The sequence below is a fragment of the Roseateles sp. L2-2 genome, from assembly GCF_050613215.1.
GTDB classification, from domain to species: Bacteria; Pseudomonadota; Gammaproteobacteria; order Burkholderiales; family Burkholderiaceae_C; genus Roseateles; species Roseateles noduli.
The window spans coordinates 6,375,117-6,432,787 of record NZ_CP192509.1 but is presented as its reverse complement, the minus strand read 5'-3'; the positions used below and the strand labels follow the sequence as shown (position 1 = coordinate 6,432,787).

Below are 57,671 nucleotides of genomic sequence, written 5' to 3'. Positions count from 1 at the left end.
TCACCCACGCCGAATAACAGAATAGTGGCGGTCGATAATTTTGATACCGTTGCAATTAATTCGTTTCCAATATTGGCGACCTGCGACGCCGAAAAGTTTGCCCGAGTTTGAGCTGCAAGTTGTCGATCCCATAGTCGCTCCGTGTAACTCTCGATGCCGGACGCCTTGATGGTCTGGATTGCAGCCACCGTTTCGACCAACGTGCTCGTCGCTTCGGAGCTTCGCTTTTGGCGCGTTTCCAAGCGTTGCTTGAGAACCGGGCTGACAAGGAATGTGATGAGAAAATAGCAGGGCAACGTTGCCGCGACAATGAGCGTCAGCTTTGAACTGTAGAAAAGCAAAATTGCGACGTAGCAGATCGAAAATGCGACGTCGATCAGGAGGGTCAGAGCTGTCCCTGTCAACAGTTGCCGGAGACTGTCGAGTTCTTTGACCTTGGACGTTATATCCCCGACGCTTCGACGTTCGAAGAATGAAACTGGTAGTCGCAGCAGGTGGCGAAACAGGGCGCTACCTAGTTCAACGTCAATCCGATTCGTCGTGTGAGTCAGCACATAGCTCCTCACGAGACTGAGTAAACATTCGCCGAGAGTTACAACTACTATGCAGGCGAATATCACATGCAGGGTATCAACTGCATGATGGGAGATCACCTTGTCCATCACGGCTTGGGACATCAAAGGCGTTGCCAACGCGAGAATCTGCAACAGGACCGATATCCCTAAAACTTCGAACAGTAATCTTCGATGTTTGATCAGTGAGGGAATGAACCAGCTGAAGTCAAAACTATTGGCACGCATATTCTCCGAATATGCGCTTTTGAAAAGAAAGCCGGTGTCACCAAGATCGTCGAAGAGTTCTTTGGTTACCAGGATTCTCGGCACTACCGCGTTCGCGTTCATCGCCGCAATGCGCGTTTTACTCTCATCCACATCAAGAATTACGACGAACCCCCCAGATTTCAGTGGGGCAAGAAGGGGTTTTGGAAGCCCCACCAAGCGTGAAGGCGTTAAATAGACGGGCCTCGACGAGAGGCCGGCCAGTTGTGCGCGTACGAGTATTTCCTGCTCGTCTTGACTTTAGGAGTCGGCTGACGACGAGATTTCGGCTGAGCCGTCAAGGGCTTGGTTTGGCGGGAGGCGATGGAACTGCGCAATGATTGCGAGTGCATTCGAAAGTGAAAGCGCGGATGCCAAGCCCATGTCGCGAGACGGTTATGAAAGCGGAGGCGAGTGTGTTTGCGGCGCGGCAACTAGTGAACCCCTCTAAAGAGGGGGAAAGAGAAGAGGTCATAAATATCACGTTAAGCTTTTGAGAAGCTATCGTGATAATGATCTGCAAGCCGCCCAAAGATGCCAGCACGGTCAGTGGAATATCTCGCTTTTGTCCGCTTCGTCGATGAGCCGATCGCGATCGGCGGACAGGAGAAATCCTTCCGCCAATGCTTTTTCCGCCGCTGCCTTCACGGCGGCGACGTAGCCCGCGTGATCCCGATACCGCTCTTCGAGTGAGAGCCGCGGATCTCCGCTGGCCTCGCGCTCCGCGAGCGTCCGCGCGAACGGCACATAGCCGCCGGCGTAGTTGCAGACCTGCCCGGCGTGGATGCCGTCGGCGGTGATGTTCCAGCCGAGGTAGGTGCCCAGCGGCGCCATCGACAACACGGTCGGCACGCCGCCGATCTCGTTGCCGTCGCTGTCCACGCGTGGGACCTTTGTCGGCAACACGCGCTTGATCCTCGGCGGCATCTGGTCCGGCACGCCCGAGGCTTCGACGCGGTCAAAACCTGGCCCCCAGTCGTAATCGAACACCGGGAAGACGAAGTTCTCAGGGAGGAACACGCGCTCCGGAACGCCCGGCACGCCCCGTGGGAAGCCCATCGCCTCACGCGTCGGATCGACGAGCTCGCGACGTGCCAGCGTCGGATAGCGACTCGGCGGCGGGGACGTGCCCTTCAACACCCAATCGCGCATCGCCGCGCTGAGCACGTTGCGCAGCTCGCGGTGCGGCAGTGGATTCGGCGCGAGACCGGCCTGCCCGAAGTTGTTGCCAGGGCAACTGAACGACGAGCTCTCCGCCGCATGGCGGAACCCGCCCGCGCCGCCGCCGTGCGGGCTGCTGGCGACGTAGTAGCGACGCACGTTCGGCGCGAGCGGGATGTCGACGTCCGCCGACGACCCCACCCACGCCAGCGAAAGCTTCAACGCGTAGACCTCGGCGGCGCCGAAGTGCTCGAACACCTTGGGGCAGGTCTTGCTCTCGGTGCATCGGGTCAGCAATCCCTTCGCGGGCAGGCCCCGGGCCTTGTCGGCCCAGTCGACCCACCACTGCGGGCCTTCGCTGCCCATCTGGAAGAGCTCCAGCACCCCGTCCGGTTGCGCCCAGCGCGCGTTCGCCGCGACGCGGCGGCCCGCGATGATGGCCCAGGCGCCGTCGTGGACCTGGCGGCCGGCCTCGTCCTGGTTCAGACCCATGAACAGGAACTGCCGGACCATGTTCCCCGATTGCGAGACGCCCCGGATCGCGCTGCCGCGCACCTGGCCGGCGATCGGATTCGGCGTGCCGGTGTCATCCGCTTTCGCGTACCGGAAGAACGCGCCGACGTCGCGGAATGCGGCCATGCCGACCCCGAGCACATAGGCGTTGCCGGCCGTGTAGACGAGCTGGTAGACCTTGTCTGCCTCGAAGCCGCCGCGCAGGCAAACGTGGATCGGCAGGTTGGACGGCGCGTGCGACGGATCGATGTCGATGGGCGTGCCGGGGAACGGCTGTCCGCGATCGCAGCGGGCGAAGGCCCAGTCCTTCGGATCGACGGTGCCGGCCGTCGTGATGCGTCCGTCGACGGCTTCCTTCGTGTGGATCGTCAAGGTCGCGCGGCTCGTGTCCAACGAGACCGGCAGGTAGGGCATCGGATTGCCCTGCACCATCAGCGGCTGCGAGTCGGGGCCGCTGCGATTGACGACGCGAGCCATCACCGCGCCGGTCACCGGCTTGCCGTCGACGCGCGCGATGGGCACGCGAACGTAGTGGTTGAGCGCCGCCTCGGGCCGCGTGCGCGGCACGCCGGTGTTGCCCGCGTTGTCGGCCTGCCAGCCGCTGCGCAAGCCGATGTCGCCCGCCGCGAACTCGCCGGATTGCAGGCGCACCTCGCCGCCGCGGTTGGGCACGTCGTGCCACAGGAAGCCGCTGGCGCGCTCGCGGTCGACGGGCCGGGTGATCACCCAGTTCGTCTCGTAGCGGACGAGGCCGTCGGCCTCGGCGCCGAGCTTCAGATCGGTGATCACCGCGTTGTGGCTGTCCTTCGGATCGAGCTCGCCGAACGCGCGGCCGCGGAGCTGCTCGTAGCCGCGCTGTTCGCCTGTCAGCGGCGTGACCTCGTCGACGACGATCCGCGTCACGCGCGCCTGCGCAGCGCCGACGGTGAGCGACGACACCGCAGCGGCAGCCGCAGCCAGCGTCGCTGCCTGAAGGCGTCTTCGCAGGCAGCGGGTCCGCATCACTGACCCTTGAACAGACCTTGGAACTGCCGCGACACCGGCAGCTTCTCCGCGCAGCCCTTCAGCGAGAGCTGCATGGTGTTTTCATCGACGCGCGTGGCGCTCGTGATGAAGCGGCTGTTGACCAGCACCGAGCGGTGCACCTGCCAGAACACGCCCGGGTCCAGGTCGCTCAGCAGTTCCTTGAGCGCCGTCCGGATCCACGCCTCGCCGTCGCGATGCACGACGCGGGTGTAGCGGCTGTCGCTCTGGAAGAACAGGATGTCGTCGGGGGCGATCAGCTGGATCTCTCGACCCTGGCTGGCCTGGATCGGGCGCATCGTGGGTCGCTGCGCAGGGAGCAGTTGGCGCAGCAGTTCCAGCGTGGCCGCGGGCATCGCAGGGGCGGGCGAACTGCCGGGAGCCCCGGCACGTCTGTCCGAAGCGTCCTCCAGTCCGCTCTCCGACCCGGTGTCCTGCGCCTGACGCTGCCGCAGCCGCTGGAGGCATTGCTCCAGCCGCGCGTCCTCGACCGGCTTCAGCACGTAGTCGACCGCGCCCGCCTCGAAGGCCGACAGCGCGTGATCGCCGTAGGCCGTGACGAACACGACCTGCGGCGGCTCCGCCAGCTGCGACAGGCGCTGACCGACCTCCAGGCCGGACATGCCCGGCATGCGGATGTCCAGGAAGCAGAGCTGAGGCTCGTGCTCGAGGCAGTCGTCCCAGGCGTCGCAGCCGTTGACGCTGGCCGCCACGATCTCGATCTCCGGCGCCAGGCGCGCCAACGCGGCGCGCAACTGCTCGCGCGGCCCCTCTTCATCGTCCGCGATCAGGGTGCGGATCTTCGTTGTCATGCGTCTTCTCTCCCCGATGTGATCGATCTGACCGATGCGGCCGATGCGAGCTTCAGGCCGTCGGCACTTCGACCCAGGCAAGGCATCCTGGCGCCTCCGCCGAGCCGGGCTCCAGGCCCAGCGCGGCGCTGGCGCCGAACTGCGCCTTGAGCCGCTCCCGCGTGTTGGCCAGGCCGAGGCCCTCGCACGCCCCGGGCGGCAGGCCCTGGCCGCCGTCCTGCACTTCCATGCGCAGGCGGCCGTCCACCGCCCTGACCCGCACCGCGATGTGCCCGCCGCGCAGGCTGGGCTCGATGCCGTGCGTGATCGCGTTCTCCGCCAGCGTCAGCAGCGTGCCCGGCGGCAGGCTCGCGGCGGCGATCGCGGTCTGCGCCGTCTCGTCCGTCTCCAGCGACCAGCTCAGCCGCTGCCCCAGCCGCGCCTGCATGATGTCCAGGTAGCTGCGCACGATCTGGAGCTCCTGCTCCAGCGGCAGCCGGTCCTGCTCGAACATCGGCAGCGTCGCCCGCAGGTAGCGCGTCAGCGAGCGCAGCATCGGCCCGGCGCGGTCGTCGCGCGTGTCGACCCAGTGCTGCAGCGACGCCAGCGTGTTGAAGAGGAAATGCGGCTGGATCTGCGCCGTGGCCAGCCGCTGCGCCATCGCGATGCGCTCGTCCTGCGCGTCCAGCTCCGCCAGCCGCGCGCCCAGCTGCTGCGTCCGGTACAGCGTCAGGAACCACCACGACGACACCGTCAGCGTCATCCCGCCCGCCACGAAGGGCAGCAGGTCGCGGGCCTCGGCGCGGAAACCCGCCTTCACCATCCCCAGCGTGAACAGCACCATCAGCACGCTGAGCGCGAAGGTCGCGCCGTTGAAGCGCGTGCGGGTGGGCTGGCGCCACAGCCAGCGCGCGACCCCCAGTCCCAGCGACGCCATGCCCAGGCCGCCGATCAGGATCACATGCGCCAGCTCGCGCGGCAGCATCGTGTAGAACACCAGCCCCAGCACCAGCACGTTGCTCATCACGTAGCTGTCGACGACCGTGGACCAGGTCTTCAGACCGGACCGCTCGATCTCCGCGTCGGTGAACACCCGGCGCGGACCCGGGAACAGCCATTGCGTCCAGTCCCCTTTGGCCTGGGGGACCGCGTCGGCGGAAGCGCTGGGCGAAGTCATGGGGCGAGTCTAGGCGAGGGGTTGCGCCGTCGCCTCAGGATGCGGCGAATGGCAGGTGGCGGGGACGATCAGCCGACTGCGGCGACCGACTGCGACGACCGACTGCGACGACCGAGCGGACGCCGTGGCGGCCGGTGCCCCGCTCCGCTCAATCGCCTCCTCACGCTCGGCATTCGCTCCACGGGGCACCGGCCGCCACGGCTAGCACAGGGGCTCGCCGCCGACGAAGACCTTCAGGGTGCCGGGCTCGATCGGGATCCAGGTCTCGCCGCGCGTCAGCGGCTCGGTGGCCACGATGGCGATCCGGTCGTCCTCGGTGGTCTTGGCGGCCAGGTCGACGCTCACATCCTCGTCCTGCAGCGTGACGTGGCCGAACGGCGGCTGGCGCAGCAGGTAGTGCAGCTTGGTCGAGCCGTGCGCCCACAGCGCCTGGCCGTTGGACAGCAGCATGTTGAAGGTGCCGTGCCCGTTGAGCCGCGGCAGCAGCTCGCGCAAGGTGTGGTTCAGCTCCTCGATCGCCGGCATGTCGGCGTGCGCCTTGGCCAGCTCCTGCATCAGCCAGCAGAAGGCCTGCTCGCTGTCGGTCTGTCCCACCGGCTTGAAGGCCGCATGCAGCCGCGGCGCGAAGCCCTTCAGGTCGCCGTTGTGCGCGAACACCCAGTAGCGCCCCCACAGCTCGCGCACGAAGGGATGGGTGTTTTCCAGCGAGACCACGCCCTGCGTCGCCTTGCGGATGTGCGCGATGACCACGTCGCTGCGGATCGGGTAGGTCTTGACCAGTTCCGCCAGCGGCGACACCCGCGCGCTGTGGTGGTCGACGAAATGCCGCAGGCCGCGGCCCTCGAAGAACGCGATGCCGAAGCCGTCCTTGTGCTCGTGCGCCCGCGTCGCCAGCCCGGCGAAGCTGAACATCACATCGGTCGGTCGGCGGGCGTTCATGCCCATCAGCTGGCACATCGCGGTCTCTCCAGGCTCAGGTCGCTGCGCTCATCATGCAACGGATCATTCCAGGAACAGCCGCGTGATCCCCTTCAGGCTCACCAGGTTGCCGGGGTTGCTGGTCTCGTTGAGCACGCCGCTCATGCGCTTGAGCAGACGCGGGCTCTTCTGCGCGCGCCAGATCAGCAGGTCGGCCAGCCAGGGGAAACGGTTGACGCGGTTGCCGCGCTCGTACAGGTCGTACTTGGGCTGCAGCGCGCGCAGGCCTTGTTCGTACTGCTCGCGGACCCGGGCGTCGACGGCGGAGGCCGTGGTGCCCGCGCGGTGCGCGAGGATGGCTTCCGCGGCCAGCAGGCCGGTCTCCATCGCCTTGCCGATGCCTTCGCCGGTGAAGGAGTAGGTCGAGCCCGCCGCCTCGCCGGTGACCAGCAGCCCGGGCCGCGTCCAGCGCGCGCCGTTGAGCGTGCAGCGCAGCGGCGCGCCCTTGAGTTCGCCGATCAGTTCGCCCTCGGCCATCAGGCGCTTGGCGGGCGGGTAGTGCTCGACGAAGGCGTCGAAGATGGCGCGCAGGTTGACGTCCTTCTTCTGGCCCTTGCCGGCCATGTCCTTGTGGCTGTCGGTCACGCCGACGCCGATGTTGAAGCTGCCGTCCGGCGCCGGGAAGATCCAGCCGTAGCCCGGCTGCACCGGCTTGCACCAGACGACTTCCAGCGCCTTGATCTCGCCGACCATGGCCGGCGCGCGCACGTAGCCGCGCAGCGCGACGCCGCTGGGCGTGTGTCGCTCGCACATGCCGGCCGCCGTCAGCGCCTTGGGCACCGCGCCGGTGGCCAGCAGGACCCAGTCGGCGGCGATCTCGTGGGGCTGGCCGTCGATCGTGAGCCGTGCGCCGCGCACGCGCCCCTGGTCGTCTTCCAGCGCCGCCTCGAAGCGCGCCGGCGCCAGGAAGCGCGCACCGGCTTCCTGCGCGCCGAGGTTCAGCATCTCGTCGAGCTGCCTGCGCGGCAGCACCGCGAGGTGGCCCGGCACGTCGATGCGGCCGCCGCGCGGTCCGATGCAGCCCACATGTGCCGAGCGCTGCGCCTTGGCCATCACCCAGTCCAGCAGGCCCAGGCGATCGAGCGCCTTGTGCGCGTCCGGGATGAGGCCGTCGCCGCAGACCTTGTCCCGACCCAGCGGCTGCTGGTCGGCGAACACGACGTCCACGCCCGCCTTGGCGAGCCAGCGCGCCGCGGCGCTGCCGGCGGGTCCGGCGCCGATGATGAGGACCTCGCAACGCTGAGGAGGAACGGAGGGAATCGGCGACATGGGGGGAACGGATTGGATCTCGGGCGCGTTCATGCCCCGCATTGTCTCCGCTCCGCGAACCAATGAAAAAGGGCCCCGAAGGGCCCTTGGAGAGTGACGGTCGTGTCGATCAGAAATCGTACGTGCCGCGGATGTAGAAGGTGCGACCGGTGGCGTCCGTGAAGCGCGGGTCGTAGCCAGCCTGGAAGACCTGGGTCTGGAAGGTCAGCGGCGGATCGCGGTCCGTCAGGTTGCGCACGCCCAGCGTGATCGACGCCGTCTTGATCGGACGGAACGACGCGTACAGGTCGGCCGTGGCGTAGCTGTTCACGCGGTTGGTCGGATCCACGTCGATGTAGCCCGACTTGTAGTGACCGGTCAGGCCGACCGTGACCTTGTCGTAGGCCCACACCGCCGACAGCGTGTGCTGCCAACGGAAGACCGGGCCGGCGCCGGAGTACACGCCGACGTTCTGGTTCCACGGGCCGTCCTGCAGGTCCTGGTACTCGTACTTGGTCACGTACGTGCTGTTCAGGCCGAACATGACGCTGCCGGCGCTGGGGATGCGCAGACGGTAGTTCGCGTTCAGGTCGAAGCCGTTCGTGTTGTTGCCGCCCAGGTTGAGCTGGCGGACGTCCACGTAGCCGCAGTTGGCGCCCGGGCACTGCGAACCGTCGACCGACAGGAAGCCGGCCGCGTTGCGGTGGTAGAACTGGCCGAACTTGTCCTGGTTGGCCGGGTCGAACAGCGATGCATCGCCGATCACGCCGATCAGGTTCTTCACGCGCAGCCACCAGAAGTCGACACCGAAGCTCAGGTCGTTGAGCGGCGCGAACTGGAAGCCCAGCGACGCGCTCTTGCTCTTTTCAGGCTTGAGCTGGTCGTTGCCGCCGTTGCGGACCATGAACTGCGCGTCGCACAGGTTGATGGTCGTGCCGCCGGCCGCGCACAGCAGCGGGTCGTTGACGGTGCTGGAGTTCGTGTAGGTCGGCGCGGCGTGCAGCTCATACAGCGACGGGGCACGGAAGCCGGTCGAGTAGGAACCGCGGACCAGCACTTCCTTCATCGGCTGGAAGCGGAAGCTGACCTTGGGGTTGGTGGTGCTGCCGAAGTCGTTGTACTTGTCGTAGCGGACGGCGCCGGTCACATCCAGGGTCTTCAGGAGGGGCACGTTCAGTTCGCCGTAGACGGCGTACACGTTGCGCTTGCCCGTGCTGAAGATGTTGGGGTCGATGCCGGTGGAGGCGATCACCGTCTGCGCGTAGGCGTCCTGCGCGTCCTGGGTGAACTTCTCCTGACGGAACTCGGCGCCCAGCGCCAGGGCGGCGGAGCGGCCGGCACCCAGCCAGTCGCCCACTTCACGGCTGGCGTGCGCGTCCAGGTTGGTCGTGCGGCCCTTGCCGACCATCAGGCGGCCCAGCGCGGCGGCACTCTGCAGGTAGGCGTCGCCCGCGGCGTCCTGCGCGCCGAACGGGTTGATGATGCCGGTCAGGATGCCTTCGGTGATCTTGTTGCCGTCCGAGTAGCCGCTGATCAGGTCCTCGGTCACCTTGTTCTGGTTGTAGCTCAGGCCGGCGGCGTAGTCCCAGCCTGCCAGCGTGCCGTCCAGGGAGAGCACCAGACGCTGCTGCGTGTTGGTGTTCTTGTCGCCGCGCGGGCCGTTCGGGGAATCGCGCCACTTCAGCGTGATGTAGCCCGGCTGGATCGTCGCGCCGCCGTCGGTCATCGTCTCGCCGGCGTACTTGTCGCCGTCGTAGGTCGGGCTCAGGGCGGGGTTGTTCGGGTAGTACGGGTTGGGCGTGCCGTCCGGACGCAGGCGGTTCTGCACCAGGAAGCCGTACGGCACCGGGGCGATGCGCGTCTTCACCTCGGAGCGGGTGATGAAGTACTCGGCGCCGAAGGTGTGGTCGTTGTTCAGCTTGACCGTGCCCTTCAGCATGGCCGAGGTGCGCTGGCTTTCCGGCAGGTAGTCCACGTAGCGCGAGGTCGACATCGTGCAGGACGTCTGGTCGGCGTTGGGCACCAGGAAGTCGCCGCCCGCGCAGGTGGGCGCGGCCGGGTTGTAGACGATCTTGCCGTCCTGGTAGTAGTTGGCCGGCAGGGTCGAGCCGGACTTGCCGCCGACGAAGCGGGTGTTGAACGGACGGTCCGTGCCGCCGATCGGGTCCTGCTTCTGCAGGTCGACGAAGCCGAACAGGTTGAAGCCCTGCTTCTCCAGGTCGCCGTAGCCGAAGCCGGCGTTGGCGTTGCGGGTCTTGCCGCCGGCGTGCTGGGGCGAGTCGTAGCCCAGCGTCACCGTGCCGCCCTGGTAGTCGGAGCGGGTGATGAAGTTGATGACGCCGCCGATGGCGTCCGTGCCGTACAGCGACGAGGCGCCGTCGCGCAGCACTTCGATGCGCTCGATCGCCGCCAGCGGGATCATGTTCAGGTCAGGCGCGGAACCGTCGAACGCGTTGTTGGCGATGCGACGGCCGTTCAGCAGGACCAGCGTCTTGTTGGCGCCGATGCCGCGCAGGTCGGCGAAGGACGCGCCGCCCGTGGACGAGCCCACGGCCTGGCTGGTGCCCAGGCTGCTCTGGCTGGCGGTCAGCGTGCTGAGGATCTGCTCGACGGTCGTCAGGCCCTGCTGACGGATGTCGCTCATCTTGAAGGTCGTGACCGGCACCGAGGATTCGGCATCGAGCCGCTTGATCGCGGATCCCGTGACGACGACCCGTTCCAACTGGGTCTGATCCTGTTGTTCCTGGGCCAGCGTCGGGAAGGACGCGGCCGCAATGGTGGCGGCGACTGCCAGGCCTACCGCGTTCAGCTTGTACATATGCACCTCTAGAGGGAGCGCCCGCCCTCCTTGTGGGTGCGGCGAGCCGGAATTGAAACGGCCCCGCATCGCGAGGCCTGACAAAAGTGTGCTGACGAATCGCCAGAGGTCATAGGTGCAGGTGCGTAAAGCGCGCGAATCTGGGACCGCGTAGCCCGAAACTGCCATTTTTCGCGGGTTTCTCCTTACCGTTTCGTGACTGTTCGGTCGTGCCTGCGCCACAGTTTCGGAATTTACGAACGCTTAACTCCCATGGGAATGTCGGATTTTCCGCAGCGGGTTTTCGGGCGGTTTTTCGCCCTCAACGTTGAATATGCGTTGATGCCTCGTTAAGAATGCGAGAAGACGTGTGTCAGTATGGCAACGGTGAATTTATCGATTCCAACTGATGAATATGGAAAATACTCGTCAATACAATGAGTTATCCATAATCGACTGAATATGGAAACAATACTTAACGTGTAACGCCCCCCGATGACGCCTTGCGAGGCGCGATGCGTCGTGGCAGCCCGAAAAAAAAGGACTCCCGAGGGAGTCCTTTGTCGTGGCGCTGGCGACGCCCCGCCTTGGTGCGGCGGGAGGTCGGCGGCGGGGATCAGAAGTCGTAGCTGGCCTTGACCTGGAAGGTCCGGCCCATCGGGCTGTAGTAGCGGTAGTCGAAGCCCAGCATGTGGCCGCCGTTGGCGCGCAGCGACAGGGGAGGTTCCTTGTCGAACACGTTCTTGATGCCCAGGGCGACGGTCAGCTGCTTGTTCCAGGTGTAGGCGGTCTGCCAGTCCAGGGTCACGTACGGCTTGACCTTCAGGCGCACTTCCTCGACGTTGCCGTTGGCCAGGTTCTCGACTTCGGTCGGGAAGTCCTTGTAGCCCGACTGGAAGTTGATGTTGGCCGTGTTGGCCCAGCTGCCGGTCACCAGGGTGTTGCTCAGCTGACCCTTCCAGCGGAAGGTCACTTCGCCGATCGACGGGTGGTTGTCCGCCAGGGTCGAGAAGTACTGTTCGCCGGCCACCAGCTGGCGCTTGTCGCTCAGCATGTAGGTCGCGTGCAGGTTGGACGTCAGGCGGCCGACCGGCGTGTTGAAGCGGCCGGTGACGTCGAAGTCGATGCCGCTGACGAAGCGCTTGCCCAGGTTGGTCGTGCTGGCGTTGTAGGCCAGGAACTTCTCGCCCGTGACCGGGTCGGTGTAGACCAGGAACAGGTTGGAGTACTTCTGGGCGTTGTTGAACGCCTCGTTCTCATCGACCGAACCGAAGGTCTTGTCGATGCCGGCCCACCACCAGTCGGCGCCGAACGAGAAGGTGCTCGTCGGCTCGATGCGGAAGCCCAGCGTGGCCTGCTTGGACTCTTCCGGCTTCACGGTCTCGACGCCGCCGGTGTAGACGTTGTACTGCTTGCTGCCCGGCTGGCAGGTCGCGCCCAGGCTGGCGGCGACGGCGGCCATTTCCGGCGTGCAGTCGTACGGCGTGGCGGTCACGCCGAATTCCTGCAGCGGACGGTACAGCTGACGCAGCGTCGGGGCGCGGAAGCCCGTGCCGACCGAGCCGCGGACCAGCACTTCCGGCATCGGGGTGTACTTGAACGAGACCTTGCCGTTGACGGCGCTGTCGACGTGGCGATAGTTGTCGTAACGGGCGCCGGCGGTGACTTCCAGGTTCTTCATCACCGGCACGATCAGCTCGGCGAAGGCGCCCATCGAATCGCGGCTGGCGCTGTAGGGGATCACGACGGTGCTGTCGCCGAAGCGCTGGTCGTCGCCGTTGACGCCGCCTTCACCGCGCGCCACGGCGCCCGGATCGTCGGTGACCTTGTCCTTCTGGAAGGACGCGCCCACGGCCAGGTAGGCCGGGCCGGCGGAGGTCGAGAACAGTTCGCGCGAGGCGCGCAGGTCGGCGTTGAACAGCGTGCTGGTCTCGGTGTCGTAGACGCCGGAGATCATGATCTGCTTGACCGCGTCCTTGGCGGCCTGCGACTGCTGGCCGGCGAGCACGAACGGGTTGTACACGCCGCTGCGCAGCAGCGCGCCGAAGGCCTTGGCCAGCGGGTAGCCGGAGTTGCTTTCCTCGACTTCCGCGCGCTGGTAGCCGGCGGTGGCGGTGTAGTCCCAGCCGGCCAGCTGGCCGTCGAGCTGCAGCCACAGGGCCTTGTTGTCGCGTTCGAAGGTGCTGGTGCGGTTGCCCAGGTCGAAGGCGCGGTACGAGACCGACGCGATGCGGTTGGGATCCAGGCCGATCGAGGTCAGGTAGGCCGGGGTGTAGCCGACCGCGGCCAGTTCGGCGGCGAAGGGACCGTTCGGGTCCACGGCCACCGCGCCCGGCACGGCGGCGATCTTGCCGCTGGTCTTGGTCTTGCCCAGCAGGACGTCGGCGCGCAGCGTCTGGCTGCCCAGCTTCACCGTGCCGGAGCCGAAGAAGTTGGTGCGCTCGCGGTCCGGGAAGGCTTCCACGGTGCCGGCGTAGTCGAAATAGCAGGAGGCGCCGACCTGGACGTTGCGCTCGGCGCAGGAGCCGTTCTGGGCCAGGTACACGTTGCGCAGGTCCGAACCCAGCGAGCCGTCGGCGTTGCGCACCGGCACGTTCACGTTGCCGGGGATGGCGGACGGCGAGCCGTTGAAGAACTGGTACTCGTTGCCGTTGTGACCGAAGTTGATCACGCCGGTCTTGCTGAAGTCGCGCTGGCTGGCGGTCAGCGAGTCGCGCTTGTCGACCGACAGCGCGGCCATGATGTTGAAGCCGTCGCTGTCCAGGTCGCCGAAGCCGCCCGACAGGGAGGCGCGACGTTCCTTGCCGCCCTTGTGCTGCGGGATCGAGACTTCCGCGGCGATGGTCTTCTTGCTGGAGTTGGTGCGGGTGATGAAGTTCACCACGCCGGCCACGGCGTCGGAGCCGTACAGCGCCGAAGCGCCGTCGGTCAGCACGTCCACGCGCTCGATGATCGACAGCGGGATCATGTTCAGGTCGACCGCGCCGCCGGCTTCGCCGATCAGGCGACGGCCGTTCAGCAGCACCAGGGTGCGATCGCCGCCCAGGTTGTGGATGGACACGGTGGCCTGGCCGCCGCCGCCGCCGCCGACGGTGTCACCTTCGGTGATGCCGCCCTGCACGGAGGACAGGTTCTGCATCAGCTCGACGACCGAGGTCACGCCGCTGCGTTCGATTTCGGCGCGCGTCACGGTCTGCACGGGCACGGAGCCCTCGACCGCGATCCGCTTCACCGCGGAACCGGTCACGACGACGCGTTCCAGCTGGGTCTGGTCCTGGGCTTGGGCGATCGCGGCCGACGACGCGATTGCAATGGTGGCGGCGACTGCCAGGCTCACCGCGTTCAGTTTGGTCTTCAAAGAAACACTCCTAAAGGTGTCGAGCGGCGGCGCTTGTGGCGTCGCGCGAAACATGTCCGGACGACCGTGCCGCAGGGGATTGCGTGAAGGTCGCGTGAAAGAAGTGTCAATGACTGGAATTCGACAGACCGGGCGGGTTCCTACCAATTGAGGCCCCCCGAGTCACCAGGACAAGGGGCATGTCCAGACGGACCGATACCCCTGCATGACCGGCGTCACGGGTGACTTCCGGCTATGTCAGGGGTATCGGCGGATGGTCCTCTCCCGAGGAATACCCGGATCGTCAGACGCCCAACTTGTTGCGGGGTGGCAACAAGCTGTATCCCGACCGCCACAGGGCGGTCGGTCCTTCTGTCGGGGATTCGTCAATCTCCGCGCGTGGAACGCACGGATTTTCCCGAATCCCCGTCCGACTATCAGAAGTTGTAGCTGCCCGTCAGGTAGACGGTGCGGCCCAGCGGGCTGGCGTAACGCGGGTCGTAACCGACCTGGTGGCCCGACGAGTCACGCAGCGTGAACGGCGGGGTCTGGTTGGTCAGGTTCTGGATGCCCAGGCGCAGTTCCAGCGCCTTGTTGTAGCGGTAGGTGCCTTGGTAGTCGAAGGTGATGTAGTTCGGCACCAGCAGCTGGATGCGGGTGTTCACGCCGGTCTGCAGGTCGCGGACGGTCTGTTCGATGTCCTTGTAGCCCGAGCGGTACTTCACCGCGATCGAGTTCGTGAACTTGCCGGTCTCCAGCGCGAACTTGGCCTGCGCCGTGTTGCGGAAGATGACCTGCGCGTCCACGCCGTACTTGCCGAGGCTGTCGGTGAAGTCGTTGGCGGTGCCCGGCTTCGTGTACTTGGCCTCGATCATGTAGGTGCCGTTGACCGTGGTGGTCAGGCGGCCCAGGCCTTCGATGTTCAGGCGGCCGTCCAGCTGCCAGTCCATGCCGCTGTAGTTCGACTTGCCGATGTTGGTCGACATCGACATGAAGGCGTAGTACGCGTTCGTCTCGGCCGGCAGCTTGTAGGTCGTGAACAGGCTCTTGTAGAGCTGCGGGTCGGCGAAGGCCTGGTTGGCGGAGACCGCGCTGACGGCGTCACGCAGGTCGATCTGCCAGTAGTCCAGGCTCGCGCCGAAGTTGCGGGTCGGGTCGAAGCGGATGCCGACGGTGGCCTGCTTGGACTTTTCCGGCTTCAGGTTCTCGTTGCCGCCCGACAGCTGGGTGTACTGCGACTTGCCCGGCTTGCAGGGTGCCGCGCCGGAGCCGTCGCCCGGGTACGGGCAGTCGTAGCTCGAAGCCGTCACGCCGTTGGTCACCAGCGGCTGGGCGATGTCCAGCATGTCCGGCGCCTTGAAGCCCGTGCCGTAGGAGCCGCGCAGCACGACCGTGCTGATCGGCTTGTACGAGGCGGACAGCTTGTAGGTCGTCGCCGTCTCGGTCTTGCCGAAGTCGCGCTTGTTCACGCCGTCCTTGATCTTGCTGATGCTGTCGTAGCGCAGGGCGGCGGTCAGCTCCAGGTTCTTGATGACGGGCACCACGAACTCGGCGAAGGCGCCGACGTTGTCGCGTTCCAGGTCGTACTTGGGGTTGGGGGCGAAGTTGTAGATGACGCCGGCCACCGCGTCGGCCGACGGATCCTGCTTGTAGTGGTAGTTGCGGAAGTCCGCGCCCACGCCCAGCTTGACGGCGCCGGCGGGCAGGTTGAACAGCTCGCCGGAGGCGCGCACGTCGGCGCCCTTGAGCGTCGTCGAGGCTTCACGGATGGTGCCGTGGTAGATCGAGTCCTTGATCAGCTGCTGCGTCGCGGCGCTCTGGTTGCCGGACGGCACGAACGGGTCGAGCGCGCCGGTGGACAGGATGCTGCCGAATTCCTTGGCCTTGAAGTAGCCGCCGACGTACTTCTCGTCGAGCGAGTTCTGCGACCAGGTCAGGGCGCCGGTCAGGTCCCAGTCGCCGATGGCGACATCGCTGCCGACGACGACGTGCTTGGCGTCGGTGATGGTCTGCGAATCGCGGGTGCCGAAGTCGGTGGCGCGGTAGTTCGCGGTGACCGTGTCGACGTGGGCCAGCTGGGCCGGCGTCAGGTAGGGCGCGACGTACTTGGTGAACAGCGGCGAGGTCGACGCGATGGCGACCGGCACCGGGTTCGGCGCGATGCGGGCGGTCAGGTCCAGGCGCGTGAAGGCCACGTCCGAGAACAGCTTGATCCGGTCGTTGATCTTGGCTTCACCGGTGACGAACAGCGAGTCGCGGGTCGATTCCGGGTAGACGTCGATGGTGCTGACGAAGTCGAACGCGCACTGGGCGGTACCGGCCTTGGACGTCGAGTTGGCCGGGATGGTGTTGGCCAGGCTGTAGACGTTGTTGGGCGCGCACACGCCGTTGGCCTGGCGGTACGGGTTGAACGAGTACGCGGGCAGCGTGGTCGTTTCGCCCGCCAGACGCTTGAACACGACGGCGGCGTTGGCCGGGTCGGCCGAGGTGCTGGTGCGGTCGTACGCGTAGTTCTTGCCGTTGAAGGTGAACGGCAGGTAGGCGCTCTTGGCGAAGCTGCGGTCGCCCGACTTCAGCTGCTGCTGGTCGTCGCGGCGGTAGGTGGCGACGACGTTGAAGCCGTCGCGGTTCAGGTCGCCCAGGCCGTAGGTGGCGCTGACGTTGTACGCCGTGCCGCCGTTGCCGATCGGGTTGCTGTAGTTGGCGGTGATGTTGCCGCCCTGGACGTTCTTCTTCAGGACGAAGTTCACCACGCCGGCGATGGCGTCGGAGCCGTACAGCGCGGAGGCGCCGTCGGTCAGCACTTCGATGCGCTCGATGGCGCTCATCGGGATGGAGTTCAGGTTGATCCGGCTGCCCGAACCCGTCGGGGCGATGCGGCGGCCGTTCAGCAGGACCAGCGTGTAGCTTTCGCCGATGCCGTGGATGGACGCGGTGGCGATGCCGCCCGAGTTCGAACCGATCGAGATGTCACCGACGGTCAGGTTGCCGCCCATGGCGGGCAGGCGCTGGATCAGGTCGGCGACGTTGTTGGCGCCGGAGGACTTGATCTCTTCCTGCGTGATGATCTGGACGGGCAGCGCGCCTTCGTTGGCGACGCGCTTGATGCTGGAGCCCGTGATCTCGATGCGCTCGAGCTGGGTGTTTTCCTGGGCGTGTGCGGCACCGATCGAAGCGGCGAGCAGCGCGGCCGCGATGCTCACGCGGCGGAGTTGAAGCGAAGAGGTCATGCCGGATCCGTGAAATGGCAAAAATGATTCCAGCGCTGATGACTTTGTGTCATCGGACACTGCGCGTAGGTGAACAAACTTTAAGTAACGGGGAAAAGAAGTGGCCCCGGGGCCGCCCCGTAAGGGTTTTCCATGCTTGAACGAACGCAGATCGCCATTCCAGGCATGCCGTTTGACACGGGAGTGCCAGAAGTCAGCCTCTTGATGCCGGTGAAAATGCTCAAATTGACAAGAGCCGGACAAGCGCAGAAACGGACAGAAACAAAAAAGCGACCCGAAGGTCGCTTTTGGTGATTGCCGATGTACGCCGCACGATGGCGGCGTTTCAAGGGAGATCGTTACCGTTGGTTCGTCGCGGCGGGAGCTCCTGCCGCATCCGCCGCCTTGCGCTTCTGCCGCCATGCGTGCAGCAGCGGTTCGGTGTAGCCGCTGGGTTGTTCACGCCCTCTGAACACCAAGTCCAGCGCCGCTTGATACGCCATGCTGTTCGGATTTCCGGACATCGGTTCGTAAACCGGATCACCGGCGTTCTGGCCATCGACGACCGCCGCCATCCGTTCGAATGTCGCCCGAACTTGTTGTTCGGTCACGACGCCGTGCTGCAGCCAGTTCGCCACGTGCTGGCTTGAGATGCGCAATGTCGCACGGTCTTCCATCAGTCCGATCTGGTTGATGTCCGGCACCTTCGAGCAGCCGACGCCCTGATCGATCCAGCGGACCACGTAACCGAGGATGCCCTGGATGTTGTTGTCCAGTTCCTGCTGCTTCTCGGTGTCGGTCCAGGACGGGTCGGCGGCCACCGGGATGGTGAGCAGGCGCTGCAGCAGGTCGGCGCGGTCGACGCCGGGCGCGTCGGTCTCGATCTGCTGCTGGACCTGGGCCACGCTGACCTGGTGGTAGTGCAGCGCGTGCAGCGTGGCGGCCGTCGGGCTGGGCACCCAGGCGGTGTTGGCGCCGGCCTTGGGATGGGCGATCTTCTGTTCCAGCATCGCGGCCATCAGGTCCGGCATCGCCCACATGCCCTTGCCGATCTGGGCGCGGCCGCGCAGGCCGGCGCTCAGGCCGACCAGCACGTTGTTGCGCTCGTAGGCCTGGATCCAGGCGCTGGCCTTCATGTCGCCCTTGCGCAGCATCGGGCCGGCGAGCATCGCGGTGTGCATCTCGTCGCCGGTGCGATCCAGGAAGCCGGTGTTGATGAAGGCCACGCGGCTGGGCGCCGCGGCGATGCAGGCGGCGAGGTTGACGCTGGTGCGGCGCTCCTCGTCCATGATGCCCAGCTTCACCGTGGAGGCCGGCAGGCCCAGCAGCTGCTCGACGCGTCCGAACAGCTCGTTGGCGAAGCCGACCTCGGCCGGGCCGTGCATCTTGGGCTTGACGATGTAGATCGAGCCCCGGCGCGAGTTGCGCAGGCCCGAGCCCGACAGCTGCTTCAGGTCGTGGATGGCGATCAGGGTCGTGACCACGGCGTCCATGATGCCCTCGGGGATCTCGCGATCGCCTTCGAGCAGGATGGCCGGGTTGGTCATCAGGTGGCCGACGTTGCGCACGAAGAGCAGCGAGCGGCCCGGCAGCACGACGTCGTCGCCGCCGCCGGCGGCCTTGTAGACGCGGTCCGGGTTCAGCCGGCGGACGAAGGTCCGGCCGCCCTTGCGGACCTCCTCGGTCAGCGAACCGCGCAGGATGCCCAGCCAGTTGCGGTAGGCCAGCAGCTTGTCCTCGGCGTCGACGGCGGCGATCGAATCCTCCAGGTCGAGGATGGTCGACAGGGCCGATTCCATCAGCACGTCGGAGACGCCGGCGGCGTCGGTCTGGCCGATCGTCGAGGCGCGGTCGACCTGGATCTCCAGGTGGATGCCGTGATGGCGCAGCAGGATCGCGGACGGCGCGGCGGCGTCGCCCAGGTAGCCGAGGAACTGGGCCGGATCGGCCAGTGCGACCGAGCGGCCATCCTTCAGCTTGACGGCCAGCGCGGTGCCGCTGACCGCGTAGCCAGCGGCGTCGGCGTGGGACGCGCCGGCCAGCGGCGCGGCCTGGTCCAGCACCTGCCGCGCGAAGGCGATGACCTTGGCGCCGCGCACCGGGTTGTAGCCGCCGGCGCGCTCGGCGCCGTCGGTCTCGGGAATCACGTCGGTGCCGTAGAGCGCGTCATACAGCGAGCCCCAGCGCGCGTTCGCCGCGTTCAGCGCGTAGCGGGCGTTCAGGATGGGCACCACCAGCTGCGGGCCGGCCTGGATGGCGAGCTCGGCGTCCACGTTGGCGGTCGTCGCCTTCGGGTCGGCGGGCAGCGGCACCAGATACCCGATCTGCTTCAGGAAGGCCTGGTACGCCGCCATGTCGGCGATCGGGCCGGGATGGGCACGATGCCAGCCGTCGATCTCGGTCTGCAGCCGGTCGCGTTCGGCCAGCAAGGCGGCGTTCTTCTCCGCCAGCTCGTGCGCGAGCGCGTCCAGTCCCTGCCAGAACGCGGCCGGCTCGACGCCGGTACCCGGCAGGGCCTCGGTCTCGATGAAACGGGCCAGGGCGGCATCGACCTGGAGGCGGTGGTGTTGGCTGCGTGCGGTCATGGCGACTCCGGAAGGCGGTTCAACGATGCGTCGACTGTAGGGCGAGAGGCGGTGGCGATTCATGTCGGCCCTGGTCGAAGATCCCTGACTTTTTTGCACAAATAACAACGACCAGGGTCGTCATTCATTGCCTCGGGCGGCGCAACGGTCCAACAATCGCCGGCCATGGACCGCCTCAAACAGATCGAGTCCTTCACGCTGGTCGCGACCAAGGGCAGCCTGACCGCCGCGGCGCAGGCGGAGGGCGTGGCGCCGGCGGTGATGGGCCGCCGGCTGGACGCGCTGGAGGCGCGGCTCGGCGTGAAGCTGCTGCTGCGCACGACGCGCAAGCTGACGCTGACGCACGAGGGCATCGCCTTCCTCGAGGACTGCCAGCGCCTGCTCGCCGAATTCGCCAGCGCCGAAGCCAGCGTCAGCGCCGGCGGCGTGAAGGCCAGCGGCCATCTGAGGATCACCGCGCCGGCCGGCTTCGGCCGACGCCATGTCGCGCCGCTGGTGCCGGACTTCCTGTCGCGGCATCCGGAGGTCAGCGTGTCGCTGAACCTCAGCGATCGCGTCGTCGACATCGTCAACGAGGGCTTCGACTGCGCGGTGCGTGTCGGCGACCTCAGCGATTCCAGCCTGATCAGCATGCGGCTGGCCGACAACCGGCGGCTGTGCGTGGCCGCGCCCTCCTACCTCAAGCGCGCCGGCACGCCGAAGCATCCGTCGGAGCTGATGCGGCACGAGTGCCTGACCTTGAGTTCCGACGCGAGCCAGACGCGCGGCTGGGCCTTCCGCATCGACGGCCAGGTGCAGCATCTGCGGCCGAGCGGGCGGCTCGATTGCAGCGACGGCCAGGTGCTCCATGACTGGTGCCGGCAAGGCCTCGGCCTCGCGTGGCGCAGCACCTGGGAAGTGGCCGCGGCGCTGCACGCGGGCGAGCTGGTCAGCGTGCTCGACGACTTCGCCGCGCCGCCCAACGGCATCTTCGCCGTGCTGCCGCAGCGCAAGCACCTGCCGCTGCGCGTCAGGCTCTGGATAGACTTCCTGAAAGAACACCACGGCAGCCCCGACTACTGGGCCCGTGCCTCCACCTGGGAGACCCCATGACCCTCGAAGCCCTGCTCGCCGGCCTGCACATCGTGGCCATCCTCAGCCTGGTCGTCTTCCTGTCGAGCCAGGCGGCGCTGTGCCGCAGCGAATGGATGAATCCGGCCGTCGTGCGCCGCCTCTCGCGGCTGGACATGATTTACGGCATGACCGCGGTGGCGGTGCTGCTCACCGGCCTGGCCCGCACCTGGTGGGGCATGAAGGGCCTGGGCTGGTACTGGCACCAGCCGCTGCTGCACTTCAAGTTCGGGATGTTCGTCGTGATCGGACTGATCTCGATCAAGCCGACCCTGACCTTCCGCCGTTGGACGAAGACGCTGGACGGCGGCGGTGGCCTGCCCAGCGAGACCGAGATCCGTTCAACGCGCCGCCTGATCATGATGCAGGCGCACCTGCTGATCCTGATCCCGATCGCGGCGGTGATGCTCGCGCGCGGCGTGCTGGTCAAGTAGTCCTCGGTCGGCGGGGTAACGCGGCGTCGCATTGGGATGCCCCGCTAGGCGCAGACCGGAGCCATAGCGGCGCTATGGCGAGGATCTGCAACGACGCGGGGCGCCCAATGCGGCGTTGCGTTACTTCGCCGACAGGCACTCCTTCATGAAGGCCTTGCGGGCGTCGCCGGTCTTGCCCTTCGCATCGGCATTGCAGGTCGTCATCTTGGTCTGCTGAGCGGTCTTGGCCGGCGCGGACGCCGTCTCGCCCTTGAGGCAGCTGCTCATGAAGGCCTTGCGTTCATCGCCGGACTTGTCCTTGGCGTCGGCGTTGCAGCTCTTCATCAGCTGCTGCTGCTTGAGCTGCTTCTCGGACGGTGCCTTCTTGGCGTCGTCCGCGGCGTGAGCGCCCAGCGCGGCCAGCGCCAGCAAGGCACCGGCGAACAGCGAGGTGGGGGTCAGGTGTTTCATCACTCTCTCCTACGGGGGCTACAGGGGGTTGGGGAAGGACCTGTCGAGCAGTTGAGCACAGCAACGGACGGCTCTCAAGAGCGGTTGACGGCCGTCAAGAGAATGGGTGACCCGCTTCAGTCGACAACGATCCGACGCCGATCTGCAGGCGCGAGTCGGTCGCTGACTCACATGATCCGGCGCGGAGACGCCAGCGCCTCATGGGCGAGGTGGAGCCGCCTGACAAGCACCTGTATGAAAGCCCGGTCGAAACGGTGCTGGCACTCCGGGCTGAGCTGCCCCAGCGAGTCGGGTGTAAACGACACGGTTGTGCAAAGTTGGGTCACCTTGATGTCGGTGCTGTGGCGGCGCAGATCGGGATTCGGCGCGAGATACGCCATCTCGCCGACCGAGGTGCCGGTGCCCAGCGTCGCGACCAGCGCGCCGTCGCGCCAGACCTCGACCTCGCCCTGCGTGACGATGTGGAAGGTGTTGCCCTCCTGGCCCTTCTTGAACAGCAGGTAGTCGAGCGGATAGCGGCGCCACCGCGCGCGCCGCACGACTTCCCAGAGCTCGACGTCGCCGAAGCCCGCGAAGAACTCCAGCCCGCGCAGCAGGTTGAAACGTTCCGAGTCCTTCACCTCGTTGAGCCGCGCCAGCGGCACCAGCTGCTTGGCGACCAGTTCCGACAGCGCCTGTCCGAAGGACTCCCAGTCGGGATAGCGCTCGGACGGGTGCTTGTAGAGCGCGCGCTGGATGACCGCGTCCAGCTCCGGCGTCACGCCGCCGCGCTGGCCCAGCAGCGGCTGCGGCGCCTGGTGGTAGATCTGATGCATCAGCGCCATCTGGTTGGGCGCGTCGAAGGGCGGTCGGCCGCAGACCATGTGGTACAGCACCGCGCCCAGCGAATAGATGTCGGCCTGCGCGCCGACGTCGCCGCCCTCGATCTGCTCGGGCGGCATGTAGGCCAGCGAGCCGACGCGATGCACCTGCGTCATGTCGGCGTTGAGGTTGAGCGCGCTGCCGAAGTCGCTGACCTTGACGTCGGTGACCTGGCCCTGGTTGTCGAGCACGGCGAGCAGGTTGGCCGGCTTGATGTCGCGGTGCACGACGCCCTGGCGGAACACGTAGGAGAGCGCCATCGCGCACTTGAAGCCGAGTTCGACGATCTGGTCCAGCGGCAGCAGCCGGTCGTTGCGGCAGAAGTGCTTGAGGGTGACGCCGTGGACGAACTCCATCACCAGGTAGGGGAGGTCGCCGTCCTGCACCGCGTCGAGGATCTGCACCACGTTCGGATGCTGCAGCCGACCGGCCAGCGCGGCCTCGGCGGCGAAGAAGCGGATGCTGAGCGTGTCTTCCTCGCTGCGGCCGCCGGCCGACCAGGCGCGCATGCGCTTGATGGCGACTTCCTGGCCCTTGAAGTCGTCCATCGCCAGGAAGACGTCGCTGGTCGCGCCCTCGCCCAGTCGTCTCAGCACGCGGTACTTGCCGATCTGCTCGGGCAGGTCGGCCAGTCCGCCGAGCGTCGAATCGGAAAAGGTGGAGGGACGGAGATCGTCGGAGGCGCTCATCGGAGGACCATCCTGCCCCAGGGAGAGGGTGCGGGCAAGAGGGGGCCACGGTCTCTTACAGGGCAGGTCCCCTAAAATGCGGCCCCATGATCCAAGCCAAGCAGGAATTGCTCGCCGCCCTCGGCACCGTGCTCCAGGGCCTGAGCCAGGAGGCCCTCGACAGCGGCCTCATCAAGGCCGCGCCCGCGGCCGCTTTCGAGAACCCCAAGCAGGCCGCCCACGGCGACTTCGCCTGCACGGCGGCGATGCAGCTGTCCAAGGCGCTGAAGAAGAATCCGCGCGAACTGGCGCAGACGCTGATCGCCCAGCTGCAGGCGCAGCCCGCCTTCGAGCGCTGGGTCGAGGCGCTGGAGATCGCCGGCCCCGGATTCATCAACATCCGCCTGAAGCCGGCGGCCCGCCAGGCCGTGGTCGGCGAGGTGTTCGCCGCGGCGACGCGCTTCGGCCACCAGCCGGCGCGCGACACGTCCGCGCTGGTCGAGTTCGTCTCCGCCAACCCGACCGGTCCGCTGCACGTCGGCCATGCGCGCCAGGCGGCGCTGGGCGATTCGCTCTGCCACCTGTTCGAGACGCAGGGCTGGAAGGTCAGCCGCGAGTTCTATTACAACGACGCCGGCGTGCAGATCGGGACGCTGGCGCAGTCCACGCAATGCCGGCTCAAGGGCCTGAAGCCGGGCGACGCGGGCTGGCCGGAATCGGCCTACAACGGCGACTACATCCAGGACATCGCCGACGCCTTCCTGCGCAAGGAGACGGTGACGGCGGACGACCGCGCCTTCACCGCGTCGGGCGACATCGAGGACCTGGACGGCATCCGCCAGTTCGCCGTGGCCTACCTGCGCCACGAGCAGGACCTGGACCTGCAGGCGTTCGGGCTGAGCTTCGACAACTACTTCCTCGAGTCCTCGCTGTACAGCGGCGGCCAGGTGGAAGATGCCGTGTCGCGCATCATCGCCAACGGCAAGACCTACGAGGAAGGCGGCGCGCTGTGGCTGCGCTCGACCGAATACGGCGACGACAAGGACCGCGTGATGCGCAAGTCCGACGGCACCTTCACCTACTTCGTCCCGGACGTCGCGTACCACGTCAACAAGTTCAAGCGCGGCTTCTCGAAGTGCATCAACGTCCAGGGCAGCGACCACCACGGCACGATCGCCCGGGTACGCGGCGGCCTGCAGGCCGCCGGCGTCGGCATCCCGCAGGGCTTCCCCGACTACGTGCTGCACAAGATGGTCACCGTCATGAAGGGCGGCGAGGAGGTCAAGATCTCCAAGCGCGCCGGCAGCTACGTCACGCTGCGCGACCTGATCGACTGGACCAGTCGCGACGCGGTGCGCTTCTTCCTGATCAGCCGCAAGGCCGACACGGAATTCGTCTTCGACGTCGACCTCGCGCTCAAGGCCGCCGACGAGAACCCCGTGTTCTACGTGCAGTACGCGCATGCGCGCATCTGCTCGGTGCTGCGCCGCGGCGTGGAGCGGGGACATGACGAGGCCGCGGTGGCCGGCGCCGACCTGTCGCTGCTGACCGCGCCGACCGAGTTCGCGCTGATGCTCAAGCTGGCGGACTATCCGCGCATGCTGACGGCGGCGGCGCAAGACCTGGCCCCGCATGACGTGGCCTTCTATCTGCGCGATCTGGCGGGTGCGTTCCACAGCTACTATGGCGCCGAACGCGTGCTGGGCGACGACCCGGCCCTGACGCGCGCGCGCCTGGCGCTGGCGGCCGCGACGCGGCAGGTGATGCGCAACGCGCTGGCGGTGCTGGGGGTGTCGGCCCCGGACGCGATGGAACGTGACTCGCAGGAGCAGCAATGAGTAAACAGAAGCAGCGCGGCGGATTCGCCATGGGCCTGATCGTGGGCCTGCTGCTGGGGCTGGGGATCGCGCTGGGCGTGGCCCTGTACGTGACGAAGGCCCCGGTGCCCTTCGTCAACAAGCTGCCGCAGCGCACCGCGGAGCAGGACGCGCAGGAAGCGGAACGCAACCGGAACTGGGATCCGAATGCGCCGCTGGCCGGCCGCGCCGGGGCGAAGGCCGCCTCGGGCGTGGTGACGCCGGCAGTCGTGCCGCCCGCCGCGCAACCGACGCCGCAGGTCACCACCGGCGCGACGCCGGCTCCGGCGGTCGAGGGCCGCCCGGTGGATCGCGCCCCTGCGGTCCAGCCGCAGGCCCAGAACCAGATCCCGTCCGTCAAGCCGGACCAGCGTCCCACCGAGCCGCGCGCCGACGGCGTGCGTCCCGACGGCTCGCGCGGCAGCTTCTTCGTCCAGGCCGGTGCGTACGCGCGCATGGAGGACGCCGAGCAGCAGCGCGCCAAGCTCGCGATCCAGGGCTTCTCGGCCAAGGTGATGGAGCGCGAGCAGTCCGGTCGCACGGTGTTCCGTGTCCGCCTGGGCCCGTTCGACACGCGCGACGAGGCGGAAGCGCAGCAGAAGAGGCTGGAAGGCGCCGGCGTCGAGGCCAACCTCGTGGCGATCCAGCGCTGAGCGCGGGCGCGACGTCCGTATCGTCTCGATACCGCCGTCATGCCGCGTTAATGCCGCTCTAAGTTTGACTTTCTAGGATGGCCGGCCGCTGCGGCGCCGGTCGCAACGGAACCCAACAAGGAATCGAAGATGAAGCGTCGCGAATTCAACGCCCTCACGGCCCTGTCGACCGCCGCGGGCGGTGGTGCGCTCCTGGCCGCCGCGCCGGCGCAGGCGCAGGGCGGCCCGGTCGAGGGCCGCCAGTACCAGCGCCTGGCCACGCCGGTGCCGGGCTCGACGCCGGGCAAGATCGAGGTGATCGAGTTCTTCTGGTACGGCTGCCCGCACTGCTACGTCTTCGAGCCGACGATCGAGGCCTGGGCCAAGCAGCTGCCCGCCGACGTCGTCTATCGCAAGGTCCATGTGGCCTTCCGCGCCAACGTGAAGATCCACCAGCAGCTGTTCTTCACGCTGGAAGCGATGGGCAAGGAAGCGCAGGTGCGTCCGGCGATCTTCAACGCCATCCACCGCGGCGGCCAGGGCCTCACCAACGTCGACGAGATGGCCAAGTTCCTGGCGCCGCTGGGCGTGGACGCGGCCAAGTTCAAGGAGACCTACAACTCCTTCACCGTGACGACCAAGAGCCAGCAGGCCGAGAAGCTGCAGAACCAGTACAACATCGACGGCGTCCCGACCGTCGCCATCGGCGGCCGTTATCTGACGTCGCCGGCCATGGCCGGCTTCGGGCTGCGCGTCAGCGAGGAAGAACTCGGCCAGCGTTGCATCGCCGTCGCCAACTTCCTGCTGCCGCTGGCGCGCAAGGGCGCTTGATCGGCTCGATCGTCGTCCTGCCTCGACCGCGGCCCTCACCCCCGCCCTCTCCCGCAGTGCGGGAGAGGGAGTCCGGTTGGAGTCCTTCGGAAGCGCCCCTCGGGGCGCTTTCTGCTTTCTGGGCCACATCCGATCCACCTCCCATCCATCTCGCGGCGATCTCGGGTGGCGTCCCACCGTTGGGGGTGATCGGGGGACAGGGCTTGCGCGAACAGGTGTCCGGGGCTTAAAGTGATATCACCTTTTTGGAGGAGGCCGGTGATGAGCAAGACGACAGCCCCGAAGACCGCCGCCGCGAGCGAGCGCGACGGCGGCCACATGAACGGTTACGCCGCGCTGCTGATGGGCCTCGCCCTGGCGGGCGTGGCGATCTTCCTGTTCATCAGCTCCCAGGGCGCCGTGCTCCTGCGGCCGGGTACGTGGATCGTCATCGTCTGCGCGCTGGTCCTGCTGCTGGGTCTCTACATCCAGCAGCCCAACGAGGCCCGCGTGCTGACGCTGTTCGGCCGCTACGTCGGGACGGACCGGACCGCCGGCCTGCGCTGGACGATCCCGCTGTTCATGATCAAGCGCCGCCTCTCGCTGCGCGCGCGCAACCTGGACGCGCCCACGCTGAAGGTCAACGACAAGCGCGGCAACCCCGTCGAGATCGGCGCCGCGGTGGTCTGGCGGGTCCAGGACACGGCGCGCGCGGTGTTCGAGGTCGACGACTTCGAGCAGTACGTGAGCATCCAGGCGGAGGCCGCGATCCGGCACGTCGCCTCGCAGTTCGCATACGACGAGGGCGACGACATCGACAGCCGGGAGATCACGCTGCGCGCCGGCGCCGACGAGGTGATGGCCGCGATGATCGATGAGCTGCAGGCGCGCCTGCAGCCCGCCGGCGTCAGCGTCGAGACGGCGATGCTCACCCATCTGGCCTATGCGCCGGAAATTGCGCAGGTGATGCTGCGTCGCCAGCAGGCCGAAGCCATCATCAGCGCCCGCAAGAAGATCGTGCACGGCGCGGTCAGCATGGTCGAGGAAGCGCTCAAGGGCCTGAGCGAGCGCGAGATCGTGCAGCTCGACGACGAGCGCAAGGCGGCGATGGTGTCCAACCTGCTGGTGGTGCTGTGCTCCGACAAGGACACGCAGCCCATCATCAACGCGGGCACCCTCTACAACTGATCTCGGAGGGCGTCATTCATGGATCACAACACCCGTCGCGGAAGGTCGTCCGCCTCCGCATCCGCGTCGCCATCGACGTCCGCGTCGATCGATGGCGAGTGGACCGTCTGGAAGCTGCTGTTCCTCGCGGTCTGGGCGGCGCACCTGGTCGCCGTCGCCGCCGCCTTCCGAGGGGACTCGGCGGCAGCGGGCGGATACCCGACGACCTCTGACTGGAACGGCATGGTCGCGACCGCGCTGGTGACGGGGATCTTCATTCCGTGGATGTGCACGTGGGGCGCGTGCCTGGTCGCGCGGTACGCCAGCTTTTTCCTCAACATGCCTCACAAGGACTACTGGCTGGCGCCGGAACGTCGCGAACGCACGCTCGCGCGATTGGCGCGGCTGTCCTGGCCGCTCGGCCTGCTCGTGGTCCTGGCGCAGGCCGATGCGAACCTGTTCGTGATCGCGCCGGCGCTGGCGCTGGAAACGCAGACCTGGTTCGGCGGCGGCGTGGGCGGCGTGCTCTGGTTCATCGCCATCGTCGCCTGGGCGATCGTGTTCCTGCTCAGCTTCCGCCTGCCCGCCCGCGGAGCACCAGCGGACGCTGCGCCAGGTGGCGGAAGCGGCCGTGACGCGCCCAGATCGCCGCACCGCCGCCCAGGCCGCTGACGACGGAGCGACGCGGCGATGGGCAGTCCCGGCAAGAAGCAGTTTCCGCTGCGCCTCGATCCCGCCTTGTGGGAGGAGATCGAGCGGCTGGCCGCGATCGAACTGCGTTCGTCCAACGCCCAGATCGAGCTGCTGCTGCGCGAGGCGCTCAAGCGCCGCGGCATCAAGCCCGCGCCGGCGCCGACGCCGCGTCGAGGGCGACCGCCGACAGCGGCCGGTGATGCGGGCGATGCCGACGACGTCGGCCAGGCCGGCGACCTCCTCGAATAACCCGACTTTCGACGCTGCCATCGAGGCGTTCAGCGAAATTCGCACGACCGTGCTAAATTGCGTTCCATGGAAGCCAAGACCGCCCGCAGCGAACTGACGCAGAGCGCCATCGTCGATGTCGCGCTGGAGATGGCGCGTCTGGACGGTCTGGACAGCCTGTCCATCGGCGAGGTGGCCAAGCGGCTGAATCTGTCCAAGAGCGGTGTGTTCTCGCGCATCGGCTCGCGCGAGGCCTTGCAGGCCGCGGTGCTGGACTCCTTCGAGAAGATCTTCCAGCAGGAGGTGATCCTGCCCGCGCTGCGTGAGCCGCGCGGTCTGCCGCGGCTGGACGCCATGGTGCGGGCCTGGCTGGCGCGCGTCGACGGCCCGCATGGCAACTGCCTCTACGTGGCCGGCGCCTTCGAGTACGACGACCGCGACGACGCGATGCGCGATCGGCTGCTGGACGGTGTCCGCCGCTGGCGTCAGACGATGCGTCGGACGCTGGTGCAGGCGCAGGACGCCGGTCAGCTCCGCGCCGATGCCGATCTGGACCAGTTGATCTTCGAGCTCGACGGCCTCTTCACCGCGTTGGTCCGCGAGGTGCGTTTCCTGCGTACGCCGGATGCACAGGCGCGGGCCTGGACCAGCTACGGCCGCCTGATGGCGCCGGTGCGGCTCGATGCCGCGTCGGCCGCCGCTCCCGCTCCCATTCCCTGAGGCCCGCCCATGACACACATGACCCGTTCGGGCCGCTTCATTTCCACCAACTTCGCACGATCGTGCGAAATCATTCGCCGCATCCGCGCGCGTTGAGGAGTCCCATCATGACCATCCTGCTGATCCTGAGCCTGCTGACCGGCGGTGCCGCCTGGCGCGCCTGGGCCTCGTGGCGCCGCCTGCTGCGGCAACTGCCGCGACGCAACCGCGACATGGTGCTGTTCTGAAAACTGAACACTGAACGCCGAATGCGGTGTGCCGCACATTGAGCGTTGACGCGCCCGGCGATGACGGCTGAGCGCAGAGCGCGCATCGCCTGCTCAGCGTCACCCGGTCACGGGATAAGCCGGAGTCGCGACGGCCTGGGCGATCCTTACACTCGACGGCTTGTCCCGTTGAGGAAAGTCCATGGCGTGGTTGATGCGCTGGCGGCCCGTGACCGTCGGCCCCGAGAAGGCGATTGCTCCCGATGAACGCCTGTCCTGGCCGCAGACCGCGGCGCTCGGCCTGCAACATGTGATCGCCATGTTCGGCGCCACCGTGCTGGCGCCGCTGCTGATGGGCTTCGATCCCAACGTGGCCGTGCTGATGAGCGGCGTGGGCACGCTGCTGTTCTTCTTCCTGACCGGCGGCCGCGTGCCGAGCTACCTGGGCTCGAGCTTCGCGTTCATCGGCGTGGTCATCGCCGCGACCGGGTATGCCGGCAGCGGCCCCAATCCCAACCTGCCGCTCGCGCTGGGCGGCATCATCGCCTGCGGCGTGCTGTACACCGCCATCGGCCTGCTGGTGTCGGCCACCGGCAGCGGCTGGGTCGAGAAGCTGATGCCGCCGGTGGTCACCGGCGCGGTGGTGGCGGTGATCGGACTGAACCTCGCCGCGGTGCCGATCAAGAACATGGCGCCCACGCCCTTCGACGCCTGGATGCAGGCGGCGACCTTCGTCAGCGTCGCCGTGGTCGCCGTCTATGCGCGCGGCATGCTGCAGCGCCTGCTGATCCTCGCCGGCCTGATCCAGGCCAGCCTGATCTACGCGCTGCTGACCAACGGCTTCGGCCTGGGCGCGCCCATCGACCTGTCCAAGGTCGCGGCGGCGGCATGGATCGGCCTGCCGCAGTTCCACGCGCCGGTCTTCGACGGCGCGGCCATGCTGATGATCGCGCCGGTCGCGCTCATCCTGGTCGCGGAGAACCTCGGTCACCTGAAGGCGGTCGGCGCGATGACCGGCCGCGACATGACGCCCTTCCTCGGTCGCGCCTTCATCGGCGACGGCCTCGCCACGATCGCCAGCGGCGCCGTCGGCGGCACCGGCGTCACCACCTACGCCGAGAACATCGGCGTCATGGCCGCCACGCGCATCTACTCGACGGCGGTCTTCGTCTTCGCCGCGCTGATGGCGCTGGCGCTGGGCTTCTCGCCCAAGTTCGGCGCCCTGATCCAGGCCATCCCGCTGGCGGTGATGGGCGGCGTCAGCATCGTCGTCTTCGGTCTGATCGCGATCGCCGGCGCCCGCATCTGGGTCGACCACCAGGTCGACTTCCGCGACCCGCGCAACCTGATGGTCGCCGCCGTCACGCTGGTGATCGGCACCGGCGACTTCACCTTGAAGCTGGGTGGGTTTACGCTGGGCGGCATCGGAACTGCCACCTTCGGCGCCATCCTGCTGCACGCGCTGCTCCGGCGCGGACGCACGGACTGACCCTCGGCCTTCATGCCCCTCACGCCCTCGGAACTCCGCGCCGTGGCCCTCGCGCTCGCAATGAGCGTCGGGGTGCCGCTGCTGTCCGGTTGCGGTCCCGGGGACAACGCCGGGTCGCGCGGGTCCGCCCCGTCGGGCGCGACGGGCGCGACGGGCGGCCGTGGCGGATCGGCCTTGCCGGCGGTGCAGGACCGGGCGCTGCAGGCCGAGCTCGAACAGCAGGAACGTGTCGGCCAGGCCCATCCGCGCGACCATGTGCGCGAACTGCAGGCCCTCGAGTCGCGTGCCGCCGTGGGCAGCCCCGAGCGGCTGGAGGCGCTGAGCCAGCGCGCCGCGTTGCTCGCGCAGCTGCGCGACCGCAGCGGCCACGAGGCGGCGATCGAGGAGATCAAGGCCTGGCCCGAAGCCGCGCCCACGCGCTCGCAGATCCCGCTGGCGCTGATGCTGGCACGCGCGCAGTGGCTGAAGGCGAACGGCGAGCTCGGCGCCGGCGTGCGGCTCCTGGCGGGCCTGTCCGACATCGACGCCGCGACCGCCGACCGCCGCCTCCTGTGGCGCGCGACCGAGCTGCGCGCCTACATCCAGGGCGACTACGGCGAAGTCGATGCGGCGGTCGAAAGCGGCTTGAAGGCGCTGGAGCAGGCGCGCGCGATGGAATCGCGCTGGCGTGCCGCGGCCACCGAGGCGACCCTGGCCTTCAACTACCACCGCAGCCAGCAGTTCGACCACGCCAAGCGCACCGCGCGCGAGGCGCTGCTGGCCGCGCAGCAGGATCCGGATCCGGTGCTGCTGTACTCGGTCCACACGATCCTGGGCATCGTGTACTCGCAGGACGACGATCCGAAGTACAGCCAGCAGGCCCGCGAACAGGCGCTGCAATATGCCCGTGAGGCGCAGGCGCCCGGCCTGCAGGCCCTGGCGCTGGGCAATCTGGCGGATTACGAGCTGCGCAGCGGCAACTACGCGCGGGCGCTGGAGCTCTCCACGCAAAGCCTGGCCCTGGCGCACGAGACGGGCGACATCTCCACCGAGATCCTTGCGCGGCACAACACCGGCATCGCCAAGATCGGCCTGCGCAAGCTGGACGAGGGCAAGCGCGACGTGCTGCAGGCCATCACGATGGACGCCCAGCGCGAGGCCGGCAGCTACACCGCCGAGTCCTGGCTGGAACTGGGCACCTACCTGGAGAAGTTCGACGACCTGCAGGGCGCGATCGACGCCTTCCATCAATCGCGCCGGGAGTTCGACGAGGTCCTGCGCGACGAGACGCGCAAGGCGGTGCTGGAGGCGCAGGCGCGCTTCGAGGACCAGCAGCGCCAGCGCGAGATCCGGCTGCTCAACCAGGACAACAGCCTCAAGGCGGAGCAGATCCGCACGCGCGATCTGCAGCTGAAGCTGTGGGCCGAGGTCGGCGGTTGCGTGCTGCTGTCCGGCGCGCTGCTGGCGCTGGCCTACCGGCGCATCCGCCGCACGAATGCGGCGCTGGCGCAGACCAATGAATCGCTGCGGGTGCAGAGCGAGCGCGATCCGCTGACGGGTCTGGCGAACCGGCGCCACTTCCAGCAGGCCATCGCGCAACGCACGCGCGACGGCGGGTTGCGCGGCAGCCTCTTCCTGATCGACATCGACCACTTCAAGCGCATCAACGACCAATGGGGTCACGCCGCCGGCGACACCGTGCTGGTCGAGGTCGCGCGCCGCCTGCGCGGCGTGCTGCGCGAGCAGGACCTGGTCGTGCGCTGGGGCGGTGAGGAATTCCTGATCCTCGTGAACTCGGAAACGACCGAGGACGCGCGCCAGCTCGGCCAGCGTCTGCTGGACCAGATCGGCGGGCAGGCGGTCGACCATGGGTCGCTGCACATCCCGATCAGCGCGTCCATCGGCTTCGCGAGCTTCCCGATGGCACCCCAGGACCTGACCTTGGAATGGGAGCGCGCCATCGATCTCGTCGACACGGTGATGTACATGGCCAAGGCGCACGGCCGCAACAAGGCCTACGGCGTGGCGGCGATGCAGGCGCGCGACCGCGATCAGCTGCTCGCGCTGGCGGGGCGCATCGAATCCGCGTGGCATCAGGGCCAGGTGCAGCTGGTCAGCCTGCTCGGACCGACGCAGGAGACGCGCGCATGAGGACATGGCGCCGCGTCATCCTGAAGGCCGCACGTCCTGCCGCGGCTTGCGCCGCATGGACGTCGGCAGCGAGAGCTGCATGGACGATGGCATCGGCGGTCGCCCTGCTCGTCCTCGGCGCGATGTCGGCGCGCGCGGAGATCCCCGATCGCGCGCTGGATGCGCAGCTCGCGCAGCTGGACCGCTTCGGCTACAACGAACCGGACAAGGCCGCGCAGCAGTTGCGCGCGCTGCTGGCGGACCCCGCGCATGCGGCGCATCGTCTCCACATCGACTACACGCTGGGCCGCAACGCGGTCCAGGCCGGACGTCCCGACGATGTGCGCCGCACGGCCGCCGAACTGGAGGCGCAGCCGGGGGGCCGACCGCTCTCGCGCATGCTGCTGGCCGAGTTCCAGGACCGGCAGGGCCAGACCGGCCGCTCGGGCGAGATGGCGCAGCTGGCGCTCGACGAACTCTCGCCGGCGTGCCCCGCCGGCGCGACGACGACCATCCCGCCCGGCTGCGATGCGCGCGTGATGATCCAGGCCCTGAGGCTGGTCGCGCGGGCCCAGGGTGCGCGCGGCGAGTACGCCTTCGCGGAAACCTCGTTGCGGCGGGCGCTGTCGCTCGCGCAGGCGCTCCAGGACCACAGCCTGTCCGGCACGATGATGGGGTCGCTGGCGGTCAACAGCCAGGTCCGGGACGAGCCGGCCGCGGCCCAGCAGTGGATGGCCCAGGCCTGGCAGCTCGCGCAGGGCGACGTGTCGGCGATGAGCCGCGCGAAGATGGTCGAGTCCATGGTCTCGTCGCGGCGCGGGGACCGCTCGGCGCAGCTGGCCGCGCTGGAAGACGCGCTGAGACTCGCCGAGCAGTCGGGCGGCCGCCGCGATGTCGCGCTGCTGCAGAACAACCTGCTCGACGCCTACATCCACACCGACCAGTCCGCCAAGGCCGTGCAACTCGCGCGGCTGGCCCTGCCGGTCGTGCAGTTCTACAACGACCAGACGGTGGAGCGCACGCTGCGCCACAACCTGTCGGTCGCGCTGGTCCAGCAGCGCCAGTTCGAGCCGGCGCGGCGCGAGATCGCCCGGGTCCTGGAGATGGCGCAGGGCGACTTCGATCCCGTGCGGCGCGCGCTGCAGCTGCGCGAACTCGGCGAGGCCTATGCCAAGGTCGGCCAGCCGAAGGAGGCGCTGCGGCTCTATCACGAGGAGCGCGCGCTGAGCGCGGACACGGCGCGTCGCAACCGCGAGTCCTCGCTGCAGCAGCTGCGATTGAAGTACGACAGCGAAGCCAAGCAGCGCGACCTGGAACTGCTGCGCCGCGAGCAGACGCTGCAGGACCGCGAGCTCGGCAACCGTCGGCTGGCGCAATACGTCGGCGTCGGGCTGGCCGCGCTGCTGGGCCTGTCGCTGATCCTCATCGGCGTGATGCTGGCGCGCGTGCGCGACGCCAACCGCAAGCTCAAGGCCAAACAGAGTCTGCTGCGCGCGCAGAGCGAGCGCGATCCGCTGACGGACCTCGCCAACCGCCGGCACTTCCTCGCGGTCATGGACCGCCATGCGAAGGACATGTTCACCGGCGCGCTGCTGATGATCGACATCGATCACTTCAAGCACGTCAACGACCGCCACGGCCATGCGGCCGGCGACGCCGTGATCATCGAGGTCTCGCGGCGCATCGCGCAGGCGGTGCGGGCGGAGGACCTGGTGGTGCGATGGGGCGGCGAGGAGTTCCTGGTCTTCGCCCGCAACGTCGCGCCGGACCAGTTGCAGCTGCTGGCCGAGCGCATCCTGTTCATCGTCGGCGGCGAGCCGGTGCCGACGGCGGCAGGACCGCTGCGGGTGACCTGCTCGATCGGCTTCGCGCATTTCCCGCTGCCGCCGGCGCAGCTCGCGCTGCACTGGGAACAGGCGGTCAACTGGGCCGACATGGCGCTCTACACGGCCAAGTCGCAGGGCCGCAACCGCGCGCGCGGCATCGTCACCGTCGAGGCCGGCGACGCGCAGGCGCTGATCCAGATCGAGGCCGACTTCGACGCCGCCTGCAGCTCCGAGCGCGTGCAGCTTCAGACCCTCCTGGGGCCGGCGTCACCGGAAGCACCGGAGGCCGCCGCTTAGACCTGGGCAGACCTGGGCAGACCTGCGTAGACGGGCCGGGACCGTCCGCCGCATCGAGATCGCATCGCTTTTTCCGCCTGCATCGAGATCACAACAAGGAGACGTCCCATGAGCCTGAACCGTCGCGAGTTGATCGCGCTGTCGTCCGCCCTCTGGCTGCCGGAACTGGTCCGCGCGCAATCGGCCTGGCCCTCGCGGCCGCTGCGCATCGTCGTGCCGTTCCCGCCGGCCGGCACCACCGACCTCATGGCCCGCGCGATGGCGCCGGAGCTGCAGAAAGCGCTCGGCCAGCCGGTCGTCGTCGAGAACAAGCCCGGCGCGGGCGGCAACACCGGCTCGGCCGACGTGGCGCATGCGACCGACGGCCATTCGCTGCTCATGGGCACCGTGGGCACGCATGCGATCAACCAGTCGCTGTATCCGAAGATGCCTTTCGATCCGGTCAAGGACTTCGTGCCCATCACGCTGGTCGCGGCCGTGCCCAACGTGCTGGTGATGAATCCTGCAAACGCGCAGAAGTACGGCATCAACAGCGTGGCCGACCTGGCGCGCGTGGCCAAGGCCAATCCGGGCAAGCTGAACATGTGCTCCAGCGGCAACGGCACCTCGATCCACCTCGCGGGGGAGCTCTTCAAGAGCCTGACCGGGACCTACATGATCCATTTCCCTTACCGCGGATCGGGCCCGGCGCTGCTGGACCTAATGGGCGGCAACATGGACCTGATGTTCGACAACCTGCCCTCGGCGATGCCGCACATCAAGTCCGGCAAGCTCAAGGCGATCGCGGTCACCAGCGCGAAGCGCAGCGAGGCCCTCCCCGATCTACCGACGATCGCCGAGAGCGGCGTGCCGGAGCTGAAGGCCTTCGAGGCCTCGTCGTGGTTCGGCCTGCTGGCGCCGATCGCGCAGCCGGCGGATCAGGTCGCGCGTGTCCAGCGCGAGGTGGCGAAGGCGCTGGCGACGCCCGTGATGAAGGAGCGCCTGGCGGCCCAGGGCGCAGTGCCCGGTGGCGGCACGAGCGCCGAATTCGCGGCGCTCATCGCGCGCGAGACGGCCAAATGGGCCAAGGTCGTGAAGGTGTCCGGCGCGAAGGTCGACTGAGCCTCAGAACTTGAAGTCGTAGTCGATCGTCAGCGGCGCGTGGTCGCTGAAGCGCTGGTCCAGGTAAATCGCCTCGCGCGTGGCCAGATGGGCCATGCCGGGCGTGGCCAGGTGGTAGTCCAGCCGCCAGCCCACGTTCTTCGCCCAGGCCTGGCCGCGGTTGCTCCACCACGTGTACTGCTCGGGCTTGTCGTTGAGGACGCGGAAGACGTCCACCAGCCCGACGTCCTTCTCCAGCAGCCGGGTCATCCAGTCGCGTTCCTCGGGCAGGAAGCCGCTGTTCTTCTTGTTGCCCTTCCAGTTCTTCAGGTCGATTTCCTTGTGGGCGATGTTGACGTCGGCCACGAGGATGAACTCGCGCTCGGCGCGCAGGGCCATCAGGTAGGGGTACATCTCCGCCAGGAAGCGGAACTTGGCGGCCTGGCGTTCCTCGCCGCTGGAGCCGCTGGGGAAGTAGCAGCTGATGAGGCTGAGCTTGCGGCCGGGCTTGTCGAAGCGCTTCTCGATCCAGCGGCCCTCGTTGTCGAACTCGCTGCTGCCGAAGCCGACGATCACGTCGCTGGGCGTTTCCTTCGTGTAGAGGCCCACGCCCGAGTAGCCCTTCTTCTGCGCGTAATGGAAGTGGCCGGTCAGGGTGTCGTACCCGGCGAACTGGGATTCGACGACGTCGGCTTGCGCCTTGAGTTCCTGCACGCCGACCACGTCGGCCTGCTGCTGCGGCAGCCAGTCGAAGACGCCCTTGGTGGCGGCCGAGCGGATGCCGTTGAGGTTGAGGGTGATGAAGCGCATGGACGGTGGGCGGGTGACCTCTGGAAGAGGGCGGCAGTATCGCAAAGCCTCGTTCCGAAGGTGGCAGCAGCCCGGGGGAACGCAGCCTCCTCAGGGGGAACGCACCCTCCCTGCGAGGGTTCGCGGCGCACCACGTAACGCCCGCGCCGTGCGCCGTCGACGCCCATTCGGGCGACACGCGAGCAGGTGCAGTGTTTGGGCAACAGAAAACGCACCGTCCTGGTGCCTAGGGTGACGCCTTTATGACGAACTTGCTAGATTCGCGTCCACCGCGCCAACCTGCGCCCACATTTTTGCTGCCCGTGACGCTGGTTTACCCATCGGTGTCGCCGGCGTCGCCCCCGGTTTTCCATCCTTCCCCGGAGTACTCCCCCATGAATCGATTCGCCACCCAGCGCGCCGCTGTCCCGGCCCTGCGCGAGGCCGCTGCGGCCGTCTCGCTGGCCCTGCTCGCCTGGCCCGTGATGGCCCAGGAAGCCGCCGACACGGCCGCCAAGGAGAAGGGTCAGCTCGAGACGGTGACCATCACCGCAGAGCGTCGGGTCGAGAACATCAAGGAAGTGCCGAACGCGGTCACCAAGATCTCCGGCGAGAAGCTGGACGTGCTGAACTCCGCCGGCCAGGACGTGCGTTTCCTGTCGGGCCGCGTGCCCAGCCTGAACATCGAGTCGTCCTTCGGCCGCGCCTTCCCGCGCTTCTACATCCGCGGCTACGGCAACACCGACTTCCGCCTGAACGCGTCGCAGCCGGTCTCGCTGGTGTACGACGACGTGGTCCAGGAGAACCCCATCCTGAAGGGCTTCCCGGCCTTCGACCTGGCCGCCGTCGAAGTCGTGGCGGGCCCGCAGGGCACGCTGTACGGCCGCAACACGCCGGCCGGCGTGGTGAAGTTCGATTCGGTGAAGCCCTCGCAGCGTCAGGAAGGCTACCTGAACGTCTCCTACGGCACCTACGGCACGATGAACCTGGAAGGCGCCGCCAACGTGCCGCTGACCGGCGACTGGGCGGCCCGCATCTCGGCGCAGATCCAGCACCGCGACGACTGGGTCAAGAACGTGCCCGAGTCCGGCAAGACCCGTGACCTGGAGGGCTACGACGACCGCGCCGTGCGCCTGCAGGCCCTGTACCAGCCGCACAAGGACTTCAGCGCGCTGTTCAACTTCCACGGCCGCGACCTGAAGGGCAGCGCGCGCCTGTTCCGCTCCTCGATCATCAAGACCGGCACGAACGACCTGGTCGACGGCTTCGATCCCGAGAAGGCCTACACCGACGGCGTCAACGAGCAGAGCCTGCATGCCACGGGCGGCAGCGCCCGCCTGCGTTGGGGCCTGGGGGCAATCAACCTGTACTCGATCACCGGCTTCGAGTCCGTGCGCCCGTTCAGCCGCGGGGACGTGGACGGCGGCTACATCTACGGCGGCACCAAGCCGTTCACGCAGGAGGGCCAGGCCACCTTCCCGTCGGAGTCGTCCAGCTCGATGGACGGCCACCGCCAGCTGACGCAGGAATTCCGCGTCGAATCCGCGTCCTCCGGCCCGCTGCGCTGGCAAGGCGGCGTGTACCTCTTCGACGAGCGCTACACCGCCCGCAGCACCGACTACACGACCTCCAGCGGCGCCGTGGCGGGCTACGTGGACACGCATCAGAAGAACACCGCCTGGGCGGCCTTCGGTTCGGTCAACTACGCGGTCACGCAGGACTTCCAGCTGCGCGGCGGCCTGCGCTTCACGCACGACAAGAAGGATGTCGACGTCACCAGCAGCTATGCCAACCTGAACACCAGCACCGGCACCACGGCCAACACCTCGGATTCGAAGTGGAACTGGGATGTGTCCGGCACCTACAAGGTCACCAAGGACACCAACCTGTACGCGCGTGTGGCGACCGGCTTCCGTGCCTCGTCCGTGCAGGGCGCGTCGCTGTTCGCCGGCCAGTCGCAGGCCGCGCCGGAAAACGTCACCTCCTATGAGATCGGCGTGAAGTCGGACTTCTGGGATCGTCGTGCCCGTCTGTCGGCCAGCGCCTTCAACTACACGGTGAAGGATCTGCAACTGACCGCCGTCGGCGGCCAGAACAACGCCAACCGCCTGCTGAACGCCAAGAAGGCCGAAGGCAATGGCGTCGAGCTGAACCTGGAAGTCCTGCCGGTCGATCAGCTGCTGATCACCCTGGGCGGCAGCCTGAACAACACCAAGATCAAGGACGCGACCCTGTCGCTGCCGGCTTGCGGCGGCGGCTGCACGATGACCGATCCGCTGATGCCGGGCTCGACCACCAACTACAGCATCGACGGCAATCCGCTGCCGAACGCGCCCAAGTGGGTGGCCAACCTGACCGCGCGTTATTCGATCCCGACCGCGGGCGGCAACGAGTTCTACATCTACACCGACTGGGCCTACCGCTCGAAGGTCAACTTCTTCCTGTACGAGGCCAAGGAGTTCACCGGCAAGTCGCTGACCGAAGGCGGCCTGCGCGTGGGCTACATCTGGAGCAACGGCAAGTACGAGGTCGCCGGCTTCGTCCGCAACATCACGGACCAGATCCGAGTGACGGGCGCGATCGACTTCAACAACAACACCGGCTTCATCAACGACCCGCGCACCTACGGCGTCCAGTTCAAGGCGATCTTCTGATCGGCTGAACCCGCGTCATCGCGCATCAGAGCGGCCCGCGCGCCGCCCTGCAAAAAACGGGCCTGCTTCCGGCGACGGAGCAGGCCTTCTTCTTGCTTGAACGGCTGGATTCAGGCGACATGACGTGCTTGGTCACCCTCGGGGTGACTCTGACCCGCGCCCTACAATTCCGCCCCAATTTCACTGTCACGTCTCGACGTCGCGCCGCCATGACCACCGCCGCTTCCAGCAACGATTCCCGCAACGGATCCAGCAAGCAGTCCCAGGACGCCCTGGCCCAGGAATTCGTCGCCTTCGCCGTCGACGCCGGCGTGCTGCGCTTCGGCGAGTTCAAGACCAAGGCCGGTCGCCTCAGCCCCTACTTCTTCAACGCCGGCCTGTTCGACGACGGCCTCAAGCTCGGCAAGCTGGCGCAGTGCTATGCACAGCGGCTGCTGGCCTCGGGCGTCGAGTTCGACATGATCTTCGGCCCCGCCTACAAGGGCATCACGCTGGCCGCGGCGGTCGCGATCGAACTGGCCCGGCTGGGCCACAACAAGCCCTTCGCCTACAACCGCAAGGAAGCCAAGGACCACGGCGAGGGCGGCACCCTGGTCGGCGCCAAGGTCCAGGGCCGCGTGCTGATCATCGACGACGTCATCTCCGCCGGCACCTCGGTGCGCGAGTCCATCGCGATGATCCAGGCCGCCGGCGCCACGCCCTGCGGCGTGGCCATCGCGCTGGACCGCCAGGAGAAGGCCGCCGAGAACGGCCAGGATCTTCCCTGGTCGGCAGTACAGTACGTGCGTGACCAGCTGAAGCTGCCGGTCGTCGCCATTGCGGGACTGTCCGACCTGCTCCAGTATCTGCAGACCACGAGCAGTGCCGCCGTCGCCGGTCATGCGACGGCCGTCCAAGCCTACAGAGATCGCTACGGAGTCTGATGCGCGCCCTTCTTTCCCGCCGCCTGCCGCCGTCCCGGCCGATCGTGACCTCGGCGCTGTCCGGTCTGCTGCTGTTGCTGGCCGCCGCGCAGTCGGGCGTCGCCGTCGCGCAGACGAAGGCGCCGGGTGCGGCCACCATCTACACCTGCACGACGAGCGACGGCCGGCGCCTGACCTCCGACCGTCCGATCCCGGAATGCCAGGCGCGCGAACAACGTGTGCTGAACTCCGACGGGTCGGTGCGCAAGATGATGCCGCCGGCGATGTCGCCCGAGGAACAGTCCGTGGCCGAACAGCGCAAGCGCCTGGAGGAAGTCCAGCGCGCCGCCCAGCAGGATGCGGTGCGGCGCGACCGCAACCTGCTGCAGCGCTACGCCGACCTGGCCGCGCATCAGCGCGCGCGGGAGGCCGCGCTCGACGACATCCGAGAGGCGATGCAGCAGTCCGAGAAGCGCCTCCAGGTGCTGGCGAATGAGCGCAAGCCGATGCTCGACGAGCTCGAGTTCTACAAGGGCAAGCGGGTCCCGATCAAGCTGCAGCACCAGCTCGACATGAACGACGCATCCGCGACGGCGCAGCGCGAGTCGATCGACAACCAGAAGGCCGAGATGGTGCGTGTCAACAAGCTCTATGACGAGGAGTTGGCGCGACTGAAGAAGCTGTGGGCCGGCGCGGCGCCGGGCCTGCCGGACAGCAAACCGGACAGCAAGCCGCCGGTGCAGGCCTCACCGGCCAGCGGGCGCTGAGGCTTGGCTGGCGCGCCCCCTGCGGCGCGCGCCAGTCAGTCCCAGCCGGCGCTCAGGCGCCGAGCTTCTTCTTCAGCAGCTCGTTGACGGTGGCCGGATTGGCCTTGCCCTTGGCCGCCTTCATCGCCTGACCGACCAGCGCGTTGAACGCCTTCTCCTTGCCGGCGCGGAACTCCTCGACCGACTTGGCGTTGGCGGCGAGCACCTCGTCCAGGATGCGCTCGATCTCGCCGGTGTCGTTGGACTGCTTCAGGTCCTTGGCGTCGATGATCGCGTCGACATCGGTGCCCTCGCCCGTCCACAGCGCCTCGAACACCTGCTTGGCCGAGTTGTTGTTGATCGTGCCGTCCTGGATGCGCTTGATCAGCGCGCCCAGTTGCGCGGGCGTCACCGGCGCGCTCTCGATGCCGCGCTCCTCGCTGTTCAGTCGACGCGAGACTTCACCCATCAGCCAGTTCGCGACCAGCTTGGGCGCACCGCACAGGTCGCGGGCCGCTTCGTAGAAGCGCGCCGTCGCCAGGCTCTGCGTCATCATCGTCGCATCGTAGGCGGGCAGGCCGTCGGTCTCCTGGAAGCGCGCCGCCATCACGGTCGGCAGCTCGGGCATCTCGCCGCGCACGCGGTCCACCCACTCGGCCGAGATCATCAGCGGCGGCAGGTCCGGATCCGGGAAGTAGCGGTAGTCCGCCGCGTCTTCCTTGGTGCGCATCGCGCGGGTCTCGCCGGTGTTCTCGTTGTAGAGCACCGTCGCCTGCTGGATCGTCAGGCCGTCCTCGATCTGGTCGATCTGCCAGTTGACCTCGAAGTCCACCGCATCGACCAGGTGTCGGAAGCTGTTCAGGTTCTTGATCTCGCGACGCGTGCCGAAGGGCGCGCCGGGCTTGCGCACCGAGACGTTGACGTCGCAACGGAACGAGCCCTCCTGCATGTTGCCGTCGCAGATGCCCAGCCACATCACCAGCGAATGCAGCGTCCTGGCGTACTCGACCGCCTCGGCGCCGGAACGCATCTCGGGTTCCGAGACGATCTCCAGCAGCGGCGTGCCGGCGCGGTTCAGGTCGATGCCGGACTGGCCGTGATAGTCCTCGTGCAGGCTCTTGCCGGCGTCCTCTTCCAGATGCGCGCGGGTGAGCTTGACCACCTTCTTCTCGTCGCCGACGAAGAACTCGATGTGGCCGCCCTGCACGACGGGGATCTCGTACTGGCTGATCTGGTAGCCCTTGGGCAGGTCCGGATAGAAGTAGTTCTTGCGCGCGAAGATCGACAGCGGCGCCACCTTCGCGCCGACCGACAGGCCGAAGCGGATGGCGCGCTCGACCGCGCCGCGGTTCAGCACCGGCAGCGTGCCGGGCAGCGCCAGGTCCACCGCGCTGGCCTGCGTGTTGGGCGCCGCGCCGAAGGCGGTCGACGACCCGCTGAAGATCTTCGATTCGGTCGAGAGTTGGACGTGGTTCTCCAGGCCGATGACGACCTCGTAGCCCCGCACCAGTTGACTGTTCTTGCTCATGACGTTCATACCCCCGCCGGCGTCTGGCGGTGCCAGTCCGTGGCCTGCTGCAGCGCGTGCGCGGCGTGCAGCAGCGTGCCTTCCTTGAAGTAGTTGCCCAGCAGCTGCAGGCCCACGGGCATGCCGCCCTCGCCGGTGCCGACCGGCACGCTCATGCCGGGCAGGCCGGCCAGCGAACCGGGCAGCGTGAAGATGTCGGCCAGGTAGGCCTTGACCGGATCGTCCGCGCCTTCGCCCTGCTTCCAAGCGACCGTTGGCGCCACCGGGCCGGCGATCAGGTCGCAATGTTGGAAGGCCTGCTGGAAGTCGTCCGCGATCATGCGGCGCAGCTTCTGCGCCTGCAGGTAGTAGGCGTCGTAGTAGCCGTGCGAGAGCACGTAGCTGCCGATCATGATCCGGCGCTTGACCTCGGCGCCGAAGCCTTCGGCGCGGGTCTTCTCGTACATGTCGATCAGGTTGCCGTAGTCCTTGGCACGGTGCCCGAACTTCACGCCGTCGAAGCGCGACAGGTTGGAGCTCGCCTCGGCCGGGGCGATGATGTAGTACACGGGGATCGCGAGCTCGGTGCGCGGCAGCGACACGTCGACCAGCGTCGCGCCCAGCTTCTCAAGCTCCGCCAGACCGGCGCGCACGGCGCCGTCCACGTCGGCGGACAGGGCCGCCGGGAAGAACTCCTTCGGCAGGCCGATGCGCAGGCCCTTGAGCGGCTGCGCCGCGGTCGCGCCGTCACGCGCGGCCAGCATCTGCGCGGCGAAGTCCTGCGGCGGCTGCTGGACGCTGGTGGCGTCGCGCTCGTCGAAACCGCTCATCGCCGACAGCAGCAGCGCGCAGTCCTCGGCGGAACGCGCGAACACGCCGGCCTGGTCCAGGCTGGAGGCGAAGGCGATCATCCCGTAGCGCGAGCACACGCCGTAGGTCGGCTTGATGCCGGTGATGCCCGAGAAGCTGGCCGGCTGGCGGATCGAGCCGCCGGTGTCGGTGCCGGTCGTGGCCGGGACCAGGCCCGCGGCCACCGCCACGGCCGAGCCGCCCGAGGAGCCGCCCGGCACGCGCGTGCGGTCCCAGGGGTTCAGCGCCTTGAAGTAGGCGCTGTTCTCGTTGGCCGAGCCCATCGCGAACTCGTCGCAGTTCAGCTTGCCCAGCGACACGGTGCCGGCGGCGTTCAGCCGCTCGACGACGGTGGCGTCGAAGGGGCTGCGATAGCCCTCGAGCATCTTCGAGCCGGCCGTGGTCGGCATGTCGCGGGTGACGAAGATGTCCTTGTGCGCGAGCGGCACGCCGATCAGCGCGCCGGCCTCGCCCTGGGCGAGGCGCGCATCGGCGTCCCGGGCCCGTGCCAGCGCGTAGGCCTCGTCGATGTGCAGGAAGGCGCCGAGATCCTTCGTCGCGGCAACACGCGCAAGCAGATGTTGCGTCAGCTCGGTGCTGGAGACGGTCTTGGCGCGCAAGGCGCGGCCGAGCTCGGCCACGCCGAGGTGGTGGAGGGGCGGGGTCATTCGATGACTTTCGGGACCAGGAACAGGCCGTCCTCGACGGCGGGAGCGCTGCGCTGGTTGAGCTCGCGCTGGTCGGATTCGGTGACGCGGTCCTCACGCAGCCGCAGGGCCACTTCCTGGACCGCCGACAGCGGCGTGTAGAGGGGATCGACACCGCTGGTGTCGACCGCGCTCATCTGCTCGACGATCGAGAAGAAGCCGTTGAGCTGCGGCAGCAGCGCGGCCTGCTCGTCGCCGGAAAGTTCCAGCCGCGCCAGTTTGGCGATGCGGCTGACGTCGTCGTGGGTGAGTGCCATGGGGAATGTCTCGTGGGCCGGTCGGACAAGCAGGGCGCCCGGCGCGCGAATCATTCGATGAACGCTGACGGAAGCCTTGCAGACGGGCCAAACCAGGGGGTGATCAGTTATTATCCCCGCTTATCTCCATGAGCCGAGGCTGCCGACGCAGCCTCGTTCCTTATGGCAAGGAATCTCGCTCGCGCGGACGCCGCCGGTCCGCGCGGTATACCGACCCGAACCGCCCCGAATCGCAGCCGCCCGGACAGAACGCAGACGAACGCCGCTTGATGCCGTCGAATGCCGCCGATTGCGTGTAGTTCGACGATGACGGGCGGCTCCAGGTGCCGAAGCGTCTTGTCCAGGTCTTGCCTACACACATGTTCGCCTCCCTGCGCCGCTACTTCTCTACCGACCTCGCCATCGACCTGGGCACCGCCAACACGCTGATCTACGTCCGCGGAAAAGGCGTGGTGCTGGACGAGCCCTCCGTCGTCGCCATCCGCCATGAAGGCGGGCCCAACGGCAAGAAGACGATCCAGGCCGTCGGCCACGAAGCCAAGGCCATGCTGGGCAAGGTGCCCGGCAACATCGAGGCGATCCGCCCGATGAAGGACGGCGTGATCGCCGACTTCGTGGTCACCGAGCAGATGATCAAGCAGTTCATCAAGATGGTGCACGACACCAAGCTGCTGCGTCCCTCGCCCCGCATCATCATCTGCGTCCCCTGCGGCTCCACGCAGGTCGAGAAGCGCGCCATCCGCGACGCCGCGCTGGGCGCGGGCGCCTCGGAGGTCTACCTGATCGAGGAACCGATGGCCGCGGCGATCGGCGCCGGCCTGCCGGTGTCGGAAGCGTCGGGCTCGATGGTCATCGACATCGGCGGCGGCACGACGGAAGTCGGCGTGATCTCGCTGGGCGGCATGGTCTACAAGGGCTCGGTCCGCGTCGGCGGCGACAAGTTCGACGAGGCCATCATCAACTACATCCGCCGCAACTACGGCATGCTGATCGGCGAGCCGACCGCGGAGTCCATCAAGAAGAACATCGGCTCGGCCTTCCCCGGCTCCGAGGTCAAGGAGATGGAAGTCAAGGGTCGCAACCTGAGCGAAGGCGTGCCGCGCAGCTTCACGATCTCGTCCAACGAGATCCTGGAAGCGCTGACCGACCCGCTGAACCAGATCGTCTCGGCCGTGAAGAACGCGCTGGAGCAGACCCCGCCGGAACTGGGCGCCGACATCGCCGAGCGCGGCATGATGCTGACCGGCGGCGGTGCACTGCTGCGCGATCTGGACCGTCTGCTGGCCGAGGAAACCGGCCTGCCGGTGCTGGTCGCGGAAGATCCGTTGACCTGCGTGGTCCGCGGTTGCGGCATGGCGCTCGAGCGCATGGAGCGCCTGGGCTCCATCTTCACGAACGAATAAGTGGATGCGGCCCCAGATGGCCGCTTTGCGTTGAATCTCCTCTGCTGAGATCTTCATGCCTCTCGGCACCCTCGACCGCAATCCACCGCCGCTGTTCCGCGAAGGCCCGTCCGCGCTGACGAAGCTGGCCTTCTGCGCGGCGCTGGCGGTCTTCCTGATGGTGGCGGACTCCCGCTTCCAGTTCACGGCGCCCGCGCGCGCCGGACTCGGCCTCGCGCTGCATCCGCTGCAGCGCGCCCTGCTCGCGCCCGTCGACGCCTGGGACCAGGCCGGCGACTACGCCCGCGGCATGGAGAAAGCCACCGAGGCCGAGAACCAGGCCCGGCAGCAGCTCGCTTCCCAGGCCGTCATCCTGAGCCGCGCCGCGCAGCTGCAGGCCGAGAACACGCGCCTGCGCGCCCTGCTCGACCTGCGCGAAGCGCTGCCGGTGAAGGGACTCGCCGCCGAGGTGCTCTACGAGGCGCCGGATCCGTTCTCCCGCCGCATCGTCATCGACCGCGGCGGCCACCGCGGCGTGCGCCTGGGCGCGCCCGTGGTCAACGACGCCGGCGTGCTGGGGCAAGTGACGCGGGTCTATCCGCTGTCCGCCGAGGTGACGCTGCTGACCGACCGCGACGCCACCATCCCCGTGCTCAACACCCGCACCCAGCAACGCGGCGTCGCCTACGGCGGCGAACGCGGGGTGATGGAGCTGCGCTTCATCGCCGCCAACGCCGACATCAAGCCCGGCGACGCGCTCGCGACCTCGGGCCTGGACGGCCTCTATCCGCCGGGCCTGCCGGTGGCGAAGGTCGCCGAGGTGGAACGCCGCGGCGATACCAGCTTCGCGCGGGTCGGCCTGGCGCCGATCGCGCAGCCCGACAGCGCGCGTCACGTGCTGGTGCTGGAGCCGCTCGAAGGTCAGGAGTCCGCCCGCACCGAAGCGGCACAGGAAGCGGCCAGTGCCGCGACCGCGGCGGCCGCCGAAGCCGCCAGCCGGCCGCCGCGCAGCCGCGCGGCGTCGGCCGCATCCGCGCCGAAAGGAGGCACCCGATGATCATGCCCCGTGGCGCGAGCCAGCTGCTGCTGCCCGCCAACCCCCTGTTCATCGCGTTCAGCCTGGTCGTCGGCCTGCTGATCGACATGGTCCCCGTCGGCCGGCAGCCCTGGATGCCGGACGTGCTGGCCCTGGTGCTGGTGTTCTGGAACGTCCACCAGCCGCGCCGCGTCGGCGTCGGCTGGGCCTTCGTCTTCGGCCTGATGATCGACGTCCACCATGGCGCGCTGCTCGGCCAGCATGCGCTGGCCTACAGCCTGCTCGCCTTCGGCGCCGTCGCGCTGCACCGCCGGCTGCTGTGGTTCTCGCTGGGCGGGCAGGCGCTGCACGTGCTGCCGCTGTTCGTGCTCGCGACCGCGATCGCCGTGATCGTGCGGCTGATCGTGGGCGGCATGTGGCCGGGCTGGAGCCTGGTGCTCGCGCCGCTGCTGCAGGCGGCCCTGTGGCCGATCGCCGCGGCGCTCCTGCTCGCGCCCCAGCGCCGCGCGCCGGATCCCGACGCGCACCGCCCGCTCTGAGCGCGCCGGGAACAGGTCCGCGATGACGGTCATCAAGAACCTCCAGGCGGAGCTCAGCCGCTTCCGGCTGCGGTTGTTCGCCGCAGCCGCGTTCGTGCTGTTCTGCTTCGGCCTGCTGGTCGCGCGCCTGGTCTACCTGCAGATCACGCAACACGACACGCTGCTCGAACGCGCCGAGACCAACCGCGTCTCCGTCGTTCCCATCGTGCCCAACCGCGGCCTGATCGTCGATCGCAACGGCGTGGTGCTGGCGAGCAACTACTCGGCCTATACGCTGGAGATCACGCCGTCGAAGGTGCCGGACCTGGAGCGCACGATCGACGCGTTGTCCGCCGTCATCGAGATCCAGCAGCGCGACCGTCGGCGCTTCAAGCGCCTGATGGAGGAAAGCAAGAACTTCGAGTCGCTGCCGATCCGCACCAAGCTGACGGACACCGAGGTCGCCCGCTTCGCCGCGCAGCGCTTCCGCTTTCCCGGCGTGGACATCAAGGCGCGCCTGTTCCGCAACTATCCGCTGGGCGACGTCGGCGCGCACCTGCTGGGCTACATCGGCCGCATCAACCAGGCCGAGAAGAAGTCGATGGACGACTGGTCCGAAGAGGACATCGCCAACTACCGCGGCACCGAGTACATCGGCAAGCTCGGTCTGGAGCAGGCCTACGAGCGCGAGCTGCACGGCCAGACGGGCTTCGAGGAGATGGAGACCAGCGCGGGCGGCCGCGCGGTGCGCCGCCTGCGCAACCGTCCGCCGACGCCGGGCAACACGCTGCACCTGTCGATCGACATCAAGCTGCAGGCGCTGGTGGAGCGCCTCTACGGCGACCGCCGCGGCGCGCTGGTCGCCATGGACCCTCGCACCGGCGAGGTCCTGGCTTTCGTGTCCAAGCCCAGCTTCGACCCCAACCTGTTCGTCGACGGCATCGACGCGGACAGCTGGCGTGAACTCAACGAGGACATCGACAAGCCGCTGCTGAACCGCGCCTTGCGAGGCACCTATCCGCCAGGCTCGACCTTCAAGCCCTACATGGCCATGGCGGCGCTGAACACCGGCAAGCGCGCCGCCAACGTGGTGGTCCAGGACAACCTGACCTACAGCTTCGGCGGCCGGGTGTTCGGCAGCGCCACCGGCGACCGGGCGGGCGCCAAGGACATGCGGCTGGCGATCGTGACCTCGTCCAACGTCTACTTCTATTCGCTGGCCAACGAGATGGGCGTGGACATGATCCACGACCAGCTCGAGCCCTTCGGCTTCGGTCGCAAGACCGAGATCGACCTGCAGGGCGAAGTCACCGGCATCCTGCCCAGCACCGAGTGGAAGCGCCGCGCCTACAAGCGGCCGGAGCAGCAGAAGTGGTACGCCGGCGAGACGATCTCGCTGGGCATCGGCCAGGGCTACAACAACTTCACCATGCTGCAGCTGGCGACGGCGATGTCGACGCTGTCCAGCGGCGGGCAGCGCTTCCGGCCGCGGCTGGTGCGGGAGATCGAGGACGTCGTCAAGCATGCGCAGCGGCGCGTCGCGAGCGATGCGCTGGAGCCGCTGGCGCTGCGCAAGGCGGACGTCGATGTGATCCGCAACGCGATGCATGACGTGACGCTGGAAGGCACCTCACGCGCGGTGTTCGCGGGCGCGCAGTACCAGAGCGCCGGCAAGACCGGCACGGCCCAGGCCGTCGGCCTGCGCGCCGGCCAGACCTACAGCAGCATCAAGGCGGACGAGCGCAAGCGCGACCATTCCTTGTACATCTCGTTCGCGCCGTACCAGGCGCCGACGATCGCCGTGGCGCTGATCGTCGAGAACGCGGGCTTCGGATCCGAATCGGCGGCGCCGATCGCGCGCCGCGTGTACGACTACGTGCTCACCGGCACCTACCCGAGCGAAGAGGACATCGCCAAGGTGCGGGTCGGCCAGGTCGGCGCGCCGATCGGCACGCCGCGTCGCGTCGAGGACATCCCGCTGCCGAATGCCGCGGCCAGCGCGCCGGAAGCGGCGAGTTCGGCGGCGTCCGCGTCGGCGTCGGCGCCAGCCGCGTCGCCCAAGCCTCCGACCTCGCCGATGCCGCCAACGGCGACCCCGCGGCCCGCCGCATCCGCAGCGGCACCACGCCCCACGCCGGGAGCCTCACGATGAGCGCCGTCTTCAGCAAACCCAGCCTGCTGCAGCGCGTGAAGCCGCTGTTCCAGGGCTTCGACATCCCGCTGCTGCTCGCCATGGCCTGGCTGATGGGGCTGGGGCTGATGTGCATGTACTCGGCGGGCTACGACCACGGCACCCGCTTCGTCGATCACGCGCGCAACATGGGCCTGGCGATGGGCGTGCTGTTCGTGACCGCGCAGGTGCCGCCGCAGCGGCTGATGCAGCTCGCGTTGCCCCTGTACGCGATCGGCGTGACGCTGCTGGTGGCGGTCGCGTTGTTCGGCATCACGAAGAAAGGCGCGACGCGCTGGTTGTATGTCGGCACGCAGATCCAGCCGTCGGAACTGCTGAAGATCGCCGTGCCGCTGATGCTGGCCTGGTGGTTCCAGAAGCGCGAGGGTCAGTTGCGCCTGCCGGATTTCATCGCGGCTTTCATCCTGCTGGCCGTGCCAGTCGGGCTGATTGCGAAGCAGCCGGACCTGGGCACCTCGCTGCTGGTGCTGGGCGCGGGTCTGTATGTGATCTTCTTCGCCGGGCTGTCGTGGAAGCTGATCATCCCGGCGCTGGTACTGGCCGGTGCCGGCATCACGGCGCTGGTGTTCAGCGAGGACCAGATCTGCCAGCCCGACGTGAAATGGGTGGTGCTGAAGGACTATCAGAAGGACCGGGTCTGCACACTGCTCGATCCGACGAAGGACCCGCTGGGCAAGGGCTTCCACATCATCCAGGGCGAGATCGCGATCGGCTCGGGCGGCGTGACCGGCAAGGGCTTCATGAAGGGCACGCAGACCCACCTGGAGTTCATTCCGGAACGGACCACCGACTTCATCTTCGCCGCCTATGGCGAGGAATTCGGGTTGATCGGGGCGGCGGGGCTGCTGATTGGCTTCACCGCGCTGATCCTGCGCGGACTGGCGATCGCGCATGAGGCGCCGACCTTGTTCTCGCGGCTGCTCGCAGGAGCGATCACGCTGAGCTTCTTCACCTATGTGTTCGTGAACATGGGGATGGTGACCGGCATCCTGCCCGTGGTGGGCGTGCCGCTGCCGTTCATCTCGTACGGAGGAACGGCGATGGTGACGCTGGGCCTGTCGCTCGGGATGCTGATGTCGATCGCCAAGAGCCGGGGCGGGACGCAGCGCTGATCAGGCGGCGTGGTCGAGGTCGTCGAAGATCACCTCTCCGGGCAGTGCCAGGTCGATCGACGCGAGATAGACCACTTCTTTGCCGGAGTAACGGGTGACCTGCCACGAACCGTCCGCGGCGAGTCGATGCAGATCGGTCGTGCGGCGCTTCCAGTCGACGATCATGTATTCGCGCAGAGCGGCCAGGCCGCGATACCGAGCAAACTTGATGTTCCGGTCCTTGTAAGCGGTGCTGGGCGAGAGGACTTCGACCAGCAGCGGGCAGTCGACCATTCCGCGACTGCGTCGATCCTTGTCGCAGTACACCAGGACATCCGGCACGAGGCAGTTGGCGTCATCGCATCGCACGTCGAGTCCCGGCAGTGCCCTGCATCCTGTGCCGCGCACATGCTGGCGAAGTTCGACCAGGATGTTTGCCGTGACGATCTGATGCCCTTCGCTCGCACTCTCCATGACAACGACCTGACCGTCGATCAGCTCGTATCGAAGGTCATCGCCCGATTCCCAGACCAAGAATTCATCGCTCGTCATCTGCATTGCCGCCGCTGTCGGAAGTCGATACGCCATCAAATCACCTGCTTCAGTGAAAGGGAAGCCGTGATTCTTCGAGGGCGTTCGCAGCTTGTCGCTGACCTGAATCGACACGCGATGGCGCATCGATTCCTGGTTCAAGGCAGCGACTGACCGATGTGTGGAATGGGGCGTGGAAACCAGTTCAATGCGAACCGTTCGACAACGGATGCGCCGCGAACCGGACCGTGAATCGCGCTCCAGGTCCGACGCCTTCCGACTCCGCCTGGCGGCGGGCTCGCGTGTCGTCGACCGCGATCTCGGCCTCGTGCTGCTGGACGATCTCGCGCACGATCGCCAGGCCCAGGCCGGATCCGTCCACGTTGGTGCCCAGCGCGCGGTAGAACGGCTGGAAGATCTGCTCGCGCTCGGCCTCGGCGATGCCTGGTCCCGAGTCCTCCACCTGCAGCACGCAGACCTGTCCGAACGGGTCCTCGACCACGCGCACCGTGACCGTGCCGCCGCTGGGCGTGTACAGCAGCGCGTTGTCGACGAGGTTGCGGATCAGCTCGCGGATCAGCAGCGGATGTCCGCTGATCCGCAACCCGGCCTGGCTGGCCTCCGGGCCTTCGTAGCCGAGATCCAGGCGTTTCTCCATGGCCCGCGGCACGAAGTCGCGCACCGTCTCGATCGCGAGCACGGCGAGGTTCACCTCGCTGCGTCGCGCGGCATGCTCCTGGTCCTCGGCGCGCGCCATCGCCAGCAGTTGGTTGACCATGTGCGCCGCGCGCTGGCTCGACACCGCGATCTGCTTCAGCGAGCGGCGCAACTCCGCTGGCGAACTGCGCCCTTCGTCGATCTCACGCTGCGCCAGCTCGGCCTGCGTGCGCAGCCCCGCGAGCGGCGTCTTCAACTGATGCGCGGCATCGGCCAGGAAATGCTTCTGCGAACGGATCGATTGATCGAGGCGTTCCAGCAGATCGTTGATGGCCTGCACGAGCGGCGCGACCTCGTCGGGGATGCGCTGTTCGTCGATGGGGCTCAGGTCCGAGCTGTCGCGCGACCGGATGCGACGCTGCAGATCGTTGAGTGGCGCGATGCCGCGCGCCAGCGCCAGCCACACCAGCAGCACCGCCAGCGGCAGGATCACGAACTGCGGCAGGATGACGCCCTTGATGATCTCGTTGGTCAGCCTCGACCGCTTGCCCAGCGTCTCCGCGACCTGCACCAGCATCATCTTGTCGCTGCCCGCCATCCCCTCAGGGACCACCCACAGGTAGGAGATGCGGACCGCCTCGTTGTTGACCTCGTCGAATCGGCGGTTGACCTCCCAGGGAACGACCGGCGGCTCCACCTCGGGCACCGGCAGTTGCGCGTCGCCGCTGAGCAGCTCGCCGCGCAGGCCGAGCACCTGGTAGTAGACGGTGTCGGATTCGTCCGCGCGCAGCAGCGCGGCGGCTTCCGGCGCCAGCGCATACCGCGAGCGTCCGCGACGCGCCGCCGCGTCGCCCGGCGCGGGCTCGGTCACAACCTGCAGGCCGAGCGTGCGCGCCATCTCGTCGAGCTCGCGGTCGTAGGGCTTGTTGGCGATGCCCTGCGCCACCAGCCAGGTCAGCGCGACGCTGATCGGCCAGATGACCAGCAGCGGCGCGAGCATCCAGTCGAGGATCTCGCCGAACAGCGAGCGATGGCCGGAGGAATCAGCCGCCATGCGGCTGCTCAGCCGGGAATCTTCTCAAGGCAGTAGCCCAATCCGCGCACGGTGGCGATGCGTATCGGTCCCTGCTCGATCTTCTTGCGCAAGCGGTGGATGTAGACCTCGATGGCGTTGTTGCTGACCTCCTCGCCCCACTCGCACAGCCGCTCGACGAGCTGGTCCTTGCTGACGAGGCGTCCGGCGCGCTGCAGCAGCACTTCCAGCAGGGACAGCTCGCGGGCGGACAGCTCCACCATCTGCTCGTTGATGTAGGCGACACGACCCGTCGCGTCGAAGGTCAGCGGACCATGGCGGATCACGCTCGACGCGGTGCCCAGGCCGCGGCGCGTGAGCGCCCGCACGCGGGCCTCGAGCTCCTGCAGCGAGAACGGCTTGGCCATGTAGTCGTCGGCGCCGAGGTCCAGTCCCTTGACGCGTTCCTCGATGCTGTCCGCGGCGGTCAGGATCAGCACCGGCACGGCCGAGCCTCTCGCACGCAGCCGTCTGAGCACCTCCAGGCCGTGCAGCTTCGGCAGGCCGAGGTCGAGGATCAGCAGGTCGAACTCGTGGGAGGCCAGGGCCGCGTCCGCCTCGCTGCCGCTGCCGACCTGATCGACCGCGCAACCCGACGCCCGCAACGAACGCAGCAGGCCGTCGGCCAGAACCTGGTCGTCTTCGGCGATCAAGATGCGCATGTGTCGTCCCCTCTGGTTATGGAGACATTCTAGGGAGCGGCCTGCTGGTGTTCCCTAGGCGTTTCCGAGGCGTCCGCCAGGCGGTTGTCGGGGGTGTCGGGTCAGGCCGGCGACAGGTTCACGTGGGGAGGACTCCCACCCATGGTGGAAAGAAGCGGGAATGACCGGTGTTGGCTCATCCAGTGAGCTACCGGATGCCTAAGATGGCTGCATCATCCCGATACCGGCACCGCACAGCGGGTCGGCCGGTTCGACAAACTACTGTACAGATATACAGATTGCGCCATAATCCGTCGCAGCCAACAGGAGAAGATTGCATGGACGCCCCCGTGAAGAACGCCAACACCGAAAAAGCCAAGGCCCTGCAGGCCGCCCTCGCCCAGATCGAAAAGCAGTTCGGCAAGGGCTCCATCATGCGGCTGGCCGAAGGCGAGAAGATCGAGGACATCCAGGTCGTCTCCACCGGCTCGCTGGGCCTGGATATCGCGCTGGGCGTCGGCGGTCTGCCGCGCGGCCGCGTGGTCGAGATCTACGGGCCGGAATCCTCGGGCAAGACCACGCTGACGCTGCAGGTCATCGCCCAGATGCAGAAGCTGGACGGCGTGTGCGCCTTCATCGACGCGGAGCACGCCCTGGACGTCCAGTACGCGCAGAAGCTGGGCGTCAACCTGCAGGAACTGCTGATCAGCCAGCCCGACACCGGCGAACAGGCCCTGGAGATCGTGGACTCGCTGGTGCGTTCCGGCTCGGTGGACCTGATCGTCATCGACTCGGTCGCCGCGCTGACGCCGAAGGCGGAACTCGAGGGCGAGATGGGCGACTCCCTGCCCGGCCTGCAGGCCCGTCTGATGAGCCAGGCGCTGCGCAAGCTGACCGCCACCATCAAGAAGACCAACTGCACGGTCGTCTTCATCAACCAGATCCGGATGAAGATCGGTGTGATGTTCGGCAGCCCGGAAACGACCACCGGCGGCAATGCGCTGAAGTTCTACGCCTCGGTGCGCCTGGACATCCGCCGCATCGGCTCGATCAAGAAGGGCGAGGAAGTCATCGGCTCCGAGACCAAGGTCAAGGTCGTGAAGAACAAGGTCGCGCCGCCGTTCAAGACGGCGGAATTCGACATCCTCTACGGCGAGGGCATCAGCCGCGAAGGCGAGATCATCGACATGGGCGTCGCCGCCAAGATCGTCGAGAAGGCCGGCTCCTGGTACGCCTACAGCGGCGAGAAGATCGGCCAGGGCAAGGACAACGCGCGCGAGTTCCTGCGTGAGAACGCGGACCTGGCCGTTGAGATCGAGAACAAGATCCGCGACTCGCTGGGCATCCCGTTGCTGGGCGCAGCGCCCGGCGGCGACGCCGAGTAAGCGCGGGGCGTTCGCATGACCCCGCCCGACGGTCGGCGGGGCCGTGCCTCGCAACCGCTGTCGCTGAAGGCGCGCGCGGTAGCGCTGCTCGCGCAGCGGGAGCACAGCGCGATGGAACTGCGGCGCAAGCTGTTGCGCATCGCGCGCGACCGGCAGGCTGAAGCGGCCGTCGAGGGCTCGAAGGCTTCTCGCGATGAGTTCGTGGAGGACGGAGAGTCGCCGGACCTCGCCTCAGAGGTCGACGCCGTGCTCGACTGGCTGAAGGCCAACGGATATCTCGACGAGTCGCGATTCGTCGAATCCCGCATCCATGTGCGCTCGCAGCGCTTCGGACAGCGGCGCATCGAGCAGGAGCTCGCTCAGCATGGGCTCTCGTTGGACGCGGACCAGCGTTCGACGCTCGCGGTCGGTGAGCTCGATCGCGCCTGCGAGCTGCTCAGACGCAAGTTCGGCGACGGTCCGGCCATGGACGCCGCGGCACTTGCGAAGCGCCTTCGCTTTCTCATCGGGCGGGGATTCGGCGGGGACCTCGCGCGTCGCGCGGTCCGTCAGGTTGCTGCGGGCAGCGACGAAGACGCGTGAGACCTGGCGAGGAACTCGGGTTCGAGACCGGGTCTTGCCGCCTGAAAGAGCGACAGCGCCTGAAACTCACCGAAACTTCGTGCGTCACGAGCACCTTGCGACCCGCTGACAAGCCCACGCCGGTGCGCGTCTCAACCGCGCCAAGGGCTTGATGCAACGCAGCATGCTACATTTTCGGCTTCGCAAAACAGCCCGCCGGCGTTCGTCCGCGGGCGTGTTTTCGCGTGTTTGCATCGGTTTTATGTCTTCCTCCGCCTCCCCCGAGCGCCATCCACCGCATCTCCGTCGCTCCGTCGACGCGCGGTCCTATGGCCGCGACGACGGGTGCCTTGCCGCGGCGGCCTGGCTGAATCCGGCGTTGCAAACCTCCTCTCCAAGCCGGTACCGCGGAGCGTCCGCGGCATTGGCTGCTTCTTCCTGATTCATCCATCAAGCGAGACCTCCCTATGAAGATTCACGAGTACCAGGGCAAGGAAATCCTGCGCCAGTTCGGCGTGCCGGTGCCGCGCGGCATTCCCGCGTTCACGGTGCAAGAGGCGGTCGAAGCCGCGCAGAAGCTGGGCGGCCCGGTCTGGGTGGTCAAGGCGCAGATCCACGCCGGCGGTCGCGGCAAGGGCGGCGGCGTCAAGCTGGGCAAGAGCCTGGACGACGTGAAGGCGCTGTCCGAGCAGATCCTGGGCATGCAGCTGGTCACGCACCAGACCGGCCCGGTCGGCCAGAAGGTCCGCCGCCTGTACATCGAAGAAGGCGCGGACATCAAGAACGAGCTGTACATCTCGCTGGTGACCGACCGCGGCACGCAGAAGGTGGCCTTCATCGCGTCGAGCGAAGGCGGCATGGACATCGAGGAAGTCGCCCACTCGACCCCCGAGAAGATCATCACCGAGTACATCGATCCGCTGACCGGCATCACGACCGAGCAGTCGAAGAAGATCGCCGCGGCCATCGGCCTGAGCGGCGCTTCGGTGGACCAGGCCGTCGACCTGTTCGCCAAGCTGTACAAGTGCTACATGGACACGGACGCGTCGCTGGTTGAAATCAACCCGCTGAACTGCGATTCCAAGGGCAACCTGATCGCCCTGGACGCCAAGTTCAACTTCGACGCCAACGCCCTGTTCCGTCACCCGGAAATCGTCGCCTACCGCGACCTGGACGAAGAAGACGCGGCCGAGATCGAAGCCTCGAAGTTCGACCTGGCCTATATCTCGCTGGACGGCAACATCGGCTGCCTGGTGAACGGTGCCGGTCTGGCCATGGCCACGATGGACACCATCAAGCTGTTCGGCGGCGAGCCGGCCAACTTCCTGGACGTCGGCGGCGGCGCCACGGCCGAGAAGGTCACCGAAGCCTTCAAGATCATGCTGAAGAACCCCGAGGTGAAGGGCATCCTCGTGAACATCTTCGGCGGCATCATGAAGTGCGACACCATCGCCGAAGGCGTCATCACGGCCTGCAAGGCCGTCAACCTGAACGTCCCGCTGGTCGTCCGCATGAAGGGCACCAACGAGGAGCTGGGCAAGAAGATGCTGGCCGAGTCCGGCCTGCCCATCATCGCCGCCGACACCATGGCCGAAGCCGCGACCAAGATCGTCGCCGCCGTCAAGTAAGCCGAAGACCCAGCCAAGGAATACGACATGAGCATCTACATCAACAAGGACACCAAGGTCATCACCCAGGGCATCACGGGCAAGACCGGTCAGTTCCACACCCTGGGCTGCCAGGCCTATGCCAACGGCAAGAATGCGTTCGTTGCCGGCGTGAACCCGAAGAAGGCGGGCGAGAAGTTCTCGGACATCCCCATCTACGGCACCGTGAAGGAAGCCGCCGCCCAGACCGGCGCGACCGTGTCGGTGATCTACGTGCCGCCCGCGGGCGCCGCTGCCGCGATCTGGGAAGCCGTC

At 67.6% G+C, this 57,671-nt stretch carries 44 protein-coding genes (2 of these 44 cut by a window edge); 25 read left to right on the top strand and 19 right to left on the bottom strand.

Going from position 1 to position 57,671, the window contains the following annotated elements:
- The 10 genes from ACQZ13_RS28605 to ACQZ13_RS28560 form a co-directional block, all read right to left on the bottom strand.
- Positions 1-902, bottom strand: partial view of an ABC transporter transmembrane domain-containing protein gene (locus tag ACQZ13_RS28605; RefSeq protein ID WP_431049197.1) — the 5' portion only. It extends 220 nt beyond the left edge of the window; 902 of the gene's 1,122 nt are visible here — the first part of the coding sequence; the start codon lies at positions 900-902; its stop codon lies off the left edge, out of view.
- Between the two features lie 462 nt (positions 903-1,364).
- Entirely contained in the window at positions 1,365-3,431 is a 2,067-nt protein-coding gene (locus ACQZ13_RS28600; RefSeq protein WP_431049196.1) for an alpha/beta hydrolase domain-containing protein, read from the bottom strand.
- A 62-nt stretch (positions 3,432-3,493) separates the two neighbouring features.
- Positions 3,494-4,327 (bottom strand): LytR/AlgR family response regulator transcription factor, encoded by an 834-nt coding sequence (locus tag ACQZ13_RS28595; RefSeq protein ID WP_431049195.1) that lies wholly within the window; start codon positions 4,325-4,327, stop codon positions 3,494-3,496.
- Between the two features lie 52 nt (positions 4,328-4,379).
- A complete protein-coding gene (locus tag ACQZ13_RS28590) occupies positions 4,380-5,483 on the bottom strand; it encodes a sensor histidine kinase (protein ID WP_431049194.1) in 1,104 nt (367 codons plus the stop codon).
- Positions 5,484-5,684: 201 nt separating this feature from the next.
- A complete protein-coding gene (locus tag ACQZ13_RS28585) occupies positions 5,685-6,440 on the bottom strand; it encodes a class II glutamine amidotransferase (RefSeq protein ID WP_431049193.1) in 756 nt (251 codons plus the stop codon).
- 45 nt (positions 6,441-6,485) lie between these two features.
- Positions 6,486-7,730: an NAD(P)/FAD-dependent oxidoreductase gene (locus tag ACQZ13_RS28580; RefSeq protein ID WP_431049192.1), complete on the bottom strand. Its 1,245-nt coding sequence runs from the start codon at positions 7,728-7,730 to the stop codon at positions 6,486-6,488.
- Positions 7,731-7,839: 109 nt separating this feature from the next.
- Positions 7,840-10,527 carry a TonB-dependent receptor gene (locus tag ACQZ13_RS28575; protein ID WP_431049191.1) on the bottom strand — a complete coding sequence of 896 codons (2,688 nt, stop codon included), beginning with the start codon at positions 10,525-10,527 and terminating at the stop codon, positions 7,840-7,842.
- A 595-nt stretch (positions 10,528-11,122) separates the two neighbouring features.
- The gene (locus tag ACQZ13_RS28570) at positions 11,123-13,864 is read right to left on the bottom strand and encodes a TonB-dependent receptor (protein WP_431049190.1); all 2,742 of its coding nucleotides are present in this window, start codon (positions 13,862-13,864) and stop codon (positions 11,123-11,125) included.
- A 416-nt stretch (positions 13,865-14,280) separates the two neighbouring features.
- Positions 14,281-17,073, bottom strand: coding sequence for a TonB-dependent receptor (locus tag ACQZ13_RS28565; RefSeq protein WP_431049189.1), 2,793 nt, complete (start codon positions 17,071-17,073; stop codon positions 14,281-14,283).
- Between the two features lie 338 nt (positions 17,074-17,411).
- The gene (locus tag ACQZ13_RS28560) at positions 17,412-19,637 is read right to left on the bottom strand and encodes a malate synthase G (protein WP_431049187.1); all 2,226 of its coding nucleotides are present in this window, start codon (positions 19,635-19,637) and stop codon (positions 17,412-17,414) included.
- 165 nt (positions 19,638-19,802) lie between these two features.
- Between ACQZ13_RS28560 and ACQZ13_RS28555 the strand changes: the two genes are divergently transcribed.
- Together ACQZ13_RS28555 and ACQZ13_RS28550 are read left to right on the top strand one after the other, a co-directional pair.
- Positions 19,803-20,729 (top strand): LysR family transcriptional regulator, encoded by a 927-nt coding sequence (locus ACQZ13_RS28555; RefSeq protein WP_088408693.1) that lies wholly within the window; start codon positions 19,803-19,805, stop codon positions 20,727-20,729.
- On the top strand, positions 20,726-21,181 hold the full coding sequence (locus tag ACQZ13_RS28550) for a DUF2214 family protein (RefSeq protein WP_431049186.1): 456 nt from the start codon (positions 20,726-20,728) through the stop codon (positions 21,179-21,181). The genes ACQZ13_RS28555 and ACQZ13_RS28550 overlap by 4 nt, the downstream gene beginning before the upstream one ends.
- Positions 21,182-21,301: 120 nt before the next feature.
- On the opposite strand, the gene ACQZ13_RS28545 is transcribed toward ACQZ13_RS28550, so the two are convergent.
- Together ACQZ13_RS28545 and ACQZ13_RS28540 are read right to left on the bottom strand one after the other, a co-directional pair.
- The gene (locus ACQZ13_RS28545; protein WP_088408691.1) at positions 21,302-21,631 is read right to left on the bottom strand and encodes a PsiF family protein; all 330 of its coding nucleotides are present in this window, start codon (positions 21,629-21,631) and stop codon (positions 21,302-21,304) included.
- Positions 21,632-21,798: 167 nt separating this feature from the next.
- Positions 21,799-23,181, bottom strand: coding sequence for a serine/threonine-protein kinase (locus tag ACQZ13_RS28540; protein ID WP_431049185.1), 1,383 nt, complete (start codon positions 23,179-23,181; stop codon positions 21,799-21,801).
- 86 nt (positions 23,182-23,267) lie between these two features.
- Between ACQZ13_RS28540 and argS the strand changes: the two genes are divergently transcribed.
- The 11 genes from argS to ACQZ13_RS28485 all read left to right on the top strand — a co-directional run bounded on the left by argS (position 23,268) and on the right by ACQZ13_RS28485 (position 36,294).
- The gene (gene argS, locus ACQZ13_RS28535) at positions 23,268-24,998 is read left to right on the top strand and encodes an arginine--tRNA ligase (protein WP_431049184.1); all 1,731 of its coding nucleotides are present in this window, start codon (positions 23,268-23,270) and stop codon (positions 24,996-24,998) included.
- Positions 24,995-25,669: an SPOR domain-containing protein gene (locus ACQZ13_RS28530; protein ID WP_431049183.1), complete on the top strand. Its 675-nt coding sequence runs from the start codon at positions 24,995-24,997 to the stop codon at positions 25,667-25,669. The genes argS and ACQZ13_RS28530 overlap by 4 nt, the downstream gene beginning before the upstream one ends.
- A 129-nt stretch (positions 25,670-25,798) precedes the next feature.
- Entirely contained in the window at positions 25,799-26,479 is a 681-nt protein-coding gene (locus ACQZ13_RS28525; protein WP_431049182.1) for a thiol:disulfide interchange protein DsbA/DsbL, read from the top strand.
- Positions 26,480-26,740: 261 nt separating this feature from the next.
- Positions 26,741-27,646, top strand: a complete 906-nt coding sequence (locus ACQZ13_RS28520; RefSeq protein WP_088408686.1) for an SPFH domain-containing protein — start codon at positions 26,741-26,743, stop codon at positions 27,644-27,646.
- 18 nt (positions 27,647-27,664) lie between these two features.
- On the top strand, positions 27,665-28,297 hold the full coding sequence (locus ACQZ13_RS28515; RefSeq protein WP_431049181.1) for a hypothetical protein: 633 nt from the start codon (positions 27,665-27,667) through the stop codon (positions 28,295-28,297).
- A gap of 18 nt (positions 28,298-28,315) precedes the next feature.
- Positions 28,316-28,567 carry a hypothetical protein gene (locus tag ACQZ13_RS28510; protein ID WP_431049180.1) on the top strand — a complete coding sequence of 84 codons (252 nt, stop codon included), beginning with the start codon at positions 28,316-28,318 and terminating at the stop codon, positions 28,565-28,567.
- A gap of 66 nt (positions 28,568-28,633) precedes the next feature.
- Positions 28,634-29,266 (top strand): TetR/AcrR family transcriptional regulator, encoded by a 633-nt coding sequence (locus ACQZ13_RS28505; RefSeq protein WP_431049179.1) that lies wholly within the window; start codon positions 28,634-28,636, stop codon positions 29,264-29,266.
- Between the two features lie 408 nt (positions 29,267-29,674).
- A complete protein-coding gene (locus ACQZ13_RS28500) occupies positions 29,675-30,961 on the top strand; it encodes a solute carrier family 23 protein (RefSeq protein ID WP_088408682.1) in 1,287 nt (428 codons plus the stop codon).
- A gap of 12 nt (positions 30,962-30,973) precedes the next feature.
- Positions 30,974-33,091, top strand: coding sequence for a diguanylate cyclase domain-containing protein (locus tag ACQZ13_RS28495; RefSeq protein ID WP_431049178.1), 2,118 nt, complete (start codon positions 30,974-30,976; stop codon positions 33,089-33,091).
- Positions 33,088-35,193, top strand: coding sequence for a diguanylate cyclase domain-containing protein (locus ACQZ13_RS28490; protein ID WP_431049177.1), 2,106 nt, complete (start codon positions 33,088-33,090; stop codon positions 35,191-35,193). The genes ACQZ13_RS28495 and ACQZ13_RS28490 overlap by 4 nt, the downstream gene beginning before the upstream one ends.
- A 108-nt stretch (positions 35,194-35,301) precedes the next feature.
- Positions 35,302-36,294: a Bug family tripartite tricarboxylate transporter substrate binding protein gene (locus ACQZ13_RS28485; protein ID WP_431049176.1), complete on the top strand. Its 993-nt coding sequence runs from the start codon at positions 35,302-35,304 to the stop codon at positions 36,292-36,294.
- A gap of 3 nt (positions 36,295-36,297) precedes the next feature.
- Here the strand turns inward: ACQZ13_RS28485 and ACQZ13_RS28480 are convergent, their stop codons facing one another.
- Positions 36,298-37,083 (bottom strand): exodeoxyribonuclease III, encoded by a 786-nt coding sequence (locus ACQZ13_RS28480; RefSeq protein WP_431049175.1) that lies wholly within the window; start codon positions 37,081-37,083, stop codon positions 36,298-36,300.
- A gap of 374 nt (positions 37,084-37,457) precedes the next feature.
- Here ACQZ13_RS28480 and ACQZ13_RS28475 point away from each other — a divergent pair, with 374 nt between their 5' ends.
- From ACQZ13_RS28475 to ACQZ13_RS28465, 3 genes are all read left to right on the top strand, one after another.
- Positions 37,458-39,716 carry a TonB-dependent receptor gene (locus ACQZ13_RS28475; RefSeq protein ID WP_431049174.1) on the top strand — a complete coding sequence of 753 codons (2,259 nt, stop codon included), beginning with the start codon at positions 37,458-37,460 and terminating at the stop codon, positions 39,714-39,716.
- A 209-nt stretch (positions 39,717-39,925) separates the two neighbouring features.
- Complete coding sequence (pyrE, locus tag ACQZ13_RS28470) at positions 39,926-40,639, top strand: orotate phosphoribosyltransferase (RefSeq protein WP_431049173.1); 714 nt, start codon at positions 39,926-39,928, stop codon at positions 40,637-40,639.
- Positions 40,639-41,385: a hypothetical protein gene (locus ACQZ13_RS28465; RefSeq protein ID WP_431049172.1), complete on the top strand. Its 747-nt coding sequence runs from the start codon at positions 40,639-40,641 to the stop codon at positions 41,383-41,385. The genes pyrE and ACQZ13_RS28465 overlap by 1 nt, the downstream gene beginning before the upstream one ends.
- A gap of 52 nt (positions 41,386-41,437) precedes the next feature.
- Here the strand turns inward: ACQZ13_RS28465 and gatB are convergent, their stop codons facing one another.
- From gatB to gatC, 3 genes are read right to left on the bottom strand one after another with little or no spacing between them, the layout of a single operon-like run.
- Positions 41,438-42,892 carry an Asp-tRNA(Asn)/Glu-tRNA(Gln) amidotransferase subunit GatB gene (gene gatB / locus ACQZ13_RS28460; protein ID WP_431049171.1) on the bottom strand — a complete coding sequence of 485 codons (1,455 nt, stop codon included), beginning with the start codon at positions 42,890-42,892 and terminating at the stop codon, positions 41,438-41,440.
- A 5-nt stretch (positions 42,893-42,897) separates the two neighbouring features.
- Positions 42,898-44,388, bottom strand: coding sequence for an Asp-tRNA(Asn)/Glu-tRNA(Gln) amidotransferase subunit GatA (gene gatA / locus ACQZ13_RS28455; RefSeq protein ID WP_431049170.1), 1,491 nt, complete (start codon positions 44,386-44,388; stop codon positions 42,898-42,900).
- A complete protein-coding gene (gene gatC / locus ACQZ13_RS28450) occupies positions 44,385-44,684 on the bottom strand; it encodes an Asp-tRNA(Asn)/Glu-tRNA(Gln) amidotransferase subunit GatC (RefSeq protein ID WP_431049169.1) in 300 nt (99 codons plus the stop codon). Before gatC ends, gatA begins: the two co-directional genes overlap by 4 nt.
- 359 nt (positions 44,685-45,043) lie before the next feature.
- On the opposite strand from gatC, the gene ACQZ13_RS28445 reads away from it, so the two are divergent.
- The 5 genes from ACQZ13_RS28445 to rodA are packed head-to-tail and all read left to right on the top strand — an operon-like array spanning position 45,044 to position 50,923.
- Positions 45,044-46,087, top strand: coding sequence for a rod shape-determining protein (locus ACQZ13_RS28445; RefSeq protein ID WP_067280645.1), 1,044 nt, complete (start codon positions 45,044-45,046; stop codon positions 46,085-46,087).
- 55 nt (positions 46,088-46,142) lie between these two features.
- Positions 46,143-47,123 carry a rod shape-determining protein MreC gene (mreC, locus tag ACQZ13_RS28440; RefSeq protein WP_431049168.1) on the top strand — a complete coding sequence of 327 codons (981 nt, stop codon included), beginning with the start codon at positions 46,143-46,145 and terminating at the stop codon, positions 47,121-47,123.
- Positions 47,120-47,641 carry a rod shape-determining protein MreD gene (gene mreD, locus ACQZ13_RS28435; RefSeq protein WP_088408671.1) on the top strand — a complete coding sequence of 174 codons (522 nt, stop codon included), beginning with the start codon at positions 47,120-47,122 and terminating at the stop codon, positions 47,639-47,641. Before mreC ends, mreD begins: the two co-directional genes overlap by 4 nt.
- Positions 47,642-47,663: 22 nt before the next feature.
- A complete protein-coding gene (mrdA, locus tag ACQZ13_RS28430) occupies positions 47,664-49,772 on the top strand; it encodes a penicillin-binding protein 2 (RefSeq protein WP_431049167.1) in 2,109 nt (702 codons plus the stop codon).
- Complete coding sequence (gene rodA / locus ACQZ13_RS28425) at positions 49,769-50,923, top strand: rod shape-determining protein RodA (protein WP_431049166.1); 1,155 nt, start codon at positions 49,769-49,771, stop codon at positions 50,921-50,923. The genes mrdA and rodA overlap by 4 nt, the downstream gene beginning before the upstream one ends.
- Here the strand turns inward: rodA and ACQZ13_RS28420 are convergent, their stop codons facing one another.
- From ACQZ13_RS28420 to ACQZ13_RS28410, 3 genes are read right to left on the bottom strand one after another with little or no spacing between them, the layout of a single operon-like run.
- Positions 50,924-51,595: a Uma2 family endonuclease gene (locus ACQZ13_RS28420; RefSeq protein ID WP_431049165.1), complete on the bottom strand. Its 672-nt coding sequence runs from the start codon at positions 51,593-51,595 to the stop codon at positions 50,924-50,926. It lies immediately after the preceding gene.
- 43 nt (positions 51,596-51,638) lie between these two features.
- Complete coding sequence (locus ACQZ13_RS28415) at positions 51,639-53,144, bottom strand: sensor histidine kinase (protein ID WP_431049164.1); 1,506 nt, start codon at positions 53,142-53,144, stop codon at positions 51,639-51,641.
- Positions 53,145-53,152: 8 nt separating this feature from the next.
- On the bottom strand, positions 53,153-53,824 hold the full coding sequence (locus ACQZ13_RS28410) for a response regulator (RefSeq protein WP_088408666.1): 672 nt from the start codon (positions 53,822-53,824) through the stop codon (positions 53,153-53,155).
- A 317-nt stretch (positions 53,825-54,141) separates the two neighbouring features.
- On the opposite strand from ACQZ13_RS28410, the gene recA reads away from it, so the two are divergent.
- The 4 genes from recA to sucD all read left to right on the top strand — a co-directional run.
- Positions 54,142-55,188, top strand: coding sequence for a recombinase RecA (recA, locus tag ACQZ13_RS28405; protein WP_088408665.1), 1,047 nt, complete (start codon positions 54,142-54,144; stop codon positions 55,186-55,188).
- Positions 55,189-55,203: 15 nt separating this feature from the next.
- Positions 55,204-55,770 carry a regulatory protein RecX gene (locus ACQZ13_RS28400; RefSeq protein WP_431049163.1) on the top strand — a complete coding sequence of 189 codons (567 nt, stop codon included), beginning with the start codon at positions 55,204-55,206 and terminating at the stop codon, positions 55,768-55,770.
- Positions 55,771-56,216: 446 nt separating this feature from the next.
- Complete coding sequence (gene sucC, locus ACQZ13_RS28395) at positions 56,217-57,377, top strand: ADP-forming succinate--CoA ligase subunit beta (protein ID WP_431049162.1); 1,161 nt, start codon at positions 56,217-56,219, stop codon at positions 57,375-57,377.
- A 27-nt stretch (positions 57,378-57,404) separates the two neighbouring features.
- Positions 57,405-57,671, top strand: the 5' portion of a protein-coding gene (gene sucD / locus ACQZ13_RS28390) for a succinate--CoA ligase subunit alpha (protein ID WP_297524421.1). 627 nt of this gene lie beyond the right edge of the window; 267 of the gene's 894 nt are visible here — the first part of the coding sequence; the start codon lies at positions 57,405-57,407; its stop codon lies off the right edge, out of view.

Coding starts and splice junctions, on each gene's coding strand:
- ACQZ13_RS28560 (WP_431049187.1), bottom strand. CDS start 19,637: ATGACCGCACGCAGCCAACACCACCGCCTCCAGGTCGATGCCGCCCTG.
- sucC (WP_431049162.1), top strand. CDS start 56,217: ATGAAGATTCACGAGTACCAGGGCAAGGAAATCCTGCGCCAGTTCGGC.
- ACQZ13_RS28565 (WP_431049189.1), bottom strand. CDS start 17,073: ATGACCTCTTCGCTTCAACTCCGCCGCGTGAGCATCGCGGCCGCGCTG.
- mreD (WP_088408671.1), top strand. CDS start 47,120: ATGATCATGCCCCGTGGCGCGAGCCAGCTGCTGCTGCCCGCCAACCCC.
- ACQZ13_RS28410 (WP_088408666.1), bottom strand. CDS start 53,824: ATGCGCATCTTGATCGCCGAAGACGACCAGGTTCTGGCCGACGGCCTG.
- ACQZ13_RS28550 (WP_431049186.1), top strand. CDS start 20,726: ATGACCCTCGAAGCCCTGCTCGCCGGCCTGCACATCGTGGCCATCCTC.
- ACQZ13_RS28400 (WP_431049163.1), top strand. CDS start 55,204: ATGACCCCGCCCGACGGTCGGCGGGGCCGTGCCTCGCAACCGCTGTCG.
- mrdA (WP_431049167.1), top strand. CDS start 47,664: ATGACGGTCATCAAGAACCTCCAGGCGGAGCTCAGCCGCTTCCGGCTG.
- gatC (WP_431049169.1), bottom strand. CDS start 44,684: ATGGCACTCACCCACGACGACGTCAGCCGCATCGCCAAACTGGCGCGG.
- ACQZ13_RS28525 (WP_431049182.1), top strand. CDS start 25,799: ATGAAGCGTCGCGAATTCAACGCCCTCACGGCCCTGTCGACCGCCGCG.
- ACQZ13_RS28585 (WP_431049193.1), bottom strand. CDS start 6,440: ATGTGCCAGCTGATGGGCATGAACGCCCGCCGACCGACCGATGTGATG.
- ACQZ13_RS28490 (WP_431049177.1), top strand. CDS start 33,088: ATGAGGACATGGCGCCGCGTCATCCTGAAGGCCGCACGTCCTGCCGCG.
- ACQZ13_RS28480 (WP_431049175.1), bottom strand. CDS start 37,083: ATGCGCTTCATCACCCTCAACCTCAACGGCATCCGCTCGGCCGCCACC.
- ACQZ13_RS28575 (WP_431049191.1), bottom strand. CDS start 10,527: ATGTACAAGCTGAACGCGGTAGGCCTGGCAGTCGCCGCCACCATTGCG.
- ACQZ13_RS28555 (WP_088408693.1), top strand. CDS start 19,803: ATGGACCGCCTCAAACAGATCGAGTCCTTCACGCTGGTCGCGACCAAG.
- ACQZ13_RS28485 (WP_431049176.1), top strand. CDS start 35,302: ATGAGCCTGAACCGTCGCGAGTTGATCGCGCTGTCGTCCGCCCTCTGG.
- ACQZ13_RS28580 (WP_431049192.1), bottom strand. CDS start 7,730: ATGTCGCCGATTCCCTCCGTTCCTCCTCAGCGTTGCGAGGTCCTCATC.
- rodA (WP_431049166.1), top strand. CDS start 49,769: ATGAGCGCCGTCTTCAGCAAACCCAGCCTGCTGCAGCGCGTGAAGCCG.
- ACQZ13_RS28515 (WP_431049181.1), top strand. CDS start 27,665: ATGGATCACAACACCCGTCGCGGAAGGTCGTCCGCCTCCGCATCCGCG.
- ACQZ13_RS28475 (WP_431049174.1), top strand. CDS start 37,458: ATGAATCGATTCGCCACCCAGCGCGCCGCTGTCCCGGCCCTGCGCGAG.
- recA (WP_088408665.1), top strand. CDS start 54,142: ATGGACGCCCCCGTGAAGAACGCCAACACCGAAAAAGCCAAGGCCCTG.
- gatB (WP_431049171.1), bottom strand. CDS start 42,892: ATGAGCAAGAACAGTCAACTGGTGCGGGGCTACGAGGTCGTCATCGGC.
- ACQZ13_RS28530 (WP_431049183.1), top strand. CDS start 24,995: ATGAGTAAACAGAAGCAGCGCGGCGGATTCGCCATGGGCCTGATCGTG.
- gatA (WP_431049170.1), bottom strand. CDS start 44,388: ATGACCCCGCCCCTCCACCACCTCGGCGTGGCCGAGCTCGGCCGCGCC.
- ACQZ13_RS28465 (WP_431049172.1), top strand. CDS start 40,639: ATGCGCGCCCTTCTTTCCCGCCGCCTGCCGCCGTCCCGGCCGATCGTG.
- argS (WP_431049184.1), top strand. CDS start 23,268: ATGATCCAAGCCAAGCAGGAATTGCTCGCCGCCCTCGGCACCGTGCTC.
- ACQZ13_RS28520 (WP_088408686.1), top strand. CDS start 26,741: ATGAGCAAGACGACAGCCCCGAAGACCGCCGCCGCGAGCGAGCGCGAC.
- ACQZ13_RS28595 (WP_431049195.1), bottom strand. CDS start 4,327: ATGACAACGAAGATCCGCACCCTGATCGCGGACGATGAAGAGGGGCCG.
- ACQZ13_RS28590 (WP_431049194.1), bottom strand. CDS start 5,483: ATGACTTCGCCCAGCGCTTCCGCCGACGCGGTCCCCCAGGCCAAAGGG.
- ACQZ13_RS28510 (WP_431049180.1), top strand. CDS start 28,316: ATGGGCAGTCCCGGCAAGAAGCAGTTTCCGCTGCGCCTCGATCCCGCC.
- ACQZ13_RS28495 (WP_431049178.1), top strand. CDS start 30,974: ATGCCCCTCACGCCCTCGGAACTCCGCGCCGTGGCCCTCGCGCTCGCA.
- ACQZ13_RS28500 (WP_088408682.1), top strand. CDS start 29,675: ATGGCGTGGTTGATGCGCTGGCGGCCCGTGACCGTCGGCCCCGAGAAG.
- mreC (WP_431049168.1), top strand. CDS start 46,143: ATGCCTCTCGGCACCCTCGACCGCAATCCACCGCCGCTGTTCCGCGAA.
- ACQZ13_RS28445 (WP_067280645.1), top strand. CDS start 45,044: ATGTTCGCCTCCCTGCGCCGCTACTTCTCTACCGACCTCGCCATCGAC.
- ACQZ13_RS28505 (WP_431049179.1), top strand. CDS start 28,634: ATGGAAGCCAAGACCGCCCGCAGCGAACTGACGCAGAGCGCCATCGTC.
- pyrE (WP_431049173.1), top strand. CDS start 39,926: ATGACCACCGCCGCTTCCAGCAACGATTCCCGCAACGGATCCAGCAAG.
- ACQZ13_RS28415 (WP_431049164.1), bottom strand. CDS start 53,144: ATGGCGGCTGATTCCTCCGGCCATCGCTCGCTGTTCGGCGAGATCCTC.
- ACQZ13_RS28540 (WP_431049185.1), bottom strand. CDS start 23,181: ATGAGCGCCTCCGACGATCTCCGTCCCTCCACCTTTTCCGATTCGACG.
- ACQZ13_RS28545 (WP_088408691.1), bottom strand. CDS start 21,631: ATGAAACACCTGACCCCCACCTCGCTGTTCGCCGGTGCCTTGCTGGCG.